Annotated in this window: 52 protein-coding genes and 3 pseudogenes (2 of these 55 only partly in view); 31 read left to right on the plus strand and 24 right to left on the minus strand. The window is 68.5% G+C overall.

Features of this window, described 5'->3' with window-relative positions:
- Positions 1–1,954, minus strand: the 5' portion of a protein-coding gene (gene ppc, locus ACPWT1_RS10305; RefSeq protein ID WP_427915272.1) for a phosphoenolpyruvate carboxylase. The gene continues 854 nt to the left of window position 1, outside the view; the window shows 1,954 of its 2,808 coding nt (coding positions 1–1,954); the start codon lies at positions 1,952–1,954; its stop codon lies off the left edge, out of view.
- Between the two features lie 61 nt (positions 1,955–2,015).
- Between ppc and hemC the strand changes: the two genes are divergently transcribed.
- From hemC to ACPWT1_RS10325, 4 genes are read left to right on the plus strand one after another with little or no spacing between them, the layout of a single operon-like run.
- Positions 2,016–2,933: a hydroxymethylbilane synthase gene (hemC, locus tag ACPWT1_RS10310; RefSeq protein ID WP_427915273.1), complete on the plus strand. Its 918-nt coding sequence runs from the start codon at positions 2,016–2,018 to the stop codon at positions 2,931–2,933.
- A 9-nt stretch (positions 2,934–2,942) separates the two neighbouring features.
- Complete coding sequence (locus ACPWT1_RS10315) at positions 2,943–3,704, plus strand: uroporphyrinogen-III synthase (protein WP_427915274.1); 762 nt, start codon at positions 2,943–2,945, stop codon at positions 3,702–3,704.
- Positions 3,701–4,783, plus strand: coding sequence for a uroporphyrinogen-III C-methyltransferase (locus ACPWT1_RS10320; RefSeq protein ID WP_427915275.1), 1,083 nt, complete (start codon positions 3,701–3,703; stop codon positions 4,781–4,783). Before ACPWT1_RS10315 ends, ACPWT1_RS10320 begins: the two co-directional genes overlap by 4 nt.
- A gap of 9 nt (positions 4,784–4,792) precedes the next feature.
- Positions 4,793–6,046 carry a heme biosynthesis protein HemY gene (locus tag ACPWT1_RS10325; protein ID WP_427915276.1) on the plus strand — a complete coding sequence of 418 codons (1,254 nt, stop codon included), beginning with the start codon at positions 4,793–4,795 and terminating at the stop codon, positions 6,044–6,046.
- Between the two features lie 70 nt (positions 6,047–6,116).
- On the opposite strand, the gene ACPWT1_RS10330 is transcribed toward ACPWT1_RS10325, so the two are convergent.
- Positions 6,117–9,182, minus strand: coding sequence for an Rne/Rng family ribonuclease (locus tag ACPWT1_RS10330; RefSeq protein ID WP_427915277.1), 3,066 nt, complete (start codon positions 9,180–9,182; stop codon positions 6,117–6,119).
- Between the two features lie 515 nt (positions 9,183–9,697).
- Between ACPWT1_RS10330 and ACPWT1_RS10335 the strand changes: the two genes are divergently transcribed.
- From ACPWT1_RS10335 to ACPWT1_RS10350, 4 genes are read left to right on the plus strand one after another with little or no spacing between them, the layout of a single operon-like run.
- A complete protein-coding gene (locus ACPWT1_RS10335; RefSeq protein ID WP_427915278.1) occupies positions 9,698–10,702 on the plus strand; it encodes an RluA family pseudouridine synthase in 1,005 nt (334 codons plus the stop codon).
- Positions 10,677–11,342 carry an HAD family hydrolase gene (locus ACPWT1_RS10340; RefSeq protein ID WP_427915279.1) on the plus strand — a complete coding sequence of 222 codons (666 nt, stop codon included), beginning with the start codon at positions 10,677–10,679 and terminating at the stop codon, positions 11,340–11,342. Before ACPWT1_RS10335 ends, ACPWT1_RS10340 begins: the two co-directional genes overlap by 26 nt.
- Positions 11,335–11,709, plus strand: coding sequence for a Rieske (2Fe-2S) protein (locus ACPWT1_RS10345; RefSeq protein ID WP_427915280.1), 375 nt, complete (start codon positions 11,335–11,337; stop codon positions 11,707–11,709). Before ACPWT1_RS10340 ends, ACPWT1_RS10345 begins: the two co-directional genes overlap by 8 nt.
- Positions 11,710–11,719: 10 nt before the next feature.
- Complete coding sequence (locus ACPWT1_RS10350) at positions 11,720–12,724, plus strand: S49 family peptidase (protein ID WP_427915281.1); 1,005 nt, start codon at positions 11,720–11,722, stop codon at positions 12,722–12,724.
- Position 12,725: 1 nt separating this feature from the next.
- Here ACPWT1_RS10350 and ACPWT1_RS10355 read toward each other — a convergent pair.
- Positions 12,726–13,483 (minus strand): annotated as a pseudogene (locus ACPWT1_RS10355) (SAM-dependent methyltransferase).
- Entirely contained in the window at positions 13,483–14,064 is a 582-nt protein-coding gene (locus tag ACPWT1_RS10360) for a Maf family protein (RefSeq protein ID WP_427915282.1), read from the minus strand. The pseudogene ACPWT1_RS10355 and the gene ACPWT1_RS10360 overlap by 1 nt, the downstream one beginning before the upstream one ends.
- A 26-nt stretch (positions 14,065–14,090) precedes the next feature.
- On the opposite strand from ACPWT1_RS10360, the gene ACPWT1_RS10365 reads away from it, so the two are divergent.
- From ACPWT1_RS10365 to nagZ, 22 genes and pseudogenes are all read left to right on the plus strand, one after another.
- Positions 14,091–14,630: a YceD family protein gene (locus tag ACPWT1_RS10365; protein ID WP_427915283.1), complete on the plus strand. Its 540-nt coding sequence runs from the start codon at positions 14,091–14,093 to the stop codon at positions 14,628–14,630.
- A 157-nt stretch (positions 14,631–14,787) separates the two neighbouring features.
- Complete coding sequence (rpmF, locus tag ACPWT1_RS10370) at positions 14,788–14,970, plus strand: 50S ribosomal protein L32 (RefSeq protein WP_027101192.1); 183 nt, start codon at positions 14,788–14,790, stop codon at positions 14,968–14,970.
- Positions 14,971–15,081: 111 nt separating this feature from the next.
- Positions 15,082–16,128 carry a phosphate acyltransferase PlsX gene (gene plsX / locus ACPWT1_RS10375; RefSeq protein WP_427915284.1) on the plus strand — a complete coding sequence of 349 codons (1,047 nt, stop codon included), beginning with the start codon at positions 15,082–15,084 and terminating at the stop codon, positions 16,126–16,128.
- Positions 16,125–17,102 (plus strand): beta-ketoacyl-ACP synthase III, encoded by a 978-nt coding sequence (locus tag ACPWT1_RS10380; protein WP_427915285.1) that lies wholly within the window; start codon positions 16,125–16,127, stop codon positions 17,100–17,102. Before plsX ends, ACPWT1_RS10380 begins: the two co-directional genes overlap by 4 nt.
- Before the next feature lie 40 nt (positions 17,103–17,142).
- Entirely contained in the window at positions 17,143–18,093 is a 951-nt protein-coding gene (fabD, locus tag ACPWT1_RS10385) for an ACP S-malonyltransferase (protein WP_427915286.1), read from the plus strand.
- Positions 18,090–18,830, plus strand: a complete 741-nt coding sequence (gene fabG, locus ACPWT1_RS10390; protein ID WP_427915287.1) for a 3-oxoacyl-ACP reductase FabG — start codon at positions 18,090–18,092, stop codon at positions 18,828–18,830. The genes fabD and fabG overlap by 4 nt, the downstream gene beginning before the upstream one ends.
- A 103-nt stretch (positions 18,831–18,933) precedes the next feature.
- Complete coding sequence (gene acpP, locus ACPWT1_RS10395; RefSeq protein ID WP_427915288.1) at positions 18,934–19,173, plus strand: acyl carrier protein; 240 nt, start codon at positions 18,934–18,936, stop codon at positions 19,171–19,173.
- Positions 19,174–19,180: 7 nt separating this feature from the next.
- Positions 19,181–20,428, plus strand: a complete 1,248-nt coding sequence (gene fabF, locus ACPWT1_RS10400; RefSeq protein WP_427915289.1) for a beta-ketoacyl-ACP synthase II — start codon at positions 19,181–19,183, stop codon at positions 20,426–20,428.
- 101 nt (positions 20,429–20,529) lie between these two features.
- Positions 20,530–20,925 (plus strand): hypothetical protein, encoded by a 396-nt coding sequence (locus ACPWT1_RS10405; RefSeq protein WP_427915290.1) that lies wholly within the window; start codon positions 20,530–20,532, stop codon positions 20,923–20,925.
- Positions 20,922–21,553: pseudogene (gene rpoE / locus ACPWT1_RS10410) on the plus strand (RNA polymerase sigma factor RpoE). The gene ACPWT1_RS10405 and the pseudogene rpoE overlap by 4 nt, the downstream one beginning before the upstream one ends.
- An 18-nt stretch (positions 21,554–21,571) precedes the next feature.
- Positions 21,572–22,168, plus strand: coding sequence for a sigma-E factor negative regulatory protein (locus tag ACPWT1_RS10415; RefSeq protein WP_427915291.1), 597 nt, complete (start codon positions 21,572–21,574; stop codon positions 22,166–22,168).
- 154 nt (positions 22,169–22,322) lie between these two features.
- The gene (locus ACPWT1_RS10420) at positions 22,323–23,201 is read left to right on the plus strand and encodes a MucB/RseB C-terminal domain-containing protein (protein ID WP_427915292.1); all 879 of its coding nucleotides are present in this window, start codon (positions 22,323–22,325) and stop codon (positions 23,199–23,201) included.
- 95 nt (positions 23,202–23,296) lie between these two features.
- Positions 23,297–24,805, plus strand: a complete 1,509-nt coding sequence (locus tag ACPWT1_RS10425; protein WP_427915293.1) for a DegQ family serine endoprotease — start codon at positions 23,297–23,299, stop codon at positions 24,803–24,805.
- A gap of 497 nt (positions 24,806–25,302) precedes the next feature.
- Entirely contained in the window at positions 25,303–27,111 is a 1,809-nt protein-coding gene (lepA, locus tag ACPWT1_RS10430) for a translation elongation factor 4 (protein ID WP_427915294.1), read from the plus strand.
- Positions 27,112–27,115: 4 nt separating this feature from the next.
- Positions 27,116–28,090: a signal peptidase I gene (lepB, locus tag ACPWT1_RS10435; RefSeq protein WP_427915295.1), complete on the plus strand. Its 975-nt coding sequence runs from the start codon at positions 27,116–27,118 to the stop codon at positions 28,088–28,090.
- Positions 28,091–28,118: 28 nt separating this feature from the next.
- Positions 28,119–28,472, plus strand: a complete 354-nt coding sequence (locus tag ACPWT1_RS10440; protein ID WP_427915296.1) for a DUF4845 domain-containing protein — start codon at positions 28,119–28,121, stop codon at positions 28,470–28,472.
- Positions 28,473–28,485: 13 nt separating this feature from the next.
- A complete protein-coding gene (gene rnc / locus ACPWT1_RS10445) occupies positions 28,486–29,178 on the plus strand; it encodes a ribonuclease III (RefSeq protein WP_427915297.1) in 693 nt (230 codons plus the stop codon).
- Between the two features lie 17 nt (positions 29,179–29,195).
- Positions 29,196–30,122, plus strand: a complete 927-nt coding sequence (gene era / locus ACPWT1_RS10450) for a GTPase Era (RefSeq protein ID WP_427915539.1) — start codon at positions 29,196–29,198, stop codon at positions 30,120–30,122.
- A complete protein-coding gene (gene recO, locus ACPWT1_RS10455; protein WP_427915298.1) occupies positions 30,109–30,861 on the plus strand; it encodes a DNA repair protein RecO in 753 nt (250 codons plus the stop codon). The genes era and recO overlap by 14 nt, the downstream gene beginning before the upstream one ends.
- On the plus strand, positions 30,858–31,610 hold the full coding sequence (locus ACPWT1_RS10460) for a pyridoxine 5'-phosphate synthase (RefSeq protein ID WP_427915299.1): 753 nt from the start codon (positions 30,858–30,860) through the stop codon (positions 31,608–31,610). The genes recO and ACPWT1_RS10460 overlap by 4 nt, the downstream gene beginning before the upstream one ends.
- Positions 31,611–32,012, plus strand: a complete 402-nt coding sequence (gene acpS, locus ACPWT1_RS10465; protein ID WP_427915300.1) for a holo-ACP synthase — start codon at positions 31,611–31,613, stop codon at positions 32,010–32,012.
- Positions 32,009–33,067, plus strand: a complete 1,059-nt coding sequence (gene nagZ / locus ACPWT1_RS10470; RefSeq protein WP_427915301.1) for a beta-N-acetylhexosaminidase — start codon at positions 32,009–32,011, stop codon at positions 33,065–33,067. Before acpS ends, nagZ begins: the two co-directional genes overlap by 4 nt.
- A gap of 8 nt (positions 33,068–33,075) precedes the next feature.
- Here nagZ and ACPWT1_RS10475 read toward each other — a convergent pair whose 3' ends face one another.
- The 3 genes from ACPWT1_RS10475 to ACPWT1_RS10485 form a co-directional block, all read right to left on the minus strand.
- Positions 33,076–34,335 carry an Hsp70 family protein gene (locus ACPWT1_RS10475; RefSeq protein ID WP_427915302.1) on the minus strand — a complete coding sequence of 420 codons (1,260 nt, stop codon included), beginning with the start codon at positions 34,333–34,335 and terminating at the stop codon, positions 33,076–33,078.
- Positions 34,332–35,867 (minus strand): lysine--tRNA ligase, encoded by a 1,536-nt coding sequence (lysS, locus tag ACPWT1_RS10480; protein ID WP_427915303.1) that lies wholly within the window; start codon positions 35,865–35,867, stop codon positions 34,332–34,334. Before lysS ends, ACPWT1_RS10475 begins: the two co-directional genes overlap by 4 nt.
- A gap of 94 nt (positions 35,868–35,961) precedes the next feature.
- On the minus strand, positions 35,962–36,597 hold the full coding sequence (locus ACPWT1_RS10485; RefSeq protein ID WP_427915304.1) for an LON peptidase substrate-binding domain-containing protein: 636 nt from the start codon (positions 36,595–36,597) through the stop codon (positions 35,962–35,964).
- Positions 36,598–36,649: 52 nt separating this feature from the next.
- Here ACPWT1_RS10485 and ACPWT1_RS10490 point away from each other — a divergent pair, with 52 nt between their 5' ends.
- Entirely contained in the window at positions 36,650–37,189 is a 540-nt protein-coding gene (locus tag ACPWT1_RS10490) for a YggT family protein (protein WP_427915305.1), read from the plus strand.
- 16 nt (positions 37,190–37,205) lie between these two features.
- Here the strand turns inward: ACPWT1_RS10490 and accD are convergent, their stop codons facing one another.
- From accD to sdhA, 17 genes and pseudogenes are all read right to left on the minus strand, one after another.
- Complete coding sequence (gene accD / locus ACPWT1_RS10495) at positions 37,206–38,078, minus strand: acetyl-CoA carboxylase, carboxyltransferase subunit beta (protein WP_427915306.1); 873 nt, start codon at positions 38,076–38,078, stop codon at positions 37,206–37,208.
- 30 nt (positions 38,079–38,108) lie between these two features.
- A complete protein-coding gene (gene trpA / locus ACPWT1_RS10500) occupies positions 38,109–38,918 on the minus strand; it encodes a tryptophan synthase subunit alpha (RefSeq protein ID WP_427915307.1) in 810 nt (269 codons plus the stop codon).
- The gene (trpB, locus tag ACPWT1_RS10505) at positions 38,915–40,162 is read right to left on the minus strand and encodes a tryptophan synthase subunit beta (RefSeq protein ID WP_427915308.1); all 1,248 of its coding nucleotides are present in this window, start codon (positions 40,160–40,162) and stop codon (positions 38,915–38,917) included. The genes trpA and trpB overlap by 4 nt, the downstream gene beginning before the upstream one ends.
- The gene (locus tag ACPWT1_RS10510) at positions 40,140–40,862 is read right to left on the minus strand and encodes a phosphoribosylanthranilate isomerase (protein WP_427915309.1); all 723 of its coding nucleotides are present in this window, start codon (positions 40,860–40,862) and stop codon (positions 40,140–40,142) included. Before ACPWT1_RS10510 ends, trpB begins: the two co-directional genes overlap by 23 nt.
- Positions 40,859–41,641 carry a tRNA pseudouridine(38-40) synthase TruA gene (gene truA / locus ACPWT1_RS10515; protein WP_427915310.1) on the minus strand — a complete coding sequence of 261 codons (783 nt, stop codon included), beginning with the start codon at positions 41,639–41,641 and terminating at the stop codon, positions 40,859–40,861. Before truA ends, ACPWT1_RS10510 begins: the two co-directional genes overlap by 4 nt.
- A 25-nt stretch (positions 41,642–41,666) precedes the next feature.
- A complete protein-coding gene (locus ACPWT1_RS10520) occupies positions 41,667–44,387 on the minus strand; it encodes a FimV/HubP family polar landmark protein (RefSeq protein ID WP_427915540.1) in 2,721 nt (906 codons plus the stop codon).
- Between the two features lie 282 nt (positions 44,388–44,669).
- Entirely contained in the window at positions 44,670–45,818 is a 1,149-nt protein-coding gene (gene asd / locus ACPWT1_RS10525) for an aspartate-semialdehyde dehydrogenase (RefSeq protein WP_427915311.1), read from the minus strand.
- Between the two features lie 77 nt (positions 45,819–45,895).
- On the minus strand, positions 45,896–46,984 hold the full coding sequence (gene leuB, locus ACPWT1_RS10530; protein WP_427915312.1) for a 3-isopropylmalate dehydrogenase: 1,089 nt from the start codon (positions 46,982–46,984) through the stop codon (positions 45,896–45,898).
- Positions 46,981–47,571: a hypothetical protein gene (locus tag ACPWT1_RS10535; protein ID WP_427915313.1), complete on the minus strand. Its 591-nt coding sequence runs from the start codon at positions 47,569–47,571 to the stop codon at positions 46,981–46,983. The genes leuB and ACPWT1_RS10535 overlap by 4 nt, the downstream gene beginning before the upstream one ends.
- A complete protein-coding gene (locus ACPWT1_RS10540) occupies positions 47,502–47,969 on the minus strand; it encodes a hypothetical protein (protein WP_427915314.1) in 468 nt (155 codons plus the stop codon). The genes ACPWT1_RS10535 and ACPWT1_RS10540 overlap by 70 nt, the downstream gene beginning before the upstream one ends.
- Entirely contained in the window at positions 47,966–48,616 is a 651-nt protein-coding gene (gene leuD, locus ACPWT1_RS10545) for a 3-isopropylmalate dehydratase small subunit (protein WP_427915315.1), read from the minus strand. The genes ACPWT1_RS10540 and leuD overlap by 4 nt, the downstream gene beginning before the upstream one ends.
- A gap of 26 nt (positions 48,617–48,642) precedes the next feature.
- Positions 48,643–50,064 (minus strand): 3-isopropylmalate dehydratase large subunit, encoded by a 1,422-nt coding sequence (gene leuC, locus ACPWT1_RS10550; protein WP_427915316.1) that lies wholly within the window; start codon positions 50,062–50,064, stop codon positions 48,643–48,645.
- A 25-nt stretch (positions 50,065–50,089) separates the two neighbouring features.
- The gene (locus tag ACPWT1_RS10555; RefSeq protein WP_427915541.1) at positions 50,090–51,034 is read right to left on the minus strand and encodes a LysR substrate-binding domain-containing protein; all 945 of its coding nucleotides are present in this window, start codon (positions 51,032–51,034) and stop codon (positions 50,090–50,092) included.
- Between the two features lie 148 nt (positions 51,035–51,182).
- Positions 51,183–52,492: pseudogene (gltA, locus tag ACPWT1_RS10560) on the minus strand (citrate synthase).
- 32 nt (positions 52,493–52,524) lie between these two features.
- Positions 52,525–52,791 (minus strand): succinate dehydrogenase assembly factor 2, encoded by a 267-nt coding sequence (locus tag ACPWT1_RS10565; protein WP_427915317.1) that lies wholly within the window; start codon positions 52,789–52,791, stop codon positions 52,525–52,527.
- Positions 52,792–52,802: 11 nt separating this feature from the next.
- Positions 52,803–53,507, minus strand: a complete 705-nt coding sequence (locus ACPWT1_RS10570) for a succinate dehydrogenase iron-sulfur subunit (protein WP_427915318.1) — start codon at positions 53,505–53,507, stop codon at positions 52,803–52,805.
- A gap of 61 nt (positions 53,508–53,568) precedes the next feature.
- Positions 53,569–55,295, minus strand: the 3' portion of a protein-coding gene (gene sdhA, locus ACPWT1_RS10575) for a succinate dehydrogenase flavoprotein subunit (protein WP_427915319.1). 82 nt of this gene lie beyond the right edge of the window; the window shows 1,727 of its 1,809 coding nt (coding positions 83–1,809); its start codon lies off the right edge, out of view; its stop codon occupies positions 53,569–53,571.

A 55,295-nucleotide genomic window follows, 5' to 3' on the forward strand; every position in this document is an offset into this window, starting at 1 on the left:
TGCCCGGCGGCTGCGCGAGGATCGCCTGGTAGCTCGGGCCGCCGCCGCGCCCCACGGTGCCACCACGGCCATGGAACATGCGCAGGCGGATGCGATGCGAAGCGTGCAGTTCGTCGAACAGTTCCACCAGCGCGCTGCCGGCGCGGTACAGCTCCCAGTTGCTGGTGAAGATGCCGCCGTCCTTGTTGCTGTCGCTGTAGCCGAGCATCACGTCCTGCTCGCCGCCGGAGCGCTGCACCAGGCGCGCGATGCCGGGCAGGGCATAGAACCCGCGCATGATGGGCGCCGCGTTGCGCAGGTCCTCGATCGTTTCGAACAGGGGCACCACGATCAGGTCTGCTTTCCCATGGTCGTCGAGCGTTCCCGTCATCAACCCGACTTCCTTCTGCAGCAGCAGGACCTCCAGCAGGTCGCTCACCGCCTCGGTGTGGCTGATGATGTAGTGGCGGATCGCCTCGGGCCCGAACAGGCGCCGCATGCGCAGCGCGGCCTCGAAGACGGCGAGCTCGCGTTGCGCGTGGTCCGAGTACGGATGGCCGATCACGCGCAGCGGTCGTGCGTCGCCCAGCAGCCGCAACAGCAGCTCGCGCCGACGCTCCTCCGGCAACGCCGCGTAATCGGGCTCGACGCGGGCCGTGGCCAGCAGTTCCGCCACGACCGCCTCGTGCTGATCGGACGTCTGCCGCAGGTCCATCGTCGCGAGGTGAAACCCGAACACTTCGACCGCACGCAGCAGTGGCTGCAACCGGTGCTTCACCAGCGCGCCGGAGTGGCCGGCCAGCAGCGAGTCGCGCACGGTGGCGAGGTCGGCGTGGAACTCGGCGGCGGACGCGTAGGGATCCTGCGGCGGCAGGACGTGGCGCGCGGCGTCGCCGCCCGTGAGCTCCTTCAGCGTGGCCGCCAGGCGCGCGTACATCCAGGCGAGCGCCCGGCGGTACGGCTCGTCCTCGCGGTGCTCGTTGTGGTCGGGCGAGCGCTCGGCCAGGTCCCGCATCTCGGCCGTGACGTCGACGAGCATCGCCGACACCGACAGCTCGCGGCCGAGGAAGTGCACCTCGGTGAGGTAGTGGCGCAGCGCGACCTCGCACTGGCGGCGCAGGGCCTGCTCCAGCGTGCGGGCATCGACGTTCGGATTGCCGTCGCGGTCGCCGCCGATCCACATGCCCATGCGCAGGAAGGACGCCACCGGCTGGGTGCCGAGTTCGCGCTCGAGGCCGGCATAGAGACGCGGGATCTCGCGCAGGAAGGTGGCGTCGTAGTACGACAGCGCGTTCTCGATCTCGTCGGCAACGGTCAGCCTCGAAAAGCGCAGCAGTCGCGTCTGCCACAGCTGCATCACCCGCGCGCGGACCTGCGCCTCGTTGTCGGCCAGTTCGCGCGGCGCGAGTGCGTCCTTGGGCAGCGCGCGCGCCTTGATCTCGTCGCGCTCGGCAAGCAATTGCGCAATCTCGCGTTCGGCGTCGAGGATGGACTTGCGCTGCACTTCCGTCGGGTGCGCCGTGAGCACGGGCGACACGTAGCTGTGGGCCAGCGTCTGGGCGATGGCGCGAGGCGTGATGCCGGCCCAGCGCAGCCGCGCCAGCGCCACCTCGATCGTGCCTTCCTGCGTGTCGCCTGCGCGCTCGTGCACTTCCCGGCGGCGGATGTGGTGCCGGTCCTCCGCCAGGTTGGCCAGGTGGCTGAAGTAGGTGAACGCACGGATCACGCTCACCGCCTGGTCGCCGCTGAGCGTCTTGAGCAGCGACTTGAGCGCGCGGTCGGCCTCCTGGTCGGCATCGCGGCGGAAGGCGACGGACAGCTTGCGGACGCGCTCGACGAGGTCGAAGGCCGCCACCCCTTCCTGCTCCCGGATCACGTCGCCGAGGATGCGGCCCAGCAGGCGGATGTCTTCGACCAGGGGCCGTTCGTTGTCGCGCGCGCGCCGGGCCGGGGTGCCCGGCGTGGGGGATGGCATGAACTCTCTCGCTGCTTAATTCTTAGGCAGTGCGGATGCTAGCATCGGCTCCACGATTTCCATGCAGGTCGACAGCGTGAGCAAGATCATCATCGCCACCCGCGAGAGCCGCCTCGCTCTCTGGCAGGCCGAGCACGTGCAGGCGTTGCTCACGGCCCAGGGCCACCAGGTCAGCCTGCTCGGCATGACCACCCGCGGCGACCAGATCCTCGATCGCAGCCTCAGCAAGGTGGGCGGCAAGGGCTTGTTCGTGAAGGAACTCGAGATCGCGCTCGAGGAGGGCCGGGCCGACCTGGCGGTGCATTCGCTCAAGGACGTGCCGATGGACCTGCCCGATGGGTTCAGCCTTGCGTGCGTGATGGAGCGCGAAGACCCGCGCGATGCGCTCGTGTCGCCGAAGTACGCGTCGATCGACGAGCTGCCCCAAGGGGCGATCGTGGGCACGTCGAGCCTCCGTCGTGTCGTGCTGCTGCGCGCCTTGCGTCCGGACCTGCGCATCGAGCCGCTGCGCGGCAACCTGGACACGCGGCTGCGCAAGCTCGACGAGGGTCACTACGACGCCATCGTGCTGGCCGCCGCCGGCCTCAAGCGCCTGGGGCTGGCGCAGCGCATCCGGCAGGTGTTCGAACCCACGCGGATGCTGCCCGCCGCGGGGCAGGGCGCCCTCGGCATCGAGGTGCGCACCGACCGCGACGACCTGTTGCAGGCACTGGCGCCACTGGCGCACCACGCCACGTGGCTGGCCGTCGCGGCCGAACGGGCGGTGAGCCGCGCGCTGGGCGGCAGCTGCTCCATGCCACTGGCGGCGCACGCCACGGTGCAGGGCGAGGTGCTGCGCCTGGATGGCGCGTGGGGCGACCCGGAGCGCGCGACGCCGCTGGTGCGGGCGCAGGCGAGCGGCACGGTCGGAAGCCTGGAGGAGGCCTCGGCGCTGGGCACCGAAGTCGCCGCGCAGCTGCGCGCCGGCGGCGCGCACTGAGCCGCGCCCATGCGCGTGGTGCTGACCCGCCCCGCGGCTGACGCGGCGCGCTGGTCCTCCGAGCTGGTCCGGCGTGGCCACCAGGTGCTCGCCTTGCCCCTCATCGACATCGGTCCGCTCGCGGACATGACGCCAGTCCGGACCGCCTGGACGAATCTGCCGAAGATCCAGGCCGCCATGTTCGTCAGCGCGAACGCAGTGCGGCACTTCATGGCCGCGGCTGGTGGCACCGCATGGCCGGCTGGAACGCAGGCGTGGGCCACCGGGCCGGGTACCGTCGCGGCGCTGCACGAGGCACGGGTGCCGGCGGCGCAGATCGTCGCCCCGCGTGCAGACGCACCGCAGTTCGACTCCGAGGCCCTGTGGCACGAGGCCGCGGCGCGCGTGAAGCCGCAATGGCGCGTGCTCATCGTGCGCGGCGCGGGGTCCGATGGCGCGACCGGCCGCGAGTGGCTCGCGCAGCAGTTGCAGCAAGCGGGTGCGCAGGTGGAGCAGCTCGCCGTCTACGAGCGCCGGCGACCCACGTGGACGGAGGCGCAACGAGCGTCGGCACGCGACGCTGCAGCCGATGGATCGGTCTGGCTCTTCAGCAGTTCGGAGGCGATCGCCAACCTGCGCGCACTCGCGCCTGGCGTCGGGTGGGCGCGTGCGCGTGCCCTCGCGACCCATGAGCGCATCGCCCGGGCGGCCCGGGAGGCGGGCTTCGGCGACGTGATGCAGGTGCGCGCCACCCTTGATGCGGTGGTGCGCACCCTAGAATCGTCCCGATGAGTGCCGCAGAGCCCGCCCCCGAGATCGACAACCCCGCTCCCGTGACTCCCCTGGCGCCGCAGCCCCTGCAAGGGCAGGACAGCAGCCAGCGCCGCAGCCCGATCTCCCGGTTTGCCTTCGCGCTGTTGCTGGTGCTGACCCTGGCCGCGCTGGGAGCCAGCGTGCTCCTGTGGCAGAAACTGTCCGGCATCCAGGAGCAGCTCGCGCGCCAGAGCGCCGATGCAGGCAGCAATGCCGTCGAGGCGCGTGCCATGGCGCGCCAGGCACAGGATCTCGCGCGCGACGTTGCCGGCCGCCAGGCCATCACCGACACGCGCCTGAGCGAAGTGGCGCTGCAGCGAACGCAGCTCGAGGAGCTCATGCAGAGCCTCTCGCGCTCGCGCGACGAGAACATGCTGGTCGACATCGACGCAGGCCTGCGGCTCGCGCAGCAACAGGCGCAGCTCACGCTCAGCGCGGAGCCGTTGCTGTCGGCGCTGCGGACGGCCGACCAGCGCCTGTCGCGCGCCGGCGAGCCCAGGCTCGTGCGCGTGCGCAGCGCGATCGCCCGCGACATCGAGCGCGTGAAATCGGCGGCGATCACGGACGCCCCCGGTGTGCTGCTGCGGCTGGACGAAGTCGCGCGCCAGGTCGACGACCTGACGCTGGCCAATGCCGTCGGTCCTGCCAGTCCCGCTTCGGCCCGGCGCGCCGACACCGTTCCGGCCAGGCCGCAGCCCTGGTGGCGCAAGTGGCTGGCGTCGGTGCAGGAGGAGGCGCGTTCGCTGGTGCGCGTGAGCCGCATCGACCAGCCCGAGGCCGTGCTCCTCGCACCGGACCAGGCCTTCTTCCTGCGCGAGAACCTCAAGTTGCGGCTGATGAATGCGCGCCTGGCGCTGCTGGCACGGCAGACCGACGCGGCGCGCGCCGACCTGGCCACCGCGGCCGCGGCGCTCACGCGCTATTTCGATCCCGGTTCGCGTCGCACGCAGACGCTGGCCACCTCACTGCAGCAGATGCAGCTGCAGCTGCGCTCGGTGGACCTGCCGCGCATCGACGAGACCCTGGCCGCGCTGGCGGCGGCCGGCGCGAGCCGCTGAGGAGGCACGATGCGCGCTGCCATCTGGCTCCTCGTGCTGTTCTCCGTCGCCGCGGCGGTGGCGCTCTTCGCCGGCAACAACCAGGGCACGGTCACCGTGTTCTGGCCGCCGTACCGGCTGGACCTGTCACTGAATCTCGTGCTGCTGCTGCTGGTGGCTGCCTTCCTGCTGCTGCACACCGCGCTGCGGGCGCTGTCGGCCCTGTTCGACCTGCCCAGGCAAGCGCTGCGCTGGCGCACGCAGCAGAAGGAGCGCGGCATGCACGCGCTGCTGCTCGATGCGCTATCGCACCTGCTGGCCGGCCGCTACATCCGGGCGCGCAAGTCGGCCGAGGCGGCCCTGGTGCAGGAGGCGTCGCTGTCGGCAGGAGGAGCCGGGCCCGGCAACGGCGCGCAGCTGCGCACGCTGGCACACCTGCTGGCCGCCGAGAGTTCCCAGGCGCTGCAGGATCGTCCGGCGCGCGAACAGCACCTGCAGTCCGCCCTCGAACAATCGACCGCCCGTGAAGGGCTGGAGACCCACGAAGGCGCCCTGATGCGCGCCGCACGCTGGTCGCTCGAGGACCACGAGCCGCAAGCCGCCATCGACTGGCTCCAGGGGTTGCCCGGCGGTGCCGGCCGCCGCACGCTGGCCCTGCGCATGAAGCTCAAGGCCGCGCGGCTGGCCCGCCACACGGCCGCTGCGCTGGAGACGGCGCGGCTGCTGGCCAAGCACCGCGCGTTCTCGCCCGCCGCCGCCAGCAGCCTGGTTCGCGGCCTGGCCACCGACCTGCTCAATGGCGCGCACGACCCGGCGCAGCTGCAGAAAGCCTGGGCGTCGCTGGAACCCGCGGAGCGCGCGATGCCCGAACTGGCGATCCATGCCGCGCAACGGCTCGTGGCCATCGGGGGCGACGCGCATCTCGCCCGCGACTGGCTGCTGCCCGTGTGGGAGCAGCAGCACCAGCTGGGCGACAGCCTGAAGGTCAAGCTCGTGCTGGCGCTCGAGCAGGGCCTGGATTCGATCGACGGTGCGTGGCTGGCGCGCATCGAGGCGGCCCAGCGCGCCAATCCGCGCGACGCCACGCTGCAGTACCTGGCCGGCGCGGCCTGCATGAAGCGGCAACTGTGGGGCAAGGCGCAGCAGCTGATGCGCCAAGCGGCCCTGGCCCTGCAGGACCCGGGCCTGCACCGCGACGCGTACCGTGCGCTGGCGCGGCTGGCCGAGGAACGCGGCGACGAGGAAGCGGCCCGCACGGCCTGGAGGCAGGCCGCGGTCGACTGAGTCCCTCCACCGCGCCCATGAAAAAAGGCCCGTCATCGACGGGCCTTCTTCTTGCCGCGCGGTCAGCGCATCACTGCAGCGGTGCCGGCGGCTGCTGCTCGAACGGCAGCTTCAGCTCGCTCAGGTCGCGGCGCGTTTCCACCAGCACCAGCGGGCCTTCGTCGATCTGGACCACGGGCGGACGCTCGCGCGGCACGTGGATCGGCTTGGGCTCGGCGGCGATGGCGGCCTGCACCGCAGCGATCTTCTCCGCGTCCGAGTTCACCCACTGCAGGCCGGAGCCGGTGGCGATCTGCGCCAGCTGGTCCACGGGCAGCTGGAACGGCTGCACCTTGGGCAGGCCCTTGGCGGCAGCGGGCGCGGGCGCGGGCTTTGCAGCGGGCGCCTGCACGGCGATCGGGGCCATCGGCGCAGGCGCTGGGGCCGCGCGCCTGTCGCTCGGCTCGTCGTTGACGAACGCGTTGCCGTAGCGCGGGCGACGCTCGGCGTCTTCACCCTGCGTCTCCGCCTGCGGAGGCTGCTGCAGGTCCGCGGTCTCGCCCGCCGGTGCGTCCTCGCGCGGCTGCCGGTCGCGGCGGTCGCGGCCATAACGGTCGCGCGAGCGGCGCGCGTCGCGGCGGCCTTCGCCACCCTCGGCATGCGCAGCATCCTGGCCCGGCGCAGCGCCTTCGGCCAGCGCCGCCGACTCCTGGCCTTCGACCACGTCGCCCTCGGTCACCTGCTCCGGCAACTGCTCGCGGGGACGGCGTTCGCCGCGCTCACCGCGCTCACCGCGCTCACCGCGCTCACCGCGCTCACCGCGCTCACCGCGCTCACCGCGCTCACCGCGCTCGCGACGGCCTTCGCCACGGTCGCCGCGCTCACCGCGCGGCGGACGATCGCCACGCGGCGCCTGGCCTTCGGTGGCTTGCTGCGCGTCCTGCGTCAGGCCCTCGGGCGCGCGCTGCTCCTCGCCACGGCGCTCGTCGCGGCGTTCGCGCGGCGCGCGGTCGCCACGGGCTTCCCTCGGCTCACGCGGTTCACGGGCCTCGCGGGGTTCACGTGGCTCACGCGCTTCGCGGGCTTCGCGGGCTTCGCGGGCTTCGCGCGGCTCGCGCCCCTCGCGCTGCTCGTTGCGCTCGCCACGCTGCGGCCGCTCGCGGCGGCCTTCCGCGCCTTCGGGACGGTGGCCCTGCTGGCCTTCGGCACCTTCGGCCACCGCGCGGTCGCGGCGCTGCTCGCTGTCACGGCGACCTTCGCCGCCGCGGTTGCGATCGCGGCCCCGGCCGCGACCACCACGGCCTTCGCCGCGCTCGCCGCGTTCGCCACGGGCTTCGCGCTTCTCGGGCGTGGCCGCGGTTGTCGTGGCAGCAGTGGCGGCAGGCGCCGGCGCAGCGGACGGTTGCGGGCTGAACAGACTCTTGAACCAGGCGAAGAAGCTCGGCTCCGGCGCGGGCGTCGGCACGGGCGTGCGCGGCGGACGCGCAGCAGGAGCGGCTGCCTGCGGCGCGGGCTCGGCCACCTTCTCCGGCTTGGGCGGCGCGATCGGCGCCGGCATGTCGGGCAGCACGCCCTTGATGACCGGCTCCTGGCGATTGGCGCGCTCCTGCGAGCGGCGCGTGACCTCGGTCTTCTCCTCGACTTCCTCGGCCATGTGGTAGCTGGCCTTGAGGTTGTCCAGGCGCGGATCGTCGTGCTTCAGGCGCTCGAGCTTGTAGTGCGGCGTGTCGAGCGACTTGTTCGGCACCATGATCACCGCGATGCGCTGCTTGAGCTCGATCTTGGCGATCTCGGTGCGCTTCTCGTTCAGCAGGAACGACGCCACCTCCACCGGCACCTGGCAGTGCACGGCGGCGGTGCTGTCCTTCATGGACTCTTCCTGGATGATGCGCAGGATCTGCAGCGCCGAGCTCTCGGTGTCGCGGATGTGGCCGTGGCCGCCGCAGCGGGGGCAGGGGATCGACGCACCTTCCGACAGCGCGGGGCGCAGGCGCTGGCGGCTCATCTCCATCAGGCCGAACTTGCTGATGGTGCCGAACTGCACGCGGGCGCGGTCCTGCCGCAGCGCGTCGCGCAGGCGGTTCTCCACCTCGCGGCGGTTCTTCGACTCCTCCATGTCGATGAAGTCGATGACGATCAGGCCGCCCAGGTCGCGAAGGCGCATCTGGCGCGCCACTTCGTCGGCGGCTTCCAGGTTGGTGCGGGTGGCGGTCTCCTCGATGTCGCCGCCCTTGATGGCGCGCGCCGAGTTGACGTCGATGGACACCAGCGCCTCGGTGTGGTCGATCACGATCACGCCGCCGGAAGGCAGCTTCACCTCGCGCGCGTACGCCGACTCGATCTGGTGCTCGATCTGGAAGCGCGAGAACAGCGGGGCATCGTCGCGGTACCGCTTCACGCGCGCCGCGTGCTCGGGCATCACGTGCGACATGAACTGCTGCGCCTGGTCGTAGATCTCGTCCGTGTCGATCAGGATGTCGCCGATGTCGTTGTTGAAGTAGTCGCGGATCGCGCGGATCACCAGCGACGACTCCTGGTAGATCAGGAACGCGCCCTTGCCGCCCTTGGCCGCGCCGTCGATGGCGTTCCAGAGCTTGAGCAGGTAGTTCAGGTCCCACTGCAGCTCGGGCGCGCTGCGGCCGATGCCGGCGGTGCGGGCGATGATGGACATGCCGTTGGGGTACTCCAACTGGTCCATGTTCTCCTTGAGCTCCTGCCGGTCCTCGCCCTCGATGCGGCGCGAGACGCCGCCACCGCGCGGGTTGTTGGGCATCAGCACGACGTAGCGGCCGGCCAGCGAGATGAACGTGGTCAGGGCCGCGCCCTTGTTGCCGCGCTCTTCCTTCTCGACCTGCACCAGCAGTTCCTGGCCTTCGCGGATCGCCTCGTTGATGCGGGCCTGCGAGGCCGACACGCCGGGCGCGAAGTACTGCTTGGAGATTTCCTTGAACGGCAGGAAGCCGTGGCGGTCCTCGCCGTAGTCGACGAAGCAGGCTTCCAGCGAAGGCTCGACGCGCGTGACGACGGCCTTGTAGATGTTGCCCTTGCGCTGTTCGCGCCCTTCGATCTCGATTTCGTAGTCGAGGAGCTTCTGCCCGTCGACGATGGCCAGCCGGCGCTCTTCGGCCTGCGTGGCGTTGATCAGCATCCGCTTCATAGCGTCACCTTTTTGTTCTCACGTCTCAATACGACCCGCAACGGGTCCACGATGCCGTGGCAGGCGCTGTGCGAAACGGGAACGGAAGGTGCGCGGCGACGCTGCTGACCAGCCAGGGGCTAGGTCAGCAGGCGGATGGGCGGCGCATGGACGAGGGCGAGGCGGGGGCCGGGGCGCAGGTCCGCAGGGAGGACTGCATCCTGCGGGGCTCGGGCCCTGTGCCGGGACGGGCCGAAGCCGCGGGCGGTGGACATCAGCCACCGCCAGCAGGCCAGGAGAATCGTCAGCAGCACGGGAGGTCTCGCGATCCGCTGCCAGCGTCTGTTCTGGCAGCCTTGTATTCCGTTCGGGTTTCGACAAAGCGTCGGCGGCTTGGGCGCCCGGCCGGGCGGCAGTGGCCTCATGGGGCTGGCTGCGGCCTGGCAGGAACGCCGTCGGCATCGACCTGCCAGCGTGGCCCTGTTCGAGGCAGGTTCTAAAATCCTGCCAAATCAAACACTTACGGCGTCACGCTAGTGAAACGCATTATAGGGGCCGCGGCCGCCGGCTCCCAGGGCGGTGTCAAGACCGTCGCGGTGGGCGAGGAATTCGCCGGCCAGCGCCTCGACAACTTCCTGCTGCGCGAGCTCAAGGGCGTTCCGAAGACGCACGTCTACCGCATCATCCGCAGCGGCGAGGTGCGGGTGAACAAGGGGCGTGCCGGTGCGGACACGCGCCTCGAGGCCGGCGACCTGGTGCGGGTGCCGCCGGTGCGGCTGCCCGAGCGCGTGACCGATCCCGCGGCCCGTCCCGCGCCGGCGCGTGAGTTCCCGGTCCTGCTCGAGGACGAGCACCTGCTGGCCATCGACAAGCCGGCCGGCGTGGCTGTCCACGGCGGCAGCGGCGTGAGCTTCGGCGTCATCGAGCAGCTGCGGCAGGCGCGGTCCGCGGCGCGTTTCCTCGAGCTGGTCCATCGCCTCGACCGCGAGACCTCGGGCGTGCTGCTGGTGGCCAAGCGGCGCTCGGCGCTGACCCGGCTGCAGGACCAGTTCCGCGGGCGCGAGACGGGCAAGACCTATCTCGCGCTCGTTGTCGGTGCCTGGCCGGTCAACAAGAAGGTCATCGACCTGCCGCTGCACAAGTTCATGGTCGCTGGCGACGATGAAGCGGCCGGCGAGCGCCGCGTGAAGGTGGTCGCCAGGGACGACCCCGACGGCATGCGCTCGATCACGTTGGTGAAGGTCGCGCGCCGGCTGGGCTCGTACACGCTGCTCGAGGTGACCATCAAGACCGGTCGCACGCACCAGATCCGCGTCCACCTCGCTTCGCAGGGCCATCCCATCGCCGGCGACGACAAGTACGGCGACTTCGAGCTGAACAAGTCGCTGCACCGCGAGGGCCTCAAGCGCATGTTCCTGCACGCGTGGCGCTTACAGTTCCAGCATCCCGCCAGCGGCGAGCCGGTCGCGCTCGAAGCGCCGCTGCCCTCCGACCTCCAGCAGTTCGCCGATCGCCATGCGCCCACGTCCGCGCCAGTTTGACCTCATTGCCTTCGACTGGGACGGCACCCTCTACGACTCGACGAAAGTGATCGTGCGTTGCATCCAGCGCGCGGTCGTCGACGTCGGCGGTGCCATGCCCACCGACACGGCGGCCGCTTATGTGATCGGCATGAGCCTCGCGCAGGCGTTGGCACGCGCGGCGCCCGACGTGCCGCCGGAAAGGTACCAGGAGCTGGGCGCGCGGTATCGCTTCCACTACCACCAGCACCAGGACGACCTGAGCCTGTTCGATGGCGTGCTCGCGATGCTGGGCGACCTGAAGGCAGGCGGGCACCGCATCGCAGTGGCCACCGGCAAGTCGCGGCGGGGCCTGGACGAGGCGTTGCACAGCGCGGAACTGCTCGGCGTGTTCGACGGCTCGCGCACGGCGGACGAGACCGCGGGCAAGCCGCATCCGCGGATGCTGCAGGAACTCGTCGACGAGTTCGGCGTCGAGCCGCAGCGCACGCTCATGGTGGGCGACACGACCCATGACCTCGAGATGGCGCGCAACGCCGGGTGCGCGAGCGTGGGCGTGAGCTACGGGGCGCACGAGCCTTCCGCCTTCGACGTGCTTGCGCCCCTGCACGTCGCGCATTCGGTGCGCGACCTGCACGACTGGCTGCTCGCCCATGGCTGACGAATCGACTCTGGTGGCCCTGTGCAACGGCACCGATCTCGTCGACGGCGGCGCCGCAGTGCCGTTCGACGTCGTCTATGCCGGCCAGACCTGCCGTGCGTTCGCGGTGCGCTGGCAGGGCCGGCCGCATGCCTATCTCAATCGTTGCGCGCACGTGGCGATGGAGATGGACTGGCAGCCCAACCAGTTCTTCGACGACAGCGGGCAGTGGCTCCTGTGCAGCACGCATGGCGCGGTCTACCGGCCGGACACCGGGGCCTGCGCAGGCGGCCCTTGCCGCGGGGGACTGGTGAAGATCGTCCTCAGCGAACGCGACGGGGTGGTGCACTGGCATACTGCCTGGAACCTCCAACCCCTGGCCTTCTGACCCTCCTCCCATGAGTGACCCGCTGCCGCCCGGCGCCTCGCCGGATTCCCGCAACCTGCCGCCTGCTGCATCGCGCGACGGCCTGCGTCCCGGGTGGGAGCGCGACACGATGGAGCGGCTGATGTTCGCCACGCTCGCCGAGCAGCGGGCCGCGCGTCGGTGGAAGATGTTCCGGACCTTCCTGTGGCTGGCGTTCTTCGTGTTTCTCGTGTGGGGCGCGATGTACCGCGGAGGCTCCAAGGCCGACAAGTCGCTGCCGCATACGGCGGTCATCGAGATCAAGGGCGAGATCGCAGAGGGCGCCGACGCCAGTGCCGAATTCGTGGTGGCCGCGATGCGTGCCGCGTTCGAGGACGACGGCGCCAAGGGCATCGTGCTGCTGATCAACTCGCCGGGCGGCAGCCCGGTGCAGGCCGGCATCATCTGGGACGAGATCCGCCGCCTGAAGGCCAAGTACAACAACAAGCCGGTGTATGCCGTGGTCGAGGAGTCGTGTGCCTCGGCCGCGTACTACATCGCGTCGGCCACGGACAAGATCTATGTCGACAAGGCCAGCATCGTGGGCAGCATCGGGGTGCTCATGGATGGCTTCGGCTTCACAGGCATCATGGACAAGGTCGGCGTCGAACGGCGCCTGCTCACCGCCGGCGAGAACAAGGGCTTCCTCGACCCGTTCAGCCCGATGAGCGACAAGCAGCGTGCATTCGCCCAGCAGATGCTGGAACAGATCCACAAGCAGTTCATCGATGCGGTGAAGACCGGCCGCGGCAAGCGGCTGAAGGACTCGCCCGAGCTGTTCAGCGGCCTGTTCTGGACGGGCCAGCAGGCCGTCGAGATGGGCCTCGCCGACCAGACCGCGAACCTCGACTACGTGGCCCGCGAGGTGATCAAGGCCGAGGAGCTGGTCGACTACACGCGGCGCGAGAACGTCGCCGAGCGACTGGTGAAGAAGTTCGGCGCGGCGATGGGCGAGGGCGCCGTGCGCGCGATCCGCGCCGTGCCCGCCATCCACTGAGTCAGGGGCCGAGCAGGAACACGGCCGGCTGGTCCGCCGTGACCGGCACCGCTTCTTTCTTCCAGGCCGCCGCCTTGCGGCTTTGCACGCGCGCCGCGGGCAGGGTCAGCCCCGTCGCGACCGCGATGGTGGTCTCCGGCCGCAGGCCTTCGAGCAGCGACTGCCACAGGGCCGGGTTGCGATACGGCGTCTCGATGAACAGCTGCGTCTGCCCGGTGCGCGAGGCCAGCGCCTCGAGTTCGCGCAGCCGCTGCAGCCGTGGTGCGGACTGCTGGGGCAGGTAGCCCACGAAGGCGAAGTTCTGGCCGTTGAGGCCGCTGGCCGCGAGCGCCAGGAGCAGCGACACCGGTCCCACCAGTGGCACCACGGCGATGCCGAGCGCATGCGCAGCGCGCACGACCGACGATCCCGGATCGGCCACGGCGGGCATGCCGGCTTCGCTCACCAGGCCGATGTCGTGGCCGTCGCGGGCCGGGGCGAGCAGGGCCGCGCATCGAATGCGCCGGCGGCATGGTCGCCCTTCTTGTGCACCTCGCGCGGCAGTTCCTGGATCGCCAGCGCCTGCAGCGGCTGGGCCAGCGGGTGCGTCGTGTTCACCCGGTTCAGGTAGGCGCGGGTGGTTTTCGCGTTCTCGGTGATCCAGTGCGTGAGTCGGGCGGCGACGTGCAGCGTGGCGTCGGGCATCACCTGCGTCAGCGGCACTGCGGTGCCGGTGCCGAAATCCAGCGGCGCCGGGACGAGGTACAGCGTGCCGGTCATCAGGGCACCCGCAGGCCGGCAGCGCGGAGGAGGCGGCAGGTGCGGATCAGGGGCAGGCCGACCAGCGCCGTCGGATCGTCGCTGTGGATCGCGTCCAGCAGCGCGATGCCCAGGCCTTCGCTCTTGGCGCTGCCGGCGCAGTCGTACGGCTGCTCGGCACGCAGGTAGGCCTCGATCTCGTCGTCGGCCAGCTCCCGGAAACTCACGGTGACGGGCGCCAGGTCCTGCTGCGCGAACCCCGTCTCTGCGCACACGACCGCGATGGCGGTCTGGAACACCACGTGATGCCCGCGCATGCGTCGCAGCTGCGCCGTGGCGCGCTCATGGTCGCCCGGCTTGCCGAGCGGCTCGCCGTCGAGATCGGCGACCTGGTCGGACCCGATGACGATGCAGTCGGGCCTGCGCTGTGCGACGGCGTGCGCCTTCGAAAGCGCGAGCCGCCGCGCCAGGTCGGCCGGCGCTTCGCCGGGACGCGGCGTCTCGTCCACCTCGGGTGCGACGACCTCGAACGGCAGGCCCAAGCGGCCCAGCAGCTCGCGGCGATAGCGTGACGTCGAGCCGAGGATGAGCGTGCGTGGCATGCGGCGATTCTCTTACACTGCCCCGGATGAAAAGGCAGTTCACGCCGCAGCGGCTCGATGTGCGCGCGTTCGCCGAGGACGCTGCCGAGCTGTCCGGATCCGAGCCGATGACCGCATTCAAGCGGCTGGCCGACGAGGCCCGCGCCTCGATCCAGGAGCGGGAGGTCACCTGGTCCGCCGAGGGCGAGTTGCGCAATCCGGGCCACGTACAACCCGAGGTCTGGCTGCACCTGCAGGCGGACGCGATGCTCCCGATGACGTGCCAGCGCTGCCTCGAGCCAGTGGAGATTCGCCTCGAGGTGGACCGCTCGTTCCGGTTCGTGGCCGACGAGGCCACTGCCGCGGCCGAGGACGACGATGCGGAGGAGGACCTGCTCGCCATCAGCCGTGCCTTCGACCTGCCGGCGCTGATCGAGGACGAGTTGCTGATGGAGGTTCCCGTGGTGCCCCGGCACGAGGTCTGCCCGAACGAGGTGCAGCTATCGAGCGCGGATGCCGACTTCGTGGAGGCCGCGCCGGAGCACCCGTTCGCGGGCCTGAAGGTCCTGAAGGGCGGCGGTTCCTGATCCGGCTGGAGCTCCGGGCCGGGATGGCCTATAATCGCGGGCTCTCCGCAGCCAGCCTCTTGCGTTCCTCGCAGAGGAGGCCCGGCGCGGTCCCACCAACATCGTCAACACCGCCGCTGCGCACCAGGCTGCAGGGCGACCTGTCCAGGAGCCCCACATGGCCGTCCAGCAAAACAAGAAGTCCCCTTCCAAGCGGGGCATGCACCGTTCGCACAACGCACTCACGGTGCCCGGTATCGCCGTCGAGCCGACCACCGGCGAGACGCACCTGCGCCACCACATCAGCCCGACCGGCTTCTACCGTGGCCGCAAGGTGCTCAAGACCAAGAACGACGCCTGACGCGCCTTCGCGCATCGGCCAGAGGCCCGGCGCTGCCGAACGCAGCTCGGGCCTTTTTTCTGGCTCCTGCGCGCACGGTGGCAGTACGGTAATCCTGGAGGAATGGATGGCATGACGATTCTCGCGGTGGACTGCATGGGCGGCGACCACGGGCTGCGGGTGACGCTCCCGGCCTGCCGCCACTTCCTCGATGCCCATCCCGATGCGCAACTGCTGCTGGTCGGTGCAGGCGACGCGCTGCAGGCGTTCCAGCATCCGCGCGCGAAGCACGTGGCGGCCAGCGAGGTCGTGACCATGGACGACCCGGTGGAGGTCGCCCTGCGCCGCAAGAAGGACTCGTCGATGCGGGTCGCGATCCAGCAGGTCAAGGAAGGCAAGGCGCAGGCCGCGGTGTCCGCTGGGAACACGGGTGCGCTGATGGCGCTGGCCCGCTACGTCCTGAAGACCCTCGAGGGCATCGACCGCCCGGCCATCGCGTATCCCATGCCCAATGCGAAGGGCGGGGTCACGACCGTCCTGGACCTCGGGGCCAACGTCGATTGCACCGAGCAACACCTGCTGCAGTTCGCCGTGATGGGGTCGGCGCTGGTCTCCGCGCTCACCGACCAGGAGGCACCCACGGTGGGCCTGCTGAACATCGGCGAGGAGGTGATCAAGGGCAGCGAAGTCATCAAGCGCGCGGGTGAGCTGCTGCGGTCGGCCGCAGCTGCCGGCGACCTGAACTTCCACGGCAACGTGGAAGGCAACGACATCTTCAAGGGCACCACAGCCATCGTGGTGTGCGACGGCTTCGTCGGCAACGTGCTGCTCAAGACCAGCGAAGGACTGGCCGGGATGATCGGCGGCTTCCTGCGCCAGGAGTTCTCGCGCAACGTCTTCACGAAGATGGCCGCGCTGGCTGCCTATCCCGTGCTGCGCGCGTTCAAGAACCGAGTGGACCATCGCCGCTACAACGGCGCGGCCCTGATGGGACTGCGCGGGCTCGTGTTCAAGAGCCACGGGTCGGCCGACGATTTCGCATTCGGCCACGCTCTCGAGCGGGCGTATGATGCCGCCCGGAACAACTTGCTCGATCGCGTGCAGGCCCGCATCGCACACGCCAAGCCCCTGCTGGCCGGCGCCGCCGATGCGCCGCTCGAGGCGATCGCTTCCGAATGAGCCGATATTCGCGCATCACCGGCACCGGCAGCTACCTGCCCCCGCGCCGAGTGACGAACGCCGACCTTGCCGCGGAGCTGGCAACGCGGGGCGTCGAGACCTCCGATGAATGGATCGTGGAACGCACCGGCATCCGGGCGCGCCACTTCGCCGCGCCCGACGTGACCTCCAGCGAGCTCGGGGTGCACGCCGCGCGCCACGCGCTCGAGGCAGCCGGCCGCAAGCCGGAAGACATCGACCTGATCATCGTGGCGACCTCGACGCCCGACATGGTGTTCCCGTCCGCCGCGTGCATCCTGCAGAACAAGCTGGGCATCGCGGGCTGCCCGGCGTTCGACGTGCAGGCGGTGTGCAGCGGCTTCGTGTACGCGCTCACCGTGGCCGACGCGATGATCCGCACCGGCAGTGCGACCCGCGCGCTGGTGATCGGGGCCGAGGTGTTCTCGCGCATCCTGGACTTCAACGACCGCACCACCTGCGTGCTGTTCGGCGACGGTGCGGGGGCGGTGGTGCTGGAAGCATCGGACACGCCCGGCATCCTTGCGTCCGATCTGCATGCCGACGGCAAGCATGTCGGCATCCTCTGCGTGCCGGGCAGCGTCTCGGGTGGCCAGGTGCTGGGCGATCCGGTGCTGAAGATGGACGGCCAGGCGGTCTTCAAGCTCGCGGTCGGCGTGCTCGAGAGCGCGGCACGGGCGACGCTGGCGAAGGCCGGTCGCAGCGAGAGCGAGATCGACTGGCTGATCCCGCACCAGGCCAACATCCGCATCATGCAGGGCACGGCGAAGAAGCTGAAGCTGCCGCTGGACAAGCTGGTGGTCACCGTCGACCAGCATGGCAACACCTCGGCGGCCTCGATCCCGCTGGCGCTCGATGCGGCCGTGCGCAGCGGCAGCATCAAGCGGGGCGACACACTGATGCTGGAAGGCGTCGGCGGTGGCTTCACCTGGGGTGCCGTGCTGCTGGACTTCTAGTCTGGCGCGCGCCACCGCAATCGAACACAACACAGATCCAATGCAACCGTTTGCCTTCGTCTTTCCGGGGCAGGGCTCGCAGGCCGTCGGCATGCTCGACGCCTGGGGCGACCATCCTGCCGTTGCCGCCACCCTGGCGGAAGCCTCCGATGCCCTGCGAGAGGACATCGGACGCCTGATCAAGGAAGGGCCGAAGGAAGCACTCGGACTGACCACCAACACGCAGCCGGTGATGCTGGTCGCCGGCGTGGCTGCTTGCCGGGCCTGGCTGGCCGAAGGCGGGGCGCAGCCGGCGGTGGTGGCCGGCCATTCGCTGGGCGAGTACTCCGCGCTCGTTGCTGCCGGCGTGCTGTCGCTCGCCGATGCCGCACCGCTGGTGCGCTTCCGCGCGCAGGCCATGCAGGATGCGGTGCCCGTCGGCACCGGCGCCATGGCGGCCGTGCTCGGCATGGATGCCCAGAAGGTGATCGAAGGTTGCGCGGAGGCGCAGCGCTCGTTCGGCACCAACACCTCGGAAGTGGTCGAAGCGGCCAACTTCAACGATCCCGCGCAGACAGTCATCGCCGGCAGCAAGGCTGCCGTCGACAAGGCCTGCGAGGTGCTCAAGGCCAACGGGGCCAAGCGCGCGTTGCTGCTGCCCGTGTCGGCGCCGTTCCATTCGAGCCTGATGAAACCGGCGGCGGACCGCCTGCGCGAGCGGCTCGCCGCAACTGCGTTCGCTGCGCCGCGCATCCCGGTCGTCAACAACATCGAGGCGAAGGTCGAGACCGATCCCGATCGCATTCGCGCCGCCCTCTACGAGCAGGCGTTCGGACCCGTGCGGTGGGTCGATTGCGTTCGCGCGATCCAGGAGCGGGGTGTCTCGACCCTGGTCGAGTGCGGCCCGGGCAAGGTCTTGCTCGGCCTGACCAAGCGCATCGACCCGGCATTGCGTGCCGGTGCCGTGTATGACCCGGCCACGCTGGCCGAGACAAAGGAGCTGCTGGCATGAGCGCACTGCAAGGACAGATTGCCCTGGTGACCGGCGCGACCCGCGGTATCGGCGCGGCGATCGCGCAGGAACTGGCCGCCCGCGGTGCGACCGTGATCGGCACCGCGACCACCGAAGACGGTGCCGCGCGCATCACGGCGACCCTGCAGGCCAGCGGCGGACGCGGCGTGGCGCTGAATGTCAACGACGCGGCCGCGGCCGAGGCTGCCGTGGATGGCATCGTCAAGCAGCACGGGGGCCTGCAGATCCTGGTGAACAACGCCGGCATCACGCGAGACATGCTCGCCATGCGGCTGAAGGACGAGGACTGGGACGCGGTGCTCGACACCAACCTGAAGGCCGTCTTTCGCATGAGCCGGGCCGTGATGCGCACGATGATGAAGCAGCGCTACGGGCGCATCGTGAACATCACCTCGGTGGTGGGGGCCTCGGGCAACGCCGGGCAGGCCAACTATGCAGCGGCGAAGGCGGGCGTGGCCGGCATGACGCGGGCACTAGCCCGCGAACTGGGCAGCCGCGGCATCACCGTCAACTGCGTGGCCCCCGGATTCATCGCCACCGACATGACTGCCGGCCTGCCCGAGGAACAGCAGAAGGCGTTGCTGGGCCAGATCCCGCTGGGCGCACTGGGCACCCCGGCCGACGTGGCGCACGCGGTGGCCTACCTCGCCTCGCGCGAGGCCGGCTACGTCACCGGCCAGGAACTGCACGTCAACGGCGGCATGTACATGGCCTGACCGCGCAGCGGTCGGCTTGCTGCACCGCGGCAGAGCTGCCCGTCGCCAGAGGGCGCGGGCGCTAAAATCGCGGATTCATTCAACAAACCCTTTGAGGGAACCCATGAGCGATATCGAAGCACGTGTCAAGAAGATCATCGCCGAGCAGCTCGGCGTGGAAGAGTCGCAGGTCACCAACGACAAGGCTTTCGTCGCTGACCTGGGCGCGGACTCGCTCGACACGGTGGAACTGGTGATGGCGCTGGAGGACGAGTTCGGCATCGAGATCCCGGACGAGGACGCCGAGAAGATCACCACGGTGCAGAACGCCATCGATTACGCCAACACGCACCAGAAGGCCTGATTCCCCCATGTCGTCCCGCCGCCGAGTCGTCGTCACGGGCCTGGGCTGTGTCAGCCCGGTCGGCAACACCGTCGCCGAAAGCTGGGCCAACCTGCTCGCCGGCAGGAGCGGCATCGACCTCATCACGCAGTTCGACGCGGCCAACCTGGCGTGCAAGTTCGCCGGCGAGGTCAAGGGTTTCAACATCGGCGACTACATCCCCGAGAAGGAAGCCCGGCACATGGACCGGTTCATCCATCTCGGCCTGGCCGCTGCCGCGCAGGCCGTTGCCGACAGCGGCTTGCCCACGGGAGACGCGCTGGGCGGTGAACTGGCCACTCGCATCGGGGTGAACATCGGCTCGGGCATCGGCGGGCTGCCGATGATCGAGCAAACCCATACCGAGCTGACCAATCGCGGTCCGCGTCGCATCTCGCCGTTCTTCGTGCCGGCCTCGATCATCAACATGATCTCGGGCCAGGTCTCCATCAAGTATGGCTTCAAGGGTCCCAACATCGCGGTGGTCACCGCCTGCACGACCGGCCTGCACGCGATCGGGCTGTCGGCACGCATGATCGAGAGCGGCGACGCCGACATCATGGTGGCTGGCGGCGCCGAGTCCACGGTCTCGCCGCTCGGCGTCGGGGGCTTTGCCGCCGCGCGAGCGCTGTCCACCCGCAACGACGATCCCAAGACCGCTTCGCGGCCATGGGACAAGGACCGCGACGGTTTCGTGCTGGGCGAAGGTGGCGGCGTGCTGGTGCTCGAGGAGTACGAACATGCGAAGGCACGCGGCGCAAGGATCTACGCCGAGGTGGCAGGCTTCGGCATGAGCGCCGACGCCTTCCACATGACGGCGCCGGACGTCGACGGGCCGCGGCGGTCCATGGCGGGCGCGCTGCGCAATGCCGGCATCAACGCCGACCAGGTGGATTACCTGAACGCGCACGGCACGTCCACGCCGCTCGGTGACCTGAACGAGACCAACGCGATCAAGGCGGCCTTGGGCAGCCATGCGAAGAAGGTCGTCGTCAATTCGACCAAGTCGATGACGGGCCACCTCCTGGGCGGCGCCGGCGGCATCGAGTCGGTGTTCACCGTGCTCGCGCTGCACCACCAGAAGAGCCCGCCCACGATCAACATCTTCAACCAGGACCCGGAGTGCGACCTGGACTACTGCGCCAACACGGCGCGTGACATGAAGATCGACGTCGCCGTGAAGAACAACTTCGGCTTCGGCGGCACCAACGGCACGCTGGTGTTCAAGCGCGCCTGACGCGCCGCACGGCATCGTCCGCGCGCCGTTTCCACATGCATGGCGCCCCATCGGTAAGTCATCCGGTGGGGCGTTCTTCATGGGCGGCCTCCATCCTTGCCGTGCTGTGGGCCGCCACGGCGCTGGTGTCGGTCGCGTGGGTGGCTGCTGGCGCATCAGGCTGGCGAGCCTGGCTGGTCGCCAGCCTGGTGCTTGCGCTCGGCGTCGTCGCGGCATTCACTTGGTGGCGTACGCCTGAAGGGGCTCTCGCGTGGGACGGCTCCCGCTGGACATGGGCGCCCGCGGGAGTGTCCATCGCGCGCGAGGGTTCGCTGCGGGTGGTCCTCGACCTGCAAGGCCTCCTGCTGGTGCGCTGGTCGGCACCCGGCGCAATGCAGTGGCTCTGGCTGCAGCCGCAAGGCACGCGCAGTCACTGGGATGCACTGCGCCGTGCTGTATATTCGCGCGCCGCCGCGGATGCACCGTCCGGGGCGGAGCCGCCTTCGGCCACACCATGACCAAGACTCCCGCTCCACCGCCTTCGGCGCAGGACACCGACCAGATGTTGGTGGCCAGGACGGTAGCGGGCGACCAGCGGGCTTACGAGCTGCTGGTCCTGAAGTACCAGCGTCGCATCGAGCGCCTGATCGGTCGCATGGTGCGCGACGTCGACCTGGTGGAGGACATCGCGCAGGAGACCTTCATCCGGGCCTATCGCGCGCTGGGTCAGTTCCGGGGCGAGGCGCAGTTCTACACGTGGCTGTACCGCATTGCCGTCAACACCGCCAAGAAGGCACTGGTCGACCTGAAACGCGACCCGCTGGTCTCGGAATCTGCCTTCCGGGGGGCGAGGACGACGATGAAACTTCCTCGGCGGAGAACGAACTAACCAGCGCCGAAACGCCGGAAACGGTGCTTGCGGCCAAGGAAATCGCCGCCAGGGTGAACTCGGCCATGGAGGCGCTCCCCGAGGAACTGCGACAGGCAGTGACCCTGCGCGAGATCGAAGGGTTGAGCTACGAAGAGATCGCGGAAGTGATGAATTGCCCGATCGGGACGGTGCGCTCGCGGATCTTCCGCGCCCGCGAAGCCATCTCGGCGAAGGTGAAGCCCCTTCTGGAGAATCAATCGGGCAAGCGCTGGTGAAGTTGGCGAGGTGATGCGATGGACAAGATGGACAACAACGAATTGATCTCCGCCCTGGCGGACGGGCAGTTGCAGGGCGAGGCCTTTGCGCTGGCGGTGCAGGCCACGTGCGCCGATCGGTCCACGCTCGCGACCTGGCACGCGTACCACGTGATCGGCGACGTGCTGCGGTCCGGCGAGGCAAGCCACGCTGCGGCCTCGCAACCTTTTCTCGACAAGCTGTCGGCCCGGCTCGCCCAGGAGTCGTGCCCCCAGCCTGTCGTGGTTCCCGCGGTCGGCGTACAGCCGGGCTGGTCGTCCGCCGTCGCGGCCAATGACGCCAGCATGCGCTGGAAGTTGCTGGCGGGCGTGGCCTCCGTTGCTGCCGTGGCTGCGGTGGGGTGGTCGATCGTGGGCACGGGAAGCGGTGGCGCACCATCTGCACAGCCGCAGCTGGCGGCTGCGCCGTCGCAGCAGGCTGCCCCTGTGCTCGCGCGCAGCGAGGCAGGCGTGATGATCCGCGACCCACGGCTCGATGAGCTGTTGGCGGCGCATCGCCAGTTCGGCGGTGCCTCCGCCTTGCAGATGCCAGCGGGCTTCGTGCGCAACGCGACCTTCGAAGGCCCGTCGCGCTAGGTCCGGCATGGCCTTGTCGTTGCCGCCACTGCGTCTCCTATCCGCCCGCTGGCTCATCGGGGCGTTCGCGCTCGCGGTCACGGCAACTGCCGCGGCCGCCCCCCAGCCGGCCAGCGCCGGTCCCCAGCCAGAACGGGGCGTCAACGAATGGCTGATGCGCATGCAGCAGGCGTCACGGCTGCGCAGCTACGTAGGCACGTTCGTGGTGTCCTCCAGCGCCGGCTCGATGTCCAGTGCGCGCATCTGGCACGCTGGCGATGCGGCCCAGCAGGTCGAACGGGTCGAGGTGCTCACCGGCAAGCCGCGGTCCACTTTCCGGCGCAACAACGAGGTGCTCACCTTCCTGCCCGAGAGCCGCGTCGTGCGGGCCGAGCGCCGCGATTCCCTGGGGATGTTCCCCAACCTCCTGAAGTCCAGCGACAACTCCATCGCCGACTTCTATGCCGCGCGGCGGCTCGGCGCCGAGCGTGTGGCCGGCTTCGACGCCGACGTCGTGCAGCTCGTGCCCAAGGACCAGCTGCGGTTCGGCTACCGGGTCTGGAGTGAGCGACGCACCGGACTGGTCGTCAAGCTGCAGACCCTCGACGGTGAAGGCAACGTGCTGGAGCAGTCCGCGTTTTCCGAGCTCCAGCTCGACTCGCCCTTACGGGCGGAGAAGCTGGCGCAAATGATGCAACCGCCTGCGGGCTGGCGCGTCGAACGTGCGCAGGCCGTCAAGACCACGCCGGCCGCCGAAGGGTGGGGCCTGCATGGGGAAGTCGCGGGTTTCCAGCCGCTCAATTGCTACAAGCGGCCGGCGGGCGGCGGCGCGCAGGAAGACGGGATCCAGTGGATCTTTTCCGACGGGCTCGCTTCCGTCTCCTTGTTCGTGGAGCACTACGATCCCGAGCGTCATCGGCAGGAAGGCGTGTTCGCTGCAGGTGCCACCCAGACCCTCACCCGGCGCATCGACGACTGGTGGCTCACGGTGGTCGGTGAGGTGCCGGCGCAGACACTCAGGGTTTTCGCCCAGAACCTCGAGCGGCGGCGCTGAGGCCCTCGTGCACCGCCTGCAGGTCCGCTGAGGAACAATGGTGGCGGGCCGGCGCTCTCAACGTCAGCCATCCGCTCCACCACCAAGAGGTCCGCATGTCCCGCTTCGTCCGGAAACAGCTCCGCTCCCATGCATTCGCCGTCGCGCTCGCCTCGGCGGGACTGGCGGTGGCACTGCCGCCCGCATCCGTCCACGCGCAGTCGGCGCCACAGCCGCACTCGTTGCCCGATTTCACCGACCTCGTGGAGCAGGTCGGCCCGGCGGTCGTGAACATCAGGACGCTCGAGCATGTCCGTTCTGGCGGCGGACCGTCGGGAAGCGGGCAGATGGACGAGGAGATGCAGGATTTCTTCCGCCGCTTCTTCGGCGTTCCCATGCCGGAGACACCGCGCCGTGGACCCAGCCCGAGCCCCAGTCCCAACACGCCGAATCGTCCGATGCCTCCCGACCAGGAGCAGCCGCGCGGTGTCGGGTCCGGCTTCATCCTCAGCGCCGATGGCTTCGTGATGACGAACGCACACGTCGTCGAGGGCGCCGACGAGGTGATGGTGACGCTCACCGACAAGCGCGAGTTCAAGGCCAAGATCATTGGCGCGGACAAGCGCACGGACGTCGCAGTGGTGAGGATCGAAGCCACGGGCCTGCCTTTCGTGAAGATCGGCGACGTCGGCAAGCTCAAGGTCGGCGAGTGGGTGATGGCCATCGGCTCGCCCTTCGGGCTGGAGAACACGGTCACCGCCGGCATCGTCAGCGCCAAGGCGCGCGACACGGGTGACTACCTGCCTTTCATCCAGACCGACGTCGCGATCAATCCGGGCAACTCGGGCGGGCCGCTGATCAACATGCGCGGGGAGGTGATCGGCATCAACAGCCAGATCTATTCGCGCTCTGGTGGCTTCATGGGCATCTCGTTCGCCATTCCGATGGACGAGGCGGTGCGCGTGGCCGACCAGTTGCGGGCCAGCGGACGCGTCTCGCGAGGTCGCATCGGCGTGCAGATCGATTCGGTGACGAAGGACGTGGCGGAATCCATCGGCCTCGGCAAGGCGATCGGCGCGCTCGTGCGCAGTGTCGAGTCCGGCTCCCCGGCCGACAAGGCGGGGGTCGAAGCGGGCGACATCATCACCAAGTTCAACGGCCAGGCGATCGAACGCGCGACCGACCTGCCGCGCATGGTGGGCAACACCAAGCCGGGAACGCGTTCGACGCTCAGCGTCTTTCGTCGTGGCGGCTCTCGCGACCTCAACGTCACGGTGGCGGAATTCGAACCCGAGAAGCCGGTGCGACGGGCGTCGGCACCCGAGGAGAAACCCAAGGGCTCAGCGGCTGCGCAGGCGCTCGGGCTGTCCGTGAGCGAACTCACCGAGGCCCAGAAGCGCGAGCTGAAGGTCAAGGGTGGCGTGCGCGTGGACAGCGTGGCCGAGGGCTCGGCGCGTGCCGGCATCCGCGAAGGCGACATCATCGTGGCGATCGGCAACACCGAGATCGGCAGCGTGCGCGAGTTCGAAGCGGTGATCGCGAAGGTGGATCGCACCAAGCCGATTCCTGTCCTGCTGCGTCGCGGAGAACTCGCCACCTACCTGCTGATCCGGCCGCAGCGCTGACCGCAACCCTCAGGAAGCCCCGAGCCCGGAGTCGGGTTTGGGGCTTTTTTTGATGGGCAAGCTCGGCCGAAAAGGAAATTTACCTTCGTATGGATGAGTTTCAGTGGAGTGAGCAGGTACTCACATCGATTCGTGCAGCCCTGACCAGACAGATAGAATCACGGTGTTCCGCAGCGGTTTTTATGCACGCCGACGCTCAGTAACCCACCATGCGGGATGAAACCGGCATGCCCACTGCTGATCCACAGATCGCCCACAACTTGTCCTTGAGCCTGCAGCAGCAACCTGTTGATAAGCTGTGGAAGAATTTGGCGTTGTGGTCGTGCAACGAGCCTGTTCGGGCCGCGTGCCGGGTGGACGCCCCGGGCTTTTTGCCTACAATGAAGCTCCAACTATCGCAGTTGCCATAGATTGTTGGTTCAGGGCGCGTCGCCACTCGACGCGCCCTTTTTCTTGCCCGCTCGCCAGCGGAATCAATCACTTAAGCGCTCCCGTTGATGAATCACATCAGAAACTTTTCGATCATCGCCCACATCGACCATGGCAAGTCGACGCTGGCCGATCGCTTGATCCAGCGTTGCGGCGGCTTGTCCGATCGCGAGATGGAAGAGCAGGTGCTCGACTCGATGGATCTCGAAAAAGAGCGTGGGATAACCATCAAGGCGCAGACCGCCGCATTGCAGTACACGGCGCGCGATGGACGCGTCTACAACCTGAATCTGATCGACACGCCGGGGCACGTCGACTTCTCGTACGAGGTGAGCCGCTCGTTGTCCGCGTGCGAGGGCGCGCTGCTCGTCGTCGATGCAAGCCAGGGCGTCGAAGCGCAGACCGTCGCCAACTGCTACACCGCGCTCGATCTCGGCGTCGAGGTGATGCCGGTCCTGAACAAGATGGACTTGCCGCAGGCCGATCCCGATACCGCGAAGGCGGAGATCGAGGACGTCATCGGCATCGATGCATCGGAGGCCATCCCCTGCTCGGCCAAGACCGGCATGGGCATCGACGAGATCCTCGAGGCCATCGTCGCGAAGGTGCCTGCGCCGCGCGGCAGTGCCGAGGGGCCGCTGCGCGCCATGATCATCGACAGCTGGTTCGACAGCTACGTCGGTGTCGTCATGCTGGTCCGCGTGGTCGATGGCACGCTGAAGAAGGGCGAGCGCATCAAGCTGATGGCCACCGGGGCTGCGTACGAAGCCGGTGGCCTCGGCGTGTTCACGCCGGCCAACCAGCCGCGCGACCAGCTCGCCGCCGGCGAGGTGGGCTACATCATCGCCGGCATCAAGGAGCTGCAGGCTGCGAAGGTCGGCGACACCGTCACGCTGGAGAAGAAGCTGCCGAACAACGCAGGCAGCGCCACCGAGCCGCTGCCCGGCTTCAAGGAGATCCAGCCGCAGGTGTTCGCGGGCCTGTACCCGACCGAGGCCAACCAGTACGACAGCCTGCGCGACGCGCTGGAGAAGCTCAAGCTGAACGACGCGTCGCTCCACTACGAGCCGGAGGTGAGCCAGGCGCTGGGCTTCGGGTTCCGCTGCGGCTTCCTCGGCCTGCTGCACATGGAGATCGTGCAGGAGCGCCTGGAGCGCGAGTTCGACCAGGACCTGATCACGACGGCGCCCAGCGTGGTGTACCAGGTCGTGCGCGGCGATGGCGAGGTCATCATGGTCGAGAACCCGGCCAAGATGCCCGACCAGGGGCGGATCCAGGAGATCCGCGAGCCGATCGTCACCGTGCACCTGTACATGCCGCAGGAATACGTCGGCGCCGTGATGACGCTGGCCAACCAGAAGCGGGGCGTGCAGATCAACATGGCCTACCACGGCCGGCAGGTGATGCTCACCTACGAACTGCCGCTGGGCGAGATCGTGCTGGACTTCTTTGACAAGCTGAAGTCGGTGAGCCGCGGCTACGCGTCGATGGACTACGAGTTCAAGGAGTACCGCGCCTCCGACGTGGTGAAGGTCGACATCCTGCTCAATGGCGAGAAGGTCGACGCGCTCTCGATCATCGTGCACCGCACGCAGGCCCAATACCGGGGACGCGCGGTCGCTGCCAAGATGCGCGAGATCATCAGCCGCCAGATGTTCGACGTGGCAATCCAGGCCGCGATCGGCGCCAACGTCATCGCGCGCGAGACCATCAAGGCGCTGCGCAAGAACGTGCTGGCAAAATGCTACGGCGGTGACATCACTCGCAAGCGCAAGCTCCTCGAAAAACAGAAGGCAGGCAAGAAACGCATGAAGCAGATCGGCTCGGTCGAAGTCCCCCAGGAAGCGTTCCTGGCGATCCTGCAGGTGGAGGAGTGACGCGATGCCGGTCCTGACCGCCGCCATCCTCGCGGCCTTCGGCGGCTATGCAGTCGCCTGGTACATGGGCCTGGTGGAAGGCAACTTCGCATTGCTGCTCCTGCTGGCCACCGTCGTCACCGGCATCTACTGGATTGCCGAGCGCTTCGTGTTCCTGCCCCGGCGCCGGCGAGCGGCCGACACGCTGGCCGTGCAGGCGGAAGCACGCCGCGGCCAACTCGCCGCGCAGGGCATCACGCAGGTGGACAACGTGGACATCGGGCAGGCGCGGCAGCGGCTGCTGATGCAGCCCTGGTGGCTGGATTGGACCGCAGGGCTGTTTCCCGTCATCCTGGCCGTCTTCGTGCTGCGCTCGTTCATCGTCGAGCCGTTCAAGATTCCGTCGGGTTCGATGATCCCCACGCTGTTGGTTGGCGACCTGATCCTGGTGAACAAGTTCACGTACGGGCTCCGGTTGCCGGTGCTCAACACGAAGATCACCGAAGGCCGTCCGCCGCAGCGGGGCGACGTGATGGTGTTCCGCTATCCGCCCAAGCCGAGCCTCGACTACATCAAGCGAGTCGTCGGTGTTCCGGGGGACGAGGTCGCGTACATCAACAAGCGCCTGACCATCAATGGGAAGCCGGTTCCCAAGGAGGCGATGGGCGAGTTCCTCGACGAGGACTCCATGCGCTACTTCCCGCAGTACAGCGAGTTGCTCGGGTCGGCCAGGCACCGGATCCTGAACGACGACAGCCGACGCGCCGGCCTCGATCCGATCGAGGTGATGGACTTTCCAGGCAAGGAGAATTGCCGCTACAGTGTCGAGGGCGTGGTCTGCAAGGTGCCGCAGGGGCAGTACTTCATGATGGGCGACAACCGGGACAACTCCCAGGATTCGCGGTACTGGGGCTTCGTGCCCGACCGCAACATCGTGGGCAGGGCGTTCCTCATCTGGATGAACTTCGGCAACCTGAAGCGGATCGGGTCGTTCGAGTAGACAGCATAAGAGCGGAGCGAGGGGTCAGATGAAGCGCAGTTCCAGGAGCCGGCAGGCCGGTATCTCCTTTTTCGGCTTGGTGTTCGTGATGGCAGTGCTGGCCGGCTTGGCCGTACTGGCAGCCCAGGCCGTCCCATCGATGGTCGAATACCAGGCGGCAGTGAAGGCGGTCAATCGCGCCAAGGACAGCGGCTCTGTTGCCGAGATCCGGAACGCCTTCCAGAGGTCCGCAGACATCGACGACATCCAGTCGATCAAGGCCAGCGACCTCGCGATCGGCAAGGAAGGCGATCGCAACGTGATCTCCTTTGCCTACAACAAGGAAATCCACATGGTCGGCCCGGCGTACCTGCTCCTGAAGTACGCCTACGAGTCCAAGTGACCCTCCTGACCGCGTGAATGGCGAAGCACCCGTCCTGGCGCAACTGCAGTCCCGGCTGCAGCATCGCTTCGCCCGTCCGGGCCTGCTGTTGCAGGCACTGACGCACCGCAGCTTCTCGTCCGAGCACAACGAGCGCCTGGAATTCCTGGGGGACGCCGTTCTCAACCTGGCGGTTGCCGCCATGCTGTTCGAGAAGCTCGGCACCCTGCCGGAGGGCGATTTGTCGCGCGTCCGCGCCAATCTCGTGAAGCAGGAAACGCTGCATCAGATCGCCCTCGGCCTGGGGCTGCCCCAACTCCTGCGCCTCGGCGAGGGCGAGGCCCGGTCGGGCGGCCACAAGCGGCCATCGATCCTGGCCGACGCGCTCGAGGCGATCGTCGGCGCGGTTCACCTTGACGCAGGCTACGTGCCGGCCGAAGCTCTGGTGCACAGGCTTTATGGGGACGTGAGCATCACCCCCAGCATGCAGGCCGCTGCCAAGGACCCCAAGACCGAACTGCAGGAATGGCTGCAGGGACGCAAGATGAAGCTTCCCGTGTACCGCGTGGCCGCCACCCTGGGTGCGGCCCACAAGCAGACTTTCGACGTCGAGTGCGAGATCCCCGACCTGGGCGTCTGCGAACGGGGCATCGGCGGGTCACGGCGCGCCGCAGAGCAGGCCGCCGCCGCTGCGGCGCTGCTCGCGTTGAAGGCGAAGTCCAGGTGAGTACGCCGGACCAATCCATGCCGCCGGATGCGCCTGCCGCCTCCGTCGAAGGCCAGCGCTGCGGCGTGATCGCCATCGTGGGCAAGCCCAACGTCGGGAAGTCCACCCTGCTGAACGCGCTGGTCGGCCAGAAGATCAGCATCACCTCGCGGAAGGCGCAGACCACGCGCCACCGCATCACGGGCATCCGAACCATCGGGGCCACGCAATTCATCTTCGTCGACACGCCGGGCTTCCAGACGCGGCACGCCACTGCGCTGAACCGCTCGTTGAACAAGACGGTCATGGGCGCGGTCGGCGATGTCGACCTGGTGCTGTTCGTCGTCGAAGCCGGACGCTTCGGGCCCGGCGACGCGAAGGTGCTGTCGCTCCTCAAGCCCGGCGTGCCGGCCCTTCTGGTGGCCAACAAGCTCGACCAGGTGGGCCGCCGCGCGGAGATCGCGCCGTGGCTGCAGCAGATGCAGGAGCGTCACGCGTTCGCGGAGTTCGTGCCGATGTCGGCCAAGAACGCCAAGGACATCGAGCGGCTGTTCGGCATCTGCGAGAAGTACCTGCCGCAGCAGCCCTGGTGGTACGGCGAGGACGAGCTCACCGATCGCAGCGAGAAGTTCCTCGCCGGCGAGACCGTGCGCGAGAAGCTGTTCCGCCTCACGGGCGAGGAGCTCCCGTACACGTCGACGGTGGTCGTCGACAAGTTCGACGAGGAACCGAGCCCGCAGCATGGCCGGTTCGTCCGCATCGCGGCGACCATCGTCGTGGAACGCGACAGCCACAAGGCGATGGTGATCGGCGAGAAAGGCGAGCGCCTCAAGCGCATCGGCACGGAGACCCGCCAGGAACTCGAGAAGCTGCTCGGGGCCAAGGTCTTCATCGAGCTGTGGGTCAAGGTGCGTTCCGGATGGGCCGACGACGAGGCGCGGGTGCGCAGCTTTGGCTACGAGTAGGCGCATCGGCGATGAGCCGGCGTTCGTGCTGCACCGGTACGACTGGAGCGAATCGAGCCTGATCCTGGAGGTGTTCTCGCGGCACCATGGTCGCATCGCGCTCGTGGCCAAGGGCGCCAAACGCCCCAGCTCGAGCTTCCGCCCCGTGCTGCTGCCGCTGCAGCCGCTGCGCATCGCGTTCGGTGGTGATGCGGAGATCCGCACGCTGAAGGGTGCCGAGTGGGTGGGCGGCCAGGTCATGCCCACCGGCGACGCACTGCTCTCCGGCTATTACCTCAACGAATTGCTGCTGCGTTTGCTGGCACGGGACGATGCGCATCCGCGCCTGTTCGACACGTATGCCGGCGCCGTGCACGTCCTCGGCTCGGAGCACGGCGAGGCGCTGCAACCCGCCTTGCGCGCGTTCGAATTGCTCCTCCTGCGCGAGGTGGGCCTGCTGCCTGCGCTCGACCTGCAGACCAGCACGCTGGAGGCGTTGCGGCCGTCGGCTCGCTACAGCCTCGTGCCCGAGGGCGGCGTGGTCGAGGCGGCAGACGGCCAGGAGCGGGGCAGCCTTGCCGGTGAACAGTGGATGGCCTTGCAGGCAGCGCTGGACGACCCGGCGCCCTTCGGCGCAGTGCTGGGCGCGGTCGGCAGCATGCCGGAGCTGAAGGGGCAGCTGCGCCAGTTGCTGCACTACCATTGCGGCGTCGCCACGCTGCGCACGCGCCAGCTGCTGCTCGACCTGCAACTGCTATGACACGCCCCAAGACTGCTTTGTCCGTGAACCTGAACAAGGTGGCCCTGGTGCGCAACACCCGCCACCTCAACATTCCGAACGTGGCACGCGCGGCGTCGATCTGCCTGCAGGCGGGAGCCCATGGGATCACGGTGCATCCCCGCCCGGACGCGCGCCACATCCGGGGCGAGGACGTCCCGGCACTGCACGAGGTGGTCTGCCATCACCCGGGTGCCGAGTACAACATCGAGGGCAATCCGTTCCATAACCTGATGGAGCATGTGCGCCGCTTGCGGCCGCACCAGTGCACGCTGGTCCCGGACACCGAAGGCCAGTTCACGAGCGACCACGGCTGGGACATGGCCGTCGACGCGCAGCGCCTGTTGCCCATCGTGGAGGAAGCCAGGTCGCTGGGAGTGCGCGTCAGCCTCTTCATGGACCCGGAGCCGTCGATGATGGCGGCCGTGCGGGATGTCGGCGCCGACCGCATCGAGCTCTACACCGAGAGCTACGCACGGGCCTGGGGCACGCCACGCCAGTCGGAATTGCTGGACCGGTTCGCCAAGGCCGCGCAGGCGGCCCTCGATGTCGGCTTGGGCGTCAACGCCGGCCACGACCTCAACCGCGACAACCTCACCGACTTCCTGCGCCACGTGCCGGGTGTCCGGGAGGTCTCCATCGGCCACGCCTTCATCGCCGACGCACTGGAGCTCGGGTACGCCGCCACGGTGCGTGCCTACCTCGACGCCATCGACGCTGCCTTTGCCTGAATGATCTACGGCATCGGCACCGACATCTGCGACGTGCGCCGCATCCGCCTCTCCTTCGAGCGGCACGGTGAGCGGTTCGCGCAGAAGATCCTGGCCGATGGCGAACTCGCCACCTGGCGCACCCGCAACGCACGCTGGCCCGACCGCGGGCTGCGCTACCTCGCGACGCGCTTCTCCGCCAAGGAGGCATTCAGCAAGGCCATCGGCATGGGCATGCGGATGCCCATGACCTGGCGCCTGTGCGAGATCGGCAAGCTGGCCAGTGGCCAGCCCGTGATCGTGCTCCACGGCGCGCTGAAGGACTGGTTCGATGCCCGCGGCCTCACCGCGCACGTGAGCGTCACCGACGAAACCGACTATGCCGCCAGCTTCGTGGTGGTGGAACGAACGACAACCCCATGAGCGACCACGCACCCCTCATCCTCGATATCGCCGGCACCACGCTGACCGACACCGACCGTGCCCGCCTCGCGCATCCGCTCACCGGCGGCATGATCCTGTTCGCGCGCAACTGGCAGAACCGGCAGCAGCTCACTGCGTTGTGCGCCGAGATCAAGGAGGTGCGCGAGGACCTGCTGATCTGCGTCGACCACGAGGGCGGCCGGGTGCAACGGTTCCGCACCGACGGCTTCACGCACCTGCCGCCCATGCGCACGCTGGGGGAGCTGTGGATGCGCGATGCCCTTGCCGCCACCAATGCCGCCACGGCGGCGGGCTACGTTCTCGGAGCGGAGTTGCGCGCCTGCGGCGTCGACTTCAGCTTCACGCCCGTCCTCGACCTCGACTGGGGCGAGAGCGGCGTCATCGGCGACCGGGCTTTCCATCGCGATGCACGTGTCGCCGCGCTGCTGGCCAAGAGCCTGATGCACGGCCTCCTGCAGGCAGGCGTGGCCAACTGCGGCAAGCACTTCCCCGGCCATGGATTCGTCAAGGCGGATTCGCACACCGAGATCCCGGTCGACGACCGCAGCCTGAAGGCCATCCTCGCGGAAGACGCCGCACCTTATGGCTGGTTGAACACCACGCTCACCAGCGTGATGCCGGCGCACGTGATCTACCCGAAGGTGGACCGGCTGCCCGCCGGCTTCTCGGCCCGCTGGTTGCAGGCCGTGTTGCGCGATCGCCTGGGATTCGCGGGCGCGATCTTCAGCGATGACCTGAGCATGGAAGGCGCGCGCCGCATCGAAGGCCGCGAGGTGAGCTACACCGAAGCGGCGCTCGTCGCCCTGAAGGCAGGCTGCGACATGGTGCTGCTGTGCAACCAGTCGGTGGGCGAGGGGCGTCCCGTGGACGAACTGCTCGACGGCCTGGCCGAGGCGCAGGTCAAGGGCGCGTGGGCGCCCGACCCGGTGAGCGAGCAGCGGCGACTGGCGCTGCTGCCGGTCGGGGCCGCACCCGAGTGGGGCGACCTGATGGTCCAGCCCCGCTACATGCAGGCGCTGCGCACGCTGCCCTGAGGGCGACTTCAACGCTGCGCGGCGTACGCCAAGCCCGCGGCGACGCCGCCGAACAGGTCGCCCTGCACCAGCGGCACGTCCTTGAAGCGGTCGCCCAGGCGTGCCTGCAGCGTGGCCAGCGCCGACGAGCCGCCCGTGAGGTAGATCGCGTCCAGCTGCGTGGCGGCGAGGCCGGCTCGCCCCACGCATGCCTCCGCGCAATCCACCACACGCGCCAGCAGGTCGCCCAATTGCTCGGTCATCGCAGCCGGCTCGACGCTCGCCCGTAACCCGTTCTCGACCGCGTCGAGATCAATCCGTGCAGCGGCTGCTTCCACGGAGCAGCGGATCTTGGCCTCTTCCACTTCGCTGGCGAGGCGATGGCCGAGTCGCTGCTGCAGGACGGCCATCAGACGTCGGTGCAGTTGCTGGTCGCTGTAGTTGGTGCGCAGCGATTGCGCTTCAGCCATCCGCCGCGGCGCGTACTGGAAGTTGATCAGGTGCCAGGTCGCCAGCTCGATGAAGATGGAACTGGGCACGGGTCGTCCATCCGGTCCCGCGTGGCCGAGGCCGAGCAAGGGCATGACCTCGGCGACGTTGAGCTTGCGGTCGAAGTCGGTGCCGCCGATGTGCACCCCGGTCGTGGCCAGGATGTCGTCCTCGCGCTGGGTGCGGCCGAGCCGCGAGGGGCCAAGGCGGACCACGGTGAAGTCCGACGTGCCGCCGCCCACGTCCACGACGAGTGCCTGCACCTCGCGATCCAGGCGGCGCTCGTAGTCGAAGGCCGCGGCGATCGGCTCGAGCTCGAAGTCCACCTCGGCGAACCCCGCCGCGAGGGCTGCCTGCTGCAACGATCGCTGCGCCTGCCGGTCCCGTTCCGGCGAATCGTCGACGAAGTGCACCGGCCGGCCGATCAGCACGCGCGGCGCCAGTGCGCCCACCTGCGCGCGAGCGCGATCCGCTAGTTCGGCGATGAAGCGCGACACGATCTCCTGGAATGCGAGCGAGCCCCAGCCGATGTTCGTCTGCTCCGCCATCAGGCTGCTGCCCAGCAGGCTCTTGAGCGATCGCATCAGCCGCCCATCGACACCGGCGAGGTACAGCGCCATCGCATCGCGGCCGAAATGGACCGTCTTGTCCTCGGCGTTGAAGAAGACGGCCGTCGGCAAGGTGGTTGCGGCGCCCTCCAGCGGCAGCAGCCGCGCGACGCCATCGGCGCCCACGACCGCGACGGCCGAATTGGAGGTGCCGAAGTCGATGCCGAGCGTGTGCGTGCCGGTTCCCCTCATTCCCGGCGCAGCGCCGGGAAGAGGATGACGTCCCTGATGCTGGGGCTGTCGGTCAGCAGCATCATGAGCCGGTCGATGCCGATGCCGCAGCCGCCCGTGGGCGGCATGCCGTATTCGAGCGCACGCACGAAGTCGTGGTCGAAGAACATGGCCTCGTCATCGCCGGCGTCCTTGGCGTCGACCTGGGCCATGAAGCGCGCTGCCTGGTCCTCGGCGTCGTTCAATTCCGAGAAGCCGTTGCCGAACTCGCGTCCGGTGATGTACAGCTCGAAGCGCTCGGTGACCTCGGGACGCTCGTCGTTGGCCCGTGCCAGCGGCGAGATCTCGGTCGGGTGTTCCATGATGAAGGTCGGCTGCCAGAGCTTCTCCTCCACCGTCTCCTCGAAGTAGAGCACCTGCAGGCTGGCGAGCGAGCGCTTCGACAGTCGGTCCTTCTCCTCGCTCAGGCCGAGCTTCTTCAGGGCGCCGATCAACCATCCGGCGTCATCAGCGCCGGCGCCGGCGTCGGTGTGTTTGCCGATCGCCTGGCGAATGGTGAGCCGCTCGAAGGGCGCGGCCAGGTCGACGGGCTTGCCCTGGTAGGTCAGCTGCAACGTGCCCACGGCCTTCTGCGCGGCATCGCGCACCAGCGACTCGGTGAAGTCCATCAGGTCGCGGTAGTTCCAGTACGCCGCGTAGAACTCCATCATCGTGAACTCGGGGTTGTGCCGCACCGAGATCCCTTCGTTGCGGAAGTTCCGGTTGATCTCGAACACCCGCTCGAAGCCGCCGACGACCAGCCGCTTGAGGTACAGCTCGGGCGCGATGCGCAGGAACATCTCCTGGTCCAGCGCGTTGTGGTGCGTCACGAACGGGCGCGCATTCGCGCCGCCCGGGATGGGGTGGAGCATCGGCGTCTCCACCTCCAGGAAGCCGTGCTGCACCATGAACTCGCGGATGCCGGAGACGGCCTTGCTGCGTGCGATGAAGCGCTGGCGGGCCTGCTCGTCGGTCATCAGGTCGACATAGCGCTGGCGGTACTTCACCTCCTGGTCGGCGACCCCGTGGAACTTGTCCGGCATCGGCCGCAGGCTCTTGGTCAACAGGCGGATCGAGGTGGCATGGAGCGACAGCTCGCCGGTCTTGGTCTTGAACACCTTGCCCTCGGCACCCACGATGTCGCCCAGGTCCCAGTGCTTGAACGCAGCGTAGACCTCCTCGCCCACGTCGTCGCGGGTGACGTACACCTGGATGCGGCCGCTCTGGTCCTGCAGCGTGGCGAAGCTCGCCTTGCCCATGACCCGCTTGAGCATCATGCGGCCGGCGACCCGGGCCACCGTGCCTTCGGCCAGCAGCTGTTCGCTGGCCTTGCCGCCGTGGGCCGCGTGCAGGGCACCGGCCTTGTCGCCCGGCTTGAAGTCGTTCGGGAACGCCACCCCGTTGCCTTGCTTCTGCGCCTCGCGCAGGGCCTTGAGCTTCTCGCGCCGCTCGGCGATCAGCTGGTTGTCGTCGATGGAAGCGGCAGGCGCTGCGGGCGGGGTGGTCTGGGACATGTCGGACGTGGGGCTTGGACAAGCCTGCGGGCAAACCGCTGATTCTAATTTTTTCGGCAGCGCCGGCCGGAAGGCCAGCCGGGCCAGACGATCGTCAGCCCGTGATGCCGGTGCGCGCGAGGACGTCGGTGACCAGCTCCAGCCGCACCAACGGGTTGTCCAGCTCCATCAGGCGCTGCTTCAACTGCACGGGCATCGGCAGCAGCTCGCACCAGCGGTTGGCCACCCAGGCGCAATCGTCCAGGCGCAACGGTTGCTCGATCGGCAGGGCCTCCGCCCCGCGGTCCTGGTCCTGCAACTTGCGAATCAGCGTGCCGAGCGCCGTCGCTGTCGGCTGCAGGTCCTCCGGCACGGGGACGGCCTTGTCCGCAGCGATCTGTTCGACGTCGGCCACCCACAGGCCGTGCCTGAGCTGCTCGCTGTTGCGGATGCGGAAGCGCTGCTGGCCCAGCGCGCGGATCGTCATCAACCCCGCCTGGGGCTGCTCGAACGCGCTGATCGACGCCAGCGTGCCCACGGTGGCGAACGCCTCGCGATCTCCGCCCGGACGCCGCACTTCCTGGCCCTGCGTGAGCGAGACCACGCCGAACGGCGCTCCTGCGCGCTGGCAGCGGCTGATCATGTCCAGGTAACGCACCTCGAAGATGCGCAGCGGCAGCACGCCGCCGGGGAAGAGGACCGTCCCGAGCGGGAACAGCGGGAGCGACTGCAGGGTGAGGGCTGTGGCCAAGGGAAAACGGGCGATTGCGCCGCTATCATCCCACGCGCAACCAAGGCGGGGGATGGTCTACCAAATCTTTTCGTTCCTGCTCGACGTCATCGGCGGGCTGCTCGGCGGGGCCTGCCTGCTGCGGCTGTACATGCAGTACCAGCGGGTGCCGTTCGGCAATCCGGTCGGTCGTTTCGTCTTCGCGCTCACCGACTGGCTGGTGCTGCCGCTTCGCAAGGTGCTGCCCTCCGTGCGGCGCTGGGACACGGCAAGCCTGGTCGCGGCATACCTGATCGAACTGGCGCAATTCGCGCTGTTGTGGGCGCTGATCGGTGGTGGCGGCTTCGAGGCGGTCTTCGTGCTGGCGCTGCTCGGCCTGCTGCGGCTTGCGATCTCCACCGCCACGGCGCTGGTGATCGTCTACGCGGTGCTGTCGTGGGTGCAGAACGACTCGCCGCTGTCGGACATCCTGGAGCGCCTGTGCGCGCCGCTGCTGCGGCCGATCCGCCGGGTCGTGCCGCTGGTGGGCGGCATCGACCTGTCGCCGCTGGTGCTGCTGGTGATCCTGCAGATCCTGTCGATGCTGCTGGCCGGCCTGGGAGGCCGGGTCTAAGGACCGAAGGTCCCGATCAGATCACCGCGTCGGCTGGCTGCCGCAGCAGCATGGCCAGCGTGTGCGCAATGCGGGTGCGCAGCTCGCGGCGATCGCAGATGAAATCGACGGCGCCCTTCTGCTGCAGGAATTCGGCGCGCTGGAAGCCTTCGGGCAGCGTCACTCGCACCGTCGATTCGATGACGCGGGGGCCGGCGAATCCAATCAGCGCCTTCGGCTCGGCGATCACCACGTCGCCCATGAACGCGAAGCCGGCGCTCACGCCACCCATCGTGGGGTCGGTCAGCACGCTGATGTAGGGCAGGCCCTTCTTGGCCAGGCGCGTGAGGGCCGAGTTGGTCTTGGCCATCTGCATCAGCGACAGCAGGCCCTCCTGCATGCGCGCCCCGCCGGTGGCTGTGAAGCACACGAACGGCACCTTCTGCTCCAGGGCGCCTTCGACGCCGCGCACGAAGCGCTCGCCGACCACGCTGCCCATGCTGCCGCCCATGAAGTCGAACTCGAACGCCGCGGCCACCAGGCTCACGCCGTGCACGGCGCCGCCCATCACGACCAGCGCATCGGTCTCGCCGGTGTTCTCCAGGGCTTCCTTGAGCCGCTCGGGATAGCGGCGGCTGTCCTTGAACTTGAGTGCGTCGACCGGCAGCACTTCCTGCCCGATCTCCCAGCGGCCTTCCGGATCGAGGAAACCGTCGAGGCGCGCACGGGCCCCCATGCGGTGGTGGTGGCTGCACGTGGGGCAGACATTCAGGTTCTGCTCGAGATCGGTCTTGTAAAGGACGGTCTCGCAGCTGGGACACTTGACCCACAGCCCCTCGGGCACGCTGCGGCGCTCGGCCGGGTCGGTCGGTTGGATCTTGGGGGGCAGCAGTTTCTCGAGCCAGCTCATGGGGTGGGGTGCTCCGGTGAAGAACGGATTTTATGTGTCCAGCGCCTGGCGGATGCCCCGCAAGAAGGCGGCGGCCTCGACGACTGCGCGCTCGCGTGGCTGCGATTCGAGTAACTGGATGATTCGGGTACCGATGACGACGGCATCGGCGACACGCCCGACCGCCCTGGCGCTCTCGGCGTCGCGGATCCCGAAGCCCACGCCCACCGGCACTTTCACGTGCTGGCGAATGCGCGGCAGCATCTGTTCGACCGCGGCTGTATCCAGGTGGCCGGCACCGGTGACGCCCTTGAGCGACACGTAGTACACGTAGCCGCTGGCGATGCGTGCCACCTGCTGCATCCGCTTCTCGGTCGAGGTGGGCGCCAGCAGGAAGATCAGGTCGATGCCCGCCGCCTTCAGGTCGGCCGCGAACTGCTCGCATTCCTCGGGCGGGTAGTCCACCACCAGCACGCCGTCGACCCCGGCCGCTGCAGCATCGCGGATGAAGGCTCCGGCGCCATGCGACAGGTCGTAGCGTTCGACGGGATTGGCGTACCCCATGAGGACGACCGGCGTGTCACCGTCACGCTCGCGGAAGCTGCGCACCATCGCGAGCACCTGCGTCATGCCGACGCCCAGTGCCAGCGCCTGCTCCCCCGCTTTCTGGATCACGGGGCCATCGGCCATCGGATCGGAGAACGGCACGCCCAGCTCGATGATGTCGGCGCCCGCTTCCACCATGCCGTGCATCAGCGATGGCGTGATGTCGGCGAAAGGGAAGCCGGCGGTGACGTACGGGATCAGCGCCTTGCGCCGGCTGGCGCGCAGCCGATCGAAGGTGGCGGTGATGCGGCTCATTCCTTGCCGCCTTTGAGCTTCAGGCCACGCATCGAGGGCCGGTCGTAGAAGTCGACGCCTGCGAGGTCCGCGACCGTGCCGATGTCCTTGTCGCCGCGGCCGGACAGGTTGACCAGGATGCTCTGGTCCTTCCGCATCGTTCGCGCGAGCTGCATCGCGTAGGCGACCGCATGGCTGGATTCCAGGGCCGGGATGATGCCCTCCGTGCGGCACAGGTAGTGGAAGGCGTCCAGGGCCTGCTGGTCCGTGATGCCGACGTACTCGGCGCGACCGATGTCCTTCAGCCACGAATGTTCGGGCCCGACGCCGGGATAGTCGAGGCCAGCGCTGACGCTGTGGGTCTCGGTGATCTGGCCGTTGGCGTCCTGCAGGATGTAGGTGCGGTTGCCGTGCAGGACGCCGGGGCTGCCCCGCTGCAGCGACGCCGAATGCTTGCCGCTGTCCAGGCCCTGGCCCGCGGCCTCCACGCCGACGAGGCGCGTGCCGTCGAAGGGGATGTAGGGATGGAAGATGCCCATGGCGTTGCTGCCGCCGCCGACGCAGGCGACCACGACGTCGGGCTGCCGGCCTGCCATCTTCGGCATCTGCTCGATGCACTCGTTGCCGATGACGCTCTGGAAGTCGCGCACCATCATCGGATACGGATGCGGGCCGGCCACGGTGCCGATGATGTAGAACGTGTTCTCCACGTTCGTCACCCAGTCGCGCATGGCCTCGTTCAGCGCGTCCTTCAGCGTCCGGCTGCCGGATTCCACCGGCACCACGCGGGCGCCCAGCAGGTTCATGCGATAGACGTTCGGGCTCTGGCGCTTGACGTCCTCGCTGCCCATGTAGACCACGCACTCCAGGCCGTAGCGGGCGCAGATGGTGGCGGTGGCCACGCCGTGCTGGCCCGCGCCGGTCTCGGCGATGACCCGCGGCTTGCCCATGCGGCGGGCCAGCATCGCCTGGCCGATCACGTTGTTGATCTTGTGCGCGCCGGTGTGGTTCAGGTCCTCGCGCTTCAGGTAGATCTGCGCGCCGCCCTGTTCGCGGCTCATGCGCTCGGCGTGGTAGATGGGCGAGGGCCGGCCGACGAAGTGCGCCAGCTCGTAGCGGAATTCGGCCAGGAACTCGGGATCGTTCTGGTGGCGTGCGTAGGCCGCGCGCAGTTCGTCGATGGCGTGGGTCAGCGTCTCGCTGACGAAGCTGCCGCCGTAGGGGCCGAAATGGCCGGCGGCATCAGGCTGCTGATAAGAGGGCATTGGGGGACCTTGCAAGAAGCGCGTCGGCGGCACGCACGGCCGCGACGAACTGATGGATCTTGTCCGGGTCCTTCACGCCCTTGGCGCGCTCGACCCCGGAGCTCACATCAACGGCCAGCGATCTGCACCGCGGCCGCACCTGCACGATGCCATCGGTCACGTTTGCAGGCGTCAACCCACCAGACAAGACGAGCTGAGCGTTGACGCTTGGTGGAAGACGTGACCAATCGAATGCCTTGCCGCCGCCGCCGTAGCCCTCGACGTGCGCGTCGACGACCAGGGCCCGGGCGTGGTGGTGCCGTTGCGCGAAGTCTACCAAGTCGAATGGCTGGGACGCCTCGAGCGGGATGCGTGCGGCGCGCATCCACGCGCGGCGCCCGTCCTCCGCGGCAGCCCGGCATTGCTCGGGCGTTTCGTCGCCATGGAACTGCAGCACCGCCGAGGGCAGGGCAGCGCATGCGGCGCGCACGCCTTCGACGGATTCATTGACGAACAGCAGCACGGGCGTGACGAAGGGCGGCAGCAATGCGGCCAACTCGGCCGCCCGCTGCGCGGTGACGAAGCGCGGGCTTTTCGGGTACAGGACGAAGCCGACCGCGTCGGCACCGGCCTCGGCTGCGGCCACGATGTCCTGCTCGCGCGTGAGGCCGCAGATCTTGATCCGCGTTCGCTGGCTCGACGGGGGCTGCGTAGCGCTCATGGAAGCCAATGATACGGAGGGGTGGATGCCGGCAAGCCCCAGTGGGATTCGTAGACCGGGCCGAGGAAATACAGCCCGTCGGGCGAGAACGTGGGCGCCGCGGCATCGCGACTGCGCGCGGCCAGCACTTCGTCGATCCAGGCCGGCGCTTGGTGTCCCTGCCCGACGGCGACCAGGCATCCCATGATGTTGCGGATCATGTGGTGCAGGAACGCGTTCGCCTCGAACTCGAACCGCCAGTACGGCCCCTTCCTCTCGATGTTGATGCGTCCGAGGGTCTTCACCGGCGAGCGTGCCTGGCACCCTGAAGCACGGAACGAGGTGAAATCGTGTTCACCCAGCAGCCGCGAGGCGGCGTCGCGCAACGCGCCTTCGTCGAGCGGGCGGAACACCCATCCCGCACGTCCGCTCTCGATGCTGGGCCGCACGGCGGACTCGAGCAAGACGTAGGCGTAGCGACGGGCGAGCGCACTGGCGCGCGAGTGGAACTCGGCCGGCACCGGATGCGCCCACTGCACCGCAATGTCAGGGGGCAGGAAGGTGTTGGTGCCGCGCACCCAGGAGAACGGCTCCCGGACGACACCGGTGTCGAAGTGCACCACCTGCATGAGACCGTGCACGCCCGCATCGGTGCGACCGGCGCAGACGGTCGAGACGGGTTGGTCGGCGAAGCGGGCCAGGGCCCCTTCCAGGTGGTCTTGCACCGTGCGACCAGACGGCTGGCTCTGCCAGCCGTCATAGGCCTGCCCGAGGTAGCTGATGCCGAGTGCCCACCTCACGGCCGGGCCTTGCCGGAGGTCGGGCTCAGCCGATCTCCGCGAGGAACTTCTGCGCCTTGCTCTTGAGATCGCCGGAGGCTTCCGCGATCACTTCCTGCGCGAGGCTGCGGGCACCGTCGGCGTCACCGATGGCGTTGAATTCCTCGGCAAGTGCGAGCTTGGTGGCCAGCGGGTCGGCGCTGTCCACATCATCGGCCATGATGAACGCCGGTTCGTCAGGCACGACAGGTGCTGCAGGCGCCGTGGCGCGAGCCGCCACGGGAGTTGCGGGCGCGGCAGGCTTGGCCGATGAATCGAGGTCGAGCGAGAGCGCGCCGAGATCGAATTCGATCATCCCGGCGTCGGCCGCCGGTGCAGCGGCAGCGCGTGCGGGCGCCGGTGCCGGAGCAGCAGGGGGCTCGGCGCTGAAATCCAGGCTGTTGTCGGCTAGGTCCAGGCTTGGCGGGTCCAGCTGCACCGGCTGCGTCTGCTGCGCCGAGAAGTCCATCTCTGGAGCCCGCGCCTTGGCTGCCGGTGCGGGCGCTGCCTTTGTCACGGGTGCCGATGCGGCAGGTGACGGCTCGTCGCCGAGCGAGAAGTCGAGGTCCAGATCCAGATCGATCGCGGCCGGTGCCGCAGCCGGAACGGCGGCAGCCTGCTTCGTCGTGTTGAGGTACCCAGCATCCTCGACCGGCAGGACAGACCCCGTGGGGGCGGCGGGCGCCGCGCCCGGGTGGCCGCCAGGCTTGTACATCGGATTGGCAGGATCGAGTTCCTGGCCCAGCTCGCAGATGCGCGCCCACTCGCCACCCTCGCCGTGCGTCAGGCTATAGGCCTCGCTCGCCACCTGTTCGAAGGCCTTGGCATCGCGGCGCTTGGCGTAGATCTCGAGCAGCTTGACGTGGATGGCCACGCGCTGCGGATTGATGCGAAGCGCTTCCTTGAGGATCTCTTCGGCCTGCAGGTCACGACCGTAGGCCAGGTAGACGTCCGCCTCGGCGACCGGATCCACGTCGCCGGCCGCATCGAGCTGGCTGGGCGAGTAGACCATCGACGACCCGGTGGCCGTTCCCTCGTTGGTGTCGACCCGCTGGCCGCCGCTCGCACCGAAGAAGGAGTCGGGCTGCAGTCGGCTCTCGAGGAAGGAGCTGTCGACGGACGCGCCGCGACGGCGCTGGCGTGCACGCCAGCCGACGAGGCCCAGCAGGGCCAGAACCGCGGCGCCGATGACGCCAGGAACCAACGGCTCATCGAGCATCTGGTCGATGAGTCCGCGTTCGGGAGCAGGTGCCGGAACGGCAGCCGGCTTGCGAGCGGCGACTGCCGCCTTCGGCGTCGCGCCCGCAGTGCTGTCGTTGGTGGTGCTCGTCGTCGGCGAGACGGAGGGGTCGGACGTCGTGCTGGAGGAAGGCGCCGCGCTCTCTGCCGGAGCCGACGCTTCGCCGGCCGGGGCCGACGGAGCTGTCGCCGTCACCGGCGCGGGCGCCGCAGACGTCGTTGCAGGAGGTGCCTCGGGCGTGGGCGTTGTCTTGGCGGGCGCAGCTGCCGTGACGGGCGCAGCTGCCGTCGGCGCGCTCGCGCTGGCCGCCGGCGTCGGTGCCGGCTTGGCAGTGGTGGCCGAAGGCGTCCCGACGGTCAGTGAGGGGCCGGTGGCAGGACTGCTTGCCTTGCCGGCGGTGCCGGCCGTGGCGGAGGCCGAAGGACCAGCCTTGGGGGCGTTGGCCGCGGCCGTGACGCCGTTCAGCTCCGCGAGGTTGCGATCGAGTTCGGCCATGCGGGCCGCGGACTCCTTCGACGCACGCTCGCGCGCGATCCTGTCCTCGCCGGCCTTGCCTTGCACGGCCCCTTTCGAGAGGGTCAGGCGGTCCGGTGTGGCCGTCGACGGCTTCTTCTCGTCGACCTTGCCTTGCACTGTGCCGCGGCTCTCGCGCCCGGAGCCCACGCTGGGTGCCTCGGGCACGCTCTCGGCCACCTTGCGGCGGAACTCGTTGAAGTCGCGGCTCTGCGCGATGAGCGTCTCATGGGCCTCGGCTGGGGGAACAGCTTCGGCCTGCTCCTGCGAGGGCAGGTTGAGGACGGTGCCGGCGCGCAGGCGGTTGATGTTCCCGCCGCCGAACGCATCGGGGTTGCTGCGCAGCATGGCCACCAGCATCTGGTCGAGCGACACCGTGGCAGGTTTGTTGGCCGCGGCGATCTTGCCGGCCGTGTCGCCCGCCTGCACGGTGACGGGCTTGCCATCGCCCTTGGCGGTGGACGTCGTGGCCGGGGGTGCGGGAGCGCGTGTGGTCGCGGCAGCCGGCGATTCTGGACGCGGCTGCTGCGGGCGGGGGGCCACCGGCTTGGCGCTGCTCTCGGCGCTGCCAGAGGGCTGGACCGGGGAGGTCTGGGCCGTGAGCGGCTGCTGTCCCTGCCGCATCGCCGGCGGGTCGAACAGCATCGTGAAGTCGCGCCGGATGCGGCCCGACGACCAGGAGGTCTCGAGCACGACATCCACGAACGGTTCGTTGATCGGCCGGTCACCGGACAGGCGCAGGAAGTAGGAACCGTCGGAACGGCGTTGCACCGCCACCTGCACATTGGCCAGCGCGGCGTTGTAGTCCATCCCTGCGCTTCGGAACGTGGCGGGCGGGGCGATCGTGGCCTTGAGGCTGGAGACCTCCTCCGGCGTGATCTCCGGCAGATCGATGTCCACGCGCAACGGTTCGCCAAGCGCGGACTGGACGGTGACGCGACCGAGGGCCAATGCCTGCGCATCGAACGACGGCACGCTCAACAAGGCAGCCGTGGCCAACGCCACGGCAGTGGCTTGCCAACGGCGCGAGCGCTTGCTTGTTGAGGTCCCCACTGCTCGGTCTGCAGGCAGTTTTTTTCTGTTCATGCGGACGGTCGCCTTCCGGCGGAAATTGCTAAAAGGACCATAACATCAATGTCTTAGGGAAACAAGCTGAGACATGGCTTAACGTCCGAAGCACGTTCCACAACGCGACGGGACCCCGTCCGTCGTTGCCCATCCACAACGTGCTGTAACGAAGCGCTACAGCACGGCCGATCAGGCGTCGAGCAGGATGCGCAGCATGCGACGCAGCGGCTCGGCGGCGCCCCACAGCAGCTGATCGCCGATGGTGAACGCACCCAGGTATTCGGGGCCCATCGCCATCTTGCGCAGGCGACCCACGGGGATGCCGAGGGTGCCCGTGACTGCCACAGGCGTCAGGTCCTTCAGCGTCGCTTCGCGCGTGTTGGGCACCACACGCACCCAGTCGTTGTCGCTCGCGATCAGGGCCTCGATGTCGGCGAGCGGGACGTCCTTCTTCAGCTTGAACGTCAGCGCCTGGCTGTGGCACCGCATCGCACCCACGCGCACGCAGAAGCCATCGACCGGCACTGCCGTGGTACCGAAACCGGCACCCTGGCCGAGTATCTTGTTGGTCTCGGCACCGGCCTTCCACTCCTCGCGCGAGACGCCGCCACCCAGGTCCTTGTCGATCCAGGGGATCAGCGAGCCACCCAGCGGCACGCCGAAGTTCTCCGTCTCGGTGGCCGTCATCGCCTGCTGGCGATGCAGCACCTTGCGGTCGATCTCGAGGATGGCGGACTTCGGGTCGTCGAGCAGCGCCTTCACTTCGGCGTTCAGCGTGCCGAACTGGGTGAGCAGCTCCCGCATGTGCTGCGCGCCGCCGCCCGAAGCGGCCTGGTAGGTCATGCTGCTCATCCACTCGACGAGGCCGGCCTTGTAGAGGGCGCCCACGCCCATGAGCATGCAGCTCACGGTGCAGTTGCCGCCGATCCAGTTGCGGCCGCCCTTGCCCAGTGCGTTCTTGATGACCGGCAGGTTCACGGGGTCCAGGACGATCACCGCGTCGTCCTTCATGCGCAGCGTCGAGGCCGCGTCGATCCAGTGCCCGGCCCAGCCCGCCGCACGCAGCTTGGGGAACACCTCGCTGGTGTAGTCGCCACCCTGGCAGGTGATGACGATGTCGCACTTCTTCAGCGACTCGATGTCGAACGCATCCTTCAGCCTGGCCTCGTTCTTCGCCTGCGCGGGCGCCTTGCCGCCGGCATTGGAGGTCGAGAAGAACATCGGCTCGATGAGCGCGAAGTCGCCTTCGGCCTGCATGCGGTCCATCAAGACCGAGCCGACCATGCCGCGCCAGCCGACGAGGCCGACGAGAGGTTGTTGTGCCTTGGAGAGTGCCATCGTCAAACGCCTTTCTGAGTGATCCGTTTCCCCCGGCTCGTCCGGGCCGGGGGAGGCGCGCGACGAACCGGAGCTTGCTAGCTCTTGGTGGTTTTCTTGGTGATCGCGGCCACGACAGCGTCGCCCATCTGGCGGGTGCCGACCTTCGTGGTGCCTTCGGAATGGATGTCCGCCGTACGCAGTCCCTGCGCCAGGACCGACTTCACCGCGGACTCGATGCGGTCGGCGGCGGCAGGCTGGTTGAGGGAGAAGCGGAGCATCATGGCTGCGGACAGGATTGTAGCCAATGGGTTCGCGATGCCCTTGCCGGCGATGTCGGGCGCGCTGCCATGACTCGGCTCGTAGAGGCCCTGGTTGCCCGCATTCAGGCTGGCCGAGGGCAGCATGCCGATGGAGCCGGTGAGCATCGCGGCTTCGTCCGAGAGGATGTCGCCGAACATGTTTCCCGTCACCACGACGTCGAAGAACTTGGGCTGCTTCACCAGCTGCATGGCCGCGTTGTCGACGTACATGTGGTCCAGCTTCACGTCCGGATACTGCTGGCCCACCTCGGTGACCACGTCCTTCCAGAACTGGAAGGTCTCGAGCACGTTGGCCTTGTCGACGCTGGTCACGTGCTTGCTGCGCTTGCGCGCTGCCTGGAAGGCGACGTGCGCGATGCGCTCGATCTCGGGGCGCGTGTAGCGCATCGTGTCGAACGCTTCCTCCGCGCCGGGGAAGTGGCCGTCGACCGACGTGCGCCGCCCACGCGGCTGGCCGAAGTAGATGTCGCCGGTGAGCTCGCGGATGATGAGGATGTCCAGGCCCGCCACCAGCTCGGGCTTGAGGCTCGACGCGTAGGTCAGCTGCTCGTAGCAGATCGCCGGGCGGAAGTTGGCGAAGAGACCCAGGTGCTTGCGCAGCCCCAGGATCGCCTGCTCCGGCCGCAAGGCGCGTTCGAGCTTGTCGTACTTCCAGTCGCCGACGGCGCCGAACAGGATGGCATCGGCGGCCTTGGCCAGCTTCAGCGTCGACTCGGGCAGCGGATGGCCAAGCGCCTCATAGGCCGCGCCGCCCACCGGCGCCGTCTCGATCTCGAACTTGAGATCCAGCACGTCGAGCACCTTCAGTGCCTCGGCGACGATTTCCGTTCCGATGCCGTCCCCCGGCAATACTGCAATCTTCATGGCTTGTCTTTCCTGGTGAATGGGAGCCGCGCGTAGTCCGCCAGCACGCTGCGCAGCCGGTCCAGCAAGGCTGGATTGGGCGCGGAGGCGCCGCTGGCGAGCAGCGCGATGTTGTCGGCGAGCGTTTCCTCGGGATGGAATACGTACTCGGTGTTGCCGCCGAGCCGCTGCAGGTAGGCCGGCACGTCCTCGACCCGCCACCATTGCAGTTGCCCTGCACGGCGCAACGGCAGGCTGGGCTGGCCGGCACGCCCGGGCTCGACGGCGAGCAGGCGGACCTGCAGCACGGAAAAGAAGGTCTCTCCCGGCTTCAGTTGCGTGCGGCTCGCCACCAGCAGCGGCACGAGCCACTGCTGGCCGGCGGGCGTCTCGACGCGCATCGCGTGGCGGCTGTGCGGGGCATCCGGGTTGGAGATGCGTGCCGGCAGCCACTCCTGGGGCCAGGCCAGCGGCTCGATCGGCTCGAATCCCAACTCGCGATAGAGGCGCGTGGCGAGCTCCGGCTTCGCGCGCGTGGTCACGTGCACGATCTCGTGCGCGAGCACGAAAGCGTCAGCGCCGGCGCCGCGCGATGGGCCGCGGGGCATGAAGACGGCCTCCCGCGGGTGTACGGCGCGCCGCCGGCATCGCTGCCGTCAGTACACACGATGGTCACGGGCCACGGAGTGGGCATTCCCAGCTGGCGCAGCTGCGGCACGGCAGCCATCGCGGCGTCGCGCCATCGCCGCTGCTCGCTTGCATCGCACGCATGCCCTGCGACTGCAAGCGCCGCCTTGAAGGCCGCGGCACCGGCATCGGGCCGGCCCACGGTCGCCGCGCGCTGGAACGGGCTGACGGTCGCCATCCACTCGTCATCGGCCATCAGCTGCGCCCTGGCTTCATCGGCCGAGGCGAAGCGAAGCGCTTGCGGCCGTGCGTCCTCGGCCGAAGCCGCCAGCGCCAGGAAAGCGACGCCGGCAGCGGCGAGGCTGCGCAGCGGCTTCATGCGGCCAGGGTGTGCGCCAGCCACGGCTTGGTGGCCAGGCGCTGTGCTTCGAAAGCCCGGATCTTGTCGGCCTGGCGCAGCGTGAGGCCGATGTCGTCGAAGCCGTTGAGCAGGCAGTACTTGCGGAACGGCTGCACGTCGAACGGGATCGACTCGCCGCCCGGCGTGGTGACCACTTGCCGGTCGAGATCGATCGTGAGCTCGTAACCCGGAAACGCGCGCACCTCGTCGAACAGTTTCGCCACCGTGGCCTCGGGCAGCACGATGGGCAGCAGGCCGTTCTTGAAGCTGTTGTTGAAGAAGATGTCGGCGTAGCTTGGCGCGATGAGCGCGCGGAAGCCGTACTGCACCAGCGCCCAGGGCGCGTGCTCGCGCGACGAACCGCAGCCGAAGTTGCGGCGCGCCAGCAGGATCGACGCGCCCGCGAACCGCGGCTGGTTCAGCACGAAGTCTGGATTGGGCTTGCGGCTGGTGGGGTCCTGGCCGGGATAGCCGGGATCGAGGTAGCGCCACTCGTCGAACAGGTTCTGGCCGAAGCCGGTCTTGCGGATCGACTTCAGGAACTGCTTGGGAATGATCGCGTCGGTGTCGACGTTCTCGCGGTCCATCGGCGCCACAAGTCCCTTGTGGATGGTGAATTTCTGCATGGTGCTGCGTGCCTCGTGTCGTGCTGTCAGGCGAACTGGCGGATGTCCACGAAGTGCCCGTGCACTGCGGCGGCGGCTGCCATCGCGGGGCTGACCAGGTGCGTGCGCCCGCCCGCGCCCTGCCGACCTTCAAAGTTGCGGTTGCTGGTGGAGGCGCAGCGCTCGCCCGGCTCCAGCCGGTCGGCGTTCATGGCCAGGCACATCGAGCAGCCGGGCTCGCGCCAGTCGAAGCCCGCGGCCTTGAAGATCTCGTGCAGGCCTTCGCGCTCGGCTTGCTCCTTCACCACGCCCGAACCCGGGACGACCATCGCGAGCTTCACGTTCTTCGCGACCTTCTGGCCGAGGCGCTTGACCACCGCCGCGGCCTCGCGCATGTCCTCGATGCGGCTGTTCGTGCACGAGCCGATGAACACCTTGTCGACGAAGATGTCGTCGATCGGCTTGCCGGGCTCGAGCCCCATGTAGGTGAGGGCGCGTTCGATCGCGCCGCGCTTGGTCGTGTCCTTCTCCTTGTCCGGATCGGGCACGCGGCCATCCACGCCCAGCACCATCTCGGGCGAGGTGCCCCAGGTCACCTGCGGCACGATCGTCGAGGCATCCAGTTCGACCACCGTGTCGAACTTCGCGTCCGGATCGGAACGCAGGGTGCGCCAGTAGCTCACGGCCTGGTCCCACTCCACCCCTGTCGGCGACAGCGGACGGCCCTTCAGGTACTCGATCGTCTTGTCGTCAACCGCCACCATGCCGGCGCGCGCACCGGCCTCGATGGCCATGTTGCAGACCGTCATGCGGCCTTCCATCGTCAGCGCGCGGATGGCCGAGCCGCCGAACTCGATCGTGTAGCCGGTGCCGCCGGCCGTGCCGATGCGGCCGATGATGGCCAGCACGATGTCCTTGGCGGTCACGCCGCGCGCGAGCTGGCCCTCGACCTTCACCAGCATGTTCTTCGCCTTCTTGGCCAGCAGCGTCTGCGTGGCCAGGACGTGCTCGACCTCGCTCGTACCGATGCCGTGCGCCAGCGCACCGAAGGCGCCGTGCGTGGACGTGTGCGAGTCGCCGCACACCACCGTCATGCCCGGCAGCGTGGCGCCCTGCTCGGGGCCGATGACGTGCACGATGCCCTGGCGCTTGGAGAGGAACGGAAAGTACGCCGCCGCGCCGAATTCGGCGATGTTCTTGTCCAGCGTCGTGACCTGTTCCTTGCTGATCGGGTCGTCGATGCCGTCGTAGCCCCGCTCCCAGCCCGTGGTGGGCGTGTTGTGGTCGGCGGTCGCGACCACCGAGCTGATGCGCCAGACCTTGCGGCCGGCGGCACGCAGGCCCTCGAAGGCTTGCGGGCTGGTGACTTCGTGCACCAGGTGCCGGTCGATGTAGAGGATGGCGGTGCCGTCCTCCTCGGTGTGGACGACGTGTTCGTCCCAGATCTTGTCGTAGAGGGTGCGACCCATGGCGTGTTCCTGCGGAAGGGTTGGATTATCGAGCTGCCCCGCCGGCAGAGGCATGCTCTGCCCGAGGGCACAGGTGGTCGACGAGCAGGCGCGCAGTGACCGGCAGGCTCGCGAAGTCGCGCGCCAGCAGGTCGATGTCGCGCACCGCCCAGTCATCTCGCAAAGGCACGGCTTGGAGTTCACCGACGCCTTGCAGCAGCGCGAAGGCGCGATCGGGGATCAGGCCGATGCCGAGTCCGTTGTGCACCATGCGGCACAGCGCATCGAGACCGGTCACGCGGATGCGCAGCCGGATGTCCTTGCCGGCGGCTGCGGCCGCACGGCGCATCGCGAGATCGAGCGCGCTGTTGCCCTGCAGGCCGATCTGGTCATGGTCCAGCGTCTCTTCGTACCAGACGGCAGACTGCGCGGCGAGTGGATGGCGGCGGGGGACGGCGACCACGAGGCGGTCCTGCCGATACCGACGCGATTGCAGGTCGTCGATGGAGCCGGGCGCGTTGCAGATGCCGATGTCGGCATCGCCGTCGCGCACGGCGCGCACGACCTCGCTGCTGACGTGCTCCTCGAGATCGAGCTTCACCTGCGGATGCAGCGCCGTGAAGCCCGCCAGGTCGTCGGGCAGGAACTGCATGATCGCCGAGAGGTTGGCGTGGATGCGCACGTGTCCGCGCACGCCCTGGGCGAACTCGCTCAGCTCGCCCTGCATGCGGTCCAGGCTGAACAGGACGGAGCGCGCGTGGTGCAGGAAGGTCTCGCCGGCCGGGGTCAATTCGACGCCGCGCGGGCGGCGGTAGAGCAGCGGTGCGCCGAGCGCGGCCTCCAGGTCCGAGAGGCGCTTGCTGATCGCGGAGGCGGCGATGAACTCGCGCTCGGCCGCGCGCCCGATGGAGCCCAGCTCGCAGACAGCCACGAACAGCTGCAGGGACGTGAGGTCCAGGCGGCGGGCGAAGCTGCGCTCGGGTGGCTGCATGGGTTCGTGATGCGCGATGGCTTCCTGGATTATCCGTGCCAAAATCCCGTGATCCATCTCGAAGCACGATGGCTGCCGCCGCGAGTCGCGCTGGGCGCGCCCATGAAGAAGGCCCGCCGAGGCGGGCCTTTCAGCGGTGCGGAGCCGATCAGCGCTGCGCGAGCGGCTTGACGTCGCGGCGCACGGCGCCGGTGTACAGCTGGCGCGGACGGCCGATCTTGTACTCGGGGTCGCCGATCATCTCGTTCAGCTGCGCGATCCAGCCCACGGTGCGGGCCAGCGCGAAGATGCCGGTGAACAGCTTGACCGGGATGCCGATCGCGCGCTGCACGATGCCCGAGTAGAAGTCCACGTTCGGGTAGAGCTTGCGGGAGACGAAGTACTCGTCTTCCAGCGCGATCTTCTCCAGCGACATGGCGAGCTTGAACAGCGGGTCGTTCTCCAGCCCCAGTTCCTGCAGCACTTCGTGGCAGGTCTCGCGCATCAGCTTGGCGCGCGGGTCGTAGTTCTTGTACACGCGGTGGCCGAAGCCCATCAGGCGCACGCCCGAGTTCTTGTCCTTCACCTTGGTCACGAACTCGCCGATCTTGGCGACGCCGCCCATCTGCTGGATGTCTTCCAGCATGTTGAGCGCCGCCTCGTTGGCGCCGCCGTGCGCCGGTCCCACAGGCACGCCACGCCGGCCGCGATCGCGGCGAACGGGTTGGTGCCCGAGCTGCCGCACAGGCGCACGGTGGACGTCGACGCGTTCTGCTCGTGGTCGGCATGCAGGATGAAGATGCGGTCCATCGCGCGCACCAGCACGTCGTTGGGTTCGTACTCCTCGCACGGCGTGGCGAACATCATGCGCATGAAGTTCGCGGTGTACGACAGGTCGTTCTTCGGATAGATGTACGGCTGGCCGGTGCCGTACTTGTAGGCCATCGCCACCAGCGTCGGCATCTTGGCGATCAGGCGGATGGCCGAGATGTCGCGGTGCTCGGGGTTATTGATGTCGGTGCTGTCGTGGTAGAAGGCCGAGAGGGCGCCCACCAGGCCGGTCATCACCGCCATCGGGTGCGCGTCGCGCCGGAAGCCGCGCAGGAAGAACTGCAGCTGCTCGTGGACCATGGTGTGGTTGGTCACGCGCGAGACGAAGTCCTTCTTCTGGGCCGGGTTGGGCAGGTCGCCGTACAGCAGCAGGTGGCACGTCTCGAGGAAGTCGCACTGCGTCGCCAGCTGCTCGATCGGATAGCCGCGGTACAGCAGCTCGCCCTTGTCGCCGTCGATGTACGTGATGGTCGACTGGCACGCCGCCGTCGACATGAAGCCGGGGTCGTACGTGAACATGCCGGTCTGCGCGTACAGCTTGCGGATGTCGATCACGTCCGGGCCGATCGTGCCCTTGTACACGGGCAGGTCGACGTTCGGGCTGCCGTTGCTGAACGACAGGGTGGCTTTGGTGTCGGCGAGTTTCATGTCGGATCCTTCTTTCGAATGTCGGTCGGCGCTCAACGCGTACGCAGGAGTTGCAGCAATTGGCGGACCTCGGGGCGGTCGAGTTCACCCCAGGGCTGGCGGCGGGCGAGCAGCAGGTCGAGCAGGTCATTGTCGGCCAGCTGCATCAGCTCCTCGAGCAGCACGCCCTGCCGGGCGGTGATCGCTTCGCCATGGCGGGCGAAGAAGCGCTCGAGGAACAGGTCGTTCTCCAGCAGGCCGCGCCGGCAGCGCCAGCGCAGCTTGCCCACGGCATGTTCGTCGAGTGCGATCTCGGCCATGGACCTGTCGCCTAGATGGCGCGACGCACCATCAGTTCCTTGATCTTGCCGATGGCCGCCGTGGGGTTCAGGCCCTTCGGGCAGACGTCGGTGCAGTTCATGATGGTGTGGCAGCGGAACAGGCGGTACGGGTCCTCGAGGTTGTCGAGGCGCTCGCTGGTGGCCTGGTCACGGCTGTCGGCGATGAAGCGGTAGGCCTGCAGCAGGCCGGCGGGGCCCACGAACTTGTCGGGGTTCCACCAGAAGCTGGGACAGCTGGTGGAGCAGCTGGCGCACAGGATGCACTCGTACAGGCCGTTGAGCTCGTCGCGCTCCTCGGGCGACTGCAGCCGTTCCTTCTCGGGCGGGATGCTGTCGTTGACCAGGTACGGCTTGATCGAGTGGTACTGCTTGAAGAAGTCCGTCATGTCCACGATCAGGTCGCGCACGACGGGCAGCCCGGGCAGGGGCTTGAGCACGATCGGGTCCTTCAGCGTGCGCATGTTCGTGAGGCACGCCAGCCCGTTCTTGCCGTTGATGTTCATCGCGTCCGAGCCGCACACGCCCTCGCGGCAGCTGCGGCGGAAGGCGAGGGTGGGATCCTGCGCCTTCAGCTTCATCAGCGCGTCGAGCAGCATGCGCTCGTTGCCCTCGAGCGTGATCTCCACCGTCTGCATGTAAGGCTTGGCGTCCTTGTCCGGGTCGTAACGGTAGATCTGGAAGGTGCGTTTCTGCATGATGGATTGGAGTCGAATCGTTGGCGTTGGTGCGCCTGTGCAAGTACGTAGGAGCCGGGCCTCAGAAGGTGCGCACCTTGGGCGGGACGGTGTCCACGGTCAGCGGCTTCATCTTGACGGGCTTGTACGTCAGGCTGTTGCTGCTGCTGTGCCAGAGCGTGTGCTTCATCCAGTTGGCATCGTCGCGGCCGAGCGGGACCACCGGGTCGTCCGCCGGGCGCTCGTAGTCGCTCACGGTGTGCGCGCCGCGGCATTCCTTGCGTGCCGCGGCCGACACCATGGTGGCCTGCGCGCACTCGATCAGGTTTTCGACTTCGAGGGCTTCGACGCGCGCGGTGTTGAACACCATCGAGGTGTCCTTCAGCGCGATGCCGCGCACGCGCTCGCGCAGCGCAGCGATCTTGCGCACGCCCTCGTCCATGCTGGCCTGGGTGCGGAACACGCCGGCATGCGCCTGCATGGTGGCGCGGATGTCGTTGGCCACGTCCTGCGCGTACTCGCCGCTGGACGCCTTGTCCAGGTGCGCCAGTCGCTCGAGCGTGCGGTCGGCGGCGTCGCGCGGCAGTTCCTTGTGCGACTTGGTTCCGCTGGCGAATTCGACGATGTGGTTGCCGGCCGCGCGGCCGAACACCAGCAGGTCGAGCAGCGAGTTGGTGCCCAGGCGGTTGGCGCCGTGCACGCTGACGCACGAGCACTCGCCCACGGCATACAGCCCGTTGACCACCGCGTTGTTGTCGGCGGCGGTCTGCGTGACCACCTGGCCGTGGATGTTGGTCGGGATGCCGCCCATCTGGTAGTGGATGGTGGGCACGACCGGGATCGGCTCCTTGGTGATGTCGACGTTGGCGAAGTTGACGCCGATCTCGTACACCGAAGGCAGCCGCTTGTGGATGGTCTCGGCGCCGAGGTGGTCCAGCTTGAGCAGCACGTAGTCCTTGTTCGGGCCGCAGCCGCGGCCTTCCTTGATCTCCTGGTCCATCGACCGGGAGACGAAGTCGCGCGGGGCCAGGTCCTTCAGCGTGGGCGCGTAGCGCTCCATGAAGCGCTCGCCGTTGCTGTTCAACAGGATCGCGCCCTCGCCACGGCAGCCTTCGGTGAGCAGCACGCCCGCGCCGGCCACGCCGGTCGGGTGGAACTGCCAGAACTCCATGTCCTCCAGCGGGATGCCGGCGCGTGCCGCCATGCCCAGGCCGTCGCCCGTGTTGATGAAGGCGTTGGTGGAGGCGGCGAAGATGCGGCCCGCGCCGCCGGTGGCCAGCAGCGTGGTCTTGGCTTCCAGGATGTGCAGGTCGCCGGTCTCCATCTCGAGCGCGGTGACGCCCACCACGTCGCCTTCGGCGTCGCGGATCAGGTCCAGCGCCATCCACTCGACGAAGAAGCTGGTGCGCGCCTTCACGTTCTGCTGGTACAGCGTGTGCAGCATCGCGTGGCCGGTGCGGTCGGCCGCGGCGCAGGCGCGCTGCACCGGTTTCTCGCCGTAGTTGGCGGTGTGGCCGCCGAACGGGCGCTGGTAGATGGTGCCGTCGGGGTTGCGGTCGAACGGCATGCCCATGTGCTCGAGGTCGTACACGACCTTCGGCGCCTCGCGGCACATGTACTCGATGGCGTCCTGGTCGCCCAGCCAGTCACCGCCCTTGACGGTGTCGTAGAAGTGGTAGTGCCAGTTGTCCTCGGACATGTTGCCCAGCGACGCGCCGATGCCGCCCTGCGCGGCGACCGTGTGCGAACGGGTGGGGAACACCTTGGACAGCACCGCGACGTTCAGCCCGGCGCGCGCCAGTTGCAGCG

It is taken from the genome of Ramlibacter sp. MMS24-I3-19 (genome assembly GCF_050320135.1).
GTDB lineage: Bacteria > Pseudomonadota > Gammaproteobacteria > Burkholderiales > Burkholderiaceae_C > Ramlibacter.

What these genes read in the sequence shown, in the direction of transcription:
- hemC (WP_427915273.1), top strand. Translation starts at nt 2,016, where the DNA reads ATGCAGGTCGACAGCGTGAGCAAGATCATCATCGCCACCCGCGAGAGC.
- ACPWT1_RS10315 (WP_427915274.1), top strand. Translation starts at nt 2,943, where the DNA reads ATGCGCGTGGTGCTGACCCGCCCCGCGGCTGACGCGGCGCGCTGGTCC.
- ACPWT1_RS10320 (WP_427915275.1), top strand. Translation starts at nt 3,701, where the DNA reads ATGAGTGCCGCAGAGCCCGCCCCCGAGATCGACAACCCCGCTCCCGTG.
- ACPWT1_RS10325 (WP_427915276.1), top strand. Translation starts at nt 4,793, where the DNA reads ATGCGCGCTGCCATCTGGCTCCTCGTGCTGTTCTCCGTCGCCGCGGCG.
- ACPWT1_RS10330 (WP_427915277.1), bottom strand. Translation starts at nt 9,182, where the DNA reads ATGAAGCGGATGCTGATCAACGCCACGCAGGCCGAAGAGCGCCGGCTG.
- ACPWT1_RS10340 (WP_427915279.1), top strand. Translation starts at nt 10,677, where the DNA reads ATGCGCCCACGTCCGCGCCAGTTTGACCTCATTGCCTTCGACTGGGAC.
- ACPWT1_RS10345 (WP_427915280.1), top strand. Translation starts at nt 11,335, where the DNA reads ATGGCTGACGAATCGACTCTGGTGGCCCTGTGCAACGGCACCGATCTC.
- ACPWT1_RS10350 (WP_427915281.1), top strand. Translation starts at nt 11,720, where the DNA reads ATGAGTGACCCGCTGCCGCCCGGCGCCTCGCCGGATTCCCGCAACCTG.
- ACPWT1_RS10360 (WP_427915282.1), bottom strand. Translation starts at nt 14,064, where the DNA reads ATGCCACGCACGCTCATCCTCGGCTCGACGTCACGCTATCGCCGCGAG.
- ACPWT1_RS10365 (WP_427915283.1), top strand. Translation starts at nt 14,091, where the DNA reads ATGAAAAGGCAGTTCACGCCGCAGCGGCTCGATGTGCGCGCGTTCGCC.
- rpmF (WP_027101192.1), top strand. Translation starts at nt 14,788, where the DNA reads ATGGCCGTCCAGCAAAACAAGAAGTCCCCTTCCAAGCGGGGCATGCAC.
- plsX (WP_427915284.1), top strand. Translation starts at nt 15,082, where the DNA reads ATGACGATTCTCGCGGTGGACTGCATGGGCGGCGACCACGGGCTGCGG.
- ACPWT1_RS10380 (WP_427915285.1), top strand. Translation starts at nt 16,125, where the DNA reads ATGAGCCGATATTCGCGCATCACCGGCACCGGCAGCTACCTGCCCCCG.
- fabD (WP_427915286.1), top strand. Translation starts at nt 17,143, where the DNA reads ATGCAACCGTTTGCCTTCGTCTTTCCGGGGCAGGGCTCGCAGGCCGTC.
- fabG (WP_427915287.1), top strand. Translation starts at nt 18,090, where the DNA reads ATGAGCGCACTGCAAGGACAGATTGCCCTGGTGACCGGCGCGACCCGC.
- acpP (WP_427915288.1), top strand. Translation starts at nt 18,934, where the DNA reads ATGAGCGATATCGAAGCACGTGTCAAGAAGATCATCGCCGAGCAGCTC.
- fabF (WP_427915289.1), top strand. Translation starts at nt 19,181, where the DNA reads ATGTCGTCCCGCCGCCGAGTCGTCGTCACGGGCCTGGGCTGTGTCAGC.
- ACPWT1_RS10415 (WP_427915291.1), top strand. Translation starts at nt 21,572, where the DNA reads ATGGACAAGATGGACAACAACGAATTGATCTCCGCCCTGGCGGACGGG.
- ACPWT1_RS10420 (WP_427915292.1), top strand. Translation starts at nt 22,323, where the DNA reads ATGCGCATGCAGCAGGCGTCACGGCTGCGCAGCTACGTAGGCACGTTC.
- ACPWT1_RS10425 (WP_427915293.1), top strand. Translation starts at nt 23,297, where the DNA reads ATGTCCCGCTTCGTCCGGAAACAGCTCCGCTCCCATGCATTCGCCGTC.
- lepA (WP_427915294.1), top strand. Translation starts at nt 25,303, where the DNA reads ATGAATCACATCAGAAACTTTTCGATCATCGCCCACATCGACCATGGC.
- lepB (WP_427915295.1), top strand. Translation starts at nt 27,116, where the DNA reads ATGCCGGTCCTGACCGCCGCCATCCTCGCGGCCTTCGGCGGCTATGCA.
- ACPWT1_RS10440 (WP_427915296.1), top strand. Translation starts at nt 28,119, where the DNA reads ATGAAGCGCAGTTCCAGGAGCCGGCAGGCCGGTATCTCCTTTTTCGGC.
- era (WP_427915539.1), top strand. Translation starts at nt 29,196, where the DNA reads ATGCCGCCGGATGCGCCTGCCGCCTCCGTCGAAGGCCAGCGCTGCGGC.
- ACPWT1_RS10460 (WP_427915299.1), top strand. Translation starts at nt 30,858, where the DNA reads ATGACACGCCCCAAGACTGCTTTGTCCGTGAACCTGAACAAGGTGGCC.
- acpS (WP_427915300.1), top strand. Translation starts at nt 31,611, where the DNA reads ATGATCTACGGCATCGGCACCGACATCTGCGACGTGCGCCGCATCCGC.
- nagZ (WP_427915301.1), top strand. Translation starts at nt 32,009, where the DNA reads ATGAGCGACCACGCACCCCTCATCCTCGATATCGCCGGCACCACGCTG.
- ACPWT1_RS10475 (WP_427915302.1), bottom strand. Translation starts at nt 34,335, where the DNA reads ATGAGGGGAACCGGCACGCACACGCTCGGCATCGACTTCGGCACCTCC.
- lysS (WP_427915303.1), bottom strand. Translation starts at nt 35,867, where the DNA reads ATGTCCCAGACCACCCCGCCCGCAGCGCCTGCCGCTTCCATCGACGAC.
- ACPWT1_RS10490 (WP_427915305.1), top strand. Translation starts at nt 36,650, where the DNA reads ATGGTCTACCAAATCTTTTCGTTCCTGCTCGACGTCATCGGCGGGCTG.
- accD (WP_427915306.1), bottom strand. Translation starts at nt 38,078, where the DNA reads ATGAGCTGGCTCGAGAAACTGCTGCCCCCCAAGATCCAACCGACCGAC.
- trpA (WP_427915307.1), bottom strand. Translation starts at nt 38,918, where the DNA reads ATGAGCCGCATCACCGCCACCTTCGATCGGCTGCGCGCCAGCCGGCGC.
- trpB (WP_427915308.1), bottom strand. Translation starts at nt 40,162, where the DNA reads ATGCCCTCTTATCAGCAGCCTGATGCCGCCGGCCATTTCGGCCCCTAC.
- ACPWT1_RS10510 (WP_427915309.1), bottom strand. Translation starts at nt 40,862, where the DNA reads ATGAGCGCTACGCAGCCCCCGTCGAGCCAGCGAACGCGGATCAAGATC.
- asd (WP_427915311.1), bottom strand. Translation starts at nt 45,818, where the DNA reads ATGGCACTCTCCAAGGCACAACAACCTCTCGTCGGCCTCGTCGGCTGG.
- leuB (WP_427915312.1), bottom strand. Translation starts at nt 46,984, where the DNA reads ATGAAGATTGCAGTATTGCCGGGGGACGGCATCGGAACGGAAATCGTC.
- ACPWT1_RS10535 (WP_427915313.1), bottom strand. Translation starts at nt 47,571, where the DNA reads ATGCCCCGCGGCCCATCGCGCGGCGCCGGCGCTGACGCTTTCGTGCTC.
- ACPWT1_RS10540 (WP_427915314.1), bottom strand. Translation starts at nt 47,969, where the DNA reads ATGAAGCCGCTGCGCAGCCTCGCCGCTGCCGGCGTCGCTTTCCTGGCG.
- leuD (WP_427915315.1), bottom strand. Translation starts at nt 48,616, where the DNA reads ATGCAGAAATTCACCATCCACAAGGGACTTGTGGCGCCGATGGACCGC.
- leuC (WP_427915316.1), bottom strand. Translation starts at nt 50,064, where the DNA reads ATGGGTCGCACCCTCTACGACAAGATCTGGGACGAACACGTCGTCCAC.
- ACPWT1_RS10555 (WP_427915541.1), bottom strand. Translation starts at nt 51,034, where the DNA reads ATGCAGCCACCCGAGCGCAGCTTCGCCCGCCGCCTGGACCTCACGTCC.
- ACPWT1_RS10565 (WP_427915317.1), bottom strand. Translation starts at nt 52,791, where the DNA reads ATGGCCGAGATCGCACTCGACGAACATGCCGTGGGCAAGCTGCGCTGG.
- ACPWT1_RS10570 (WP_427915318.1), bottom strand. Translation starts at nt 53,507, where the DNA reads ATGCAGAAACGCACCTTCCAGATCTACCGTTACGACCCGGACAAGGAC.